The 40,983-nt window shown below is 63.7% G+C and carries 38 protein-coding genes, 2 pseudogenes and 1 riboswitch; of the genes and pseudogenes, 17 read left to right on the forward strand and 23 right to left on the reverse strand.

Features of this window, described 5'->3' with window-relative positions; genetic code table 11:
• The 7 genes and pseudogenes from AB0N65_RS19340 to AB0N65_RS19370 form a co-directional block, all read right to left on the reverse strand.
• A pseudogene (locus AB0N65_RS19340) lies at window positions 1-151 on the reverse strand (lipoyl synthase); the annotation flags it as partial.
• Window positions 152-164: 13 nt separating this feature from the next.
• Window positions 165-1,577 carry an L-serine ammonia-lyase gene (locus AB0N65_RS19345; protein WP_364165454.1) on the reverse strand — a complete coding sequence of 471 codons (1,413 nt, stop codon included), beginning with the start codon at window positions 1,575-1,577 and terminating at the stop codon, window positions 165-167.
• Window positions 1,578-2,007: 430 nt separating this feature from the next.
• Window positions 2,008-3,327 (reverse strand): serine hydroxymethyltransferase, encoded by a 1,320-nt coding sequence (gene glyA / locus AB0N65_RS19350; protein ID WP_364165457.1) that lies wholly within the window; start codon window positions 3,325-3,327, stop codon window positions 2,008-2,010.
• Window positions 3,324-3,707 carry a glycine cleavage system protein GcvH gene (gene gcvH / locus AB0N65_RS19355; RefSeq protein WP_364165460.1) on the reverse strand — a complete coding sequence of 128 codons (384 nt, stop codon included), beginning with the start codon at window positions 3,705-3,707 and terminating at the stop codon, window positions 3,324-3,326. The genes glyA and gcvH overlap by 4 nt, the downstream gene beginning before the upstream one ends.
• Before the next feature lie 20 nt (window positions 3,708-3,727).
• The gene (gene gcvT / locus AB0N65_RS19360) at window positions 3,728-4,873 is read right to left on the reverse strand and encodes a glycine cleavage system aminomethyltransferase GcvT (RefSeq protein ID WP_364165463.1); all 1,146 of its coding nucleotides are present in this window, start codon (window positions 4,871-4,873) and stop codon (window positions 3,728-3,730) included.
• An 11-nt stretch (window positions 4,874-4,884) separates the two neighbouring features.
• Window positions 4,885-7,758 (reverse strand): aminomethyl-transferring glycine dehydrogenase, encoded by a 2,874-nt coding sequence (gcvP, locus tag AB0N65_RS19365; protein ID WP_364165466.1) that lies wholly within the window; start codon window positions 7,756-7,758, stop codon window positions 4,885-4,887.
• A gap of 158 nt (window positions 7,759-7,916) precedes the next feature.
• Window positions 7,917-8,016: riboswitch (glycine riboswitch) on the reverse strand.
• 86 nt (window positions 8,017-8,102) lie between these two features.
• Complete coding sequence (locus AB0N65_RS19370; protein WP_364165469.1) at window positions 8,103-9,668, reverse strand: PucR family transcriptional regulator; 1,566 nt, start codon at window positions 9,666-9,668, stop codon at window positions 8,103-8,105.
• Window positions 9,669-9,832: 164 nt separating this feature from the next.
• On the opposite strand from AB0N65_RS19370, the gene speB reads away from it, so the two are divergent.
• The 10 genes from speB (at window position 9,833) to AB0N65_RS19420 (ending at window position 21,480) form a co-directional block, all read left to right on the forward strand.
• Complete coding sequence (gene speB, locus AB0N65_RS19375) at window positions 9,833-10,834, forward strand: agmatinase (RefSeq protein WP_364165472.1); 1,002 nt, start codon at window positions 9,833-9,835, stop codon at window positions 10,832-10,834.
• Complete coding sequence (locus AB0N65_RS19380; RefSeq protein ID WP_364165475.1) at window positions 10,831-12,279, forward strand: cytosine permease; 1,449 nt, start codon at window positions 10,831-10,833, stop codon at window positions 12,277-12,279. The genes speB and AB0N65_RS19380 overlap by 4 nt, the downstream gene beginning before the upstream one ends.
• Window positions 12,280-12,291: 12 nt before the next feature.
• On the forward strand, window positions 12,292-13,809 hold the full coding sequence (locus AB0N65_RS19385; protein ID WP_364165478.1) for an aldehyde dehydrogenase family protein: 1,518 nt from the start codon (window positions 12,292-12,294) through the stop codon (window positions 13,807-13,809).
• Window positions 13,810-13,873: 64 nt separating this feature from the next.
• Window positions 13,874-15,163, forward strand: a complete 1,290-nt coding sequence (locus tag AB0N65_RS19390) for a D-arabinono-1,4-lactone oxidase (RefSeq protein ID WP_364165481.1) — start codon at window positions 13,874-13,876, stop codon at window positions 15,161-15,163.
• A gap of 237 nt (window positions 15,164-15,400) precedes the next feature.
• Complete coding sequence (gene mscL, locus AB0N65_RS19395; RefSeq protein ID WP_364165484.1) at window positions 15,401-15,862, forward strand: large conductance mechanosensitive channel protein MscL; 462 nt, start codon at window positions 15,401-15,403, stop codon at window positions 15,860-15,862.
• Window positions 15,863-16,352: 490 nt separating this feature from the next.
• Entirely contained in the window at window positions 16,353-17,693 is a 1,341-nt protein-coding gene (locus tag AB0N65_RS19400) for an MFS transporter (RefSeq protein ID WP_364165487.1), read from the forward strand.
• 99 nt (window positions 17,694-17,792) lie between these two features.
• On the forward strand, window positions 17,793-18,479 hold the full coding sequence (locus tag AB0N65_RS19405; RefSeq protein WP_364165490.1) for a GntR family transcriptional regulator: 687 nt from the start codon (window positions 17,793-17,795) through the stop codon (window positions 18,477-18,479).
• A complete protein-coding gene (locus AB0N65_RS19410) occupies window positions 18,476-19,291 on the forward strand; it encodes an aspartate/glutamate racemase family protein (RefSeq protein ID WP_364165492.1) in 816 nt (271 codons plus the stop codon). Before AB0N65_RS19405 ends, AB0N65_RS19410 begins: the two co-directional genes overlap by 4 nt.
• Window positions 19,292-19,311: 20 nt before the next feature.
• A complete protein-coding gene (locus AB0N65_RS19415; protein WP_364165494.1) occupies window positions 19,312-20,742 on the forward strand; it encodes an amidohydrolase family protein in 1,431 nt (476 codons plus the stop codon).
• A 9-nt stretch (window positions 20,743-20,751) separates the two neighbouring features.
• The gene (locus AB0N65_RS19420; protein ID WP_364165497.1) at window positions 20,752-21,480 is read left to right on the forward strand and encodes an Asp/Glu racemase; all 729 of its coding nucleotides are present in this window, start codon (window positions 20,752-20,754) and stop codon (window positions 21,478-21,480) included.
• 60 nt (window positions 21,481-21,540) lie between these two features.
• On the opposite strand, the gene AB0N65_RS19425 is transcribed toward AB0N65_RS19420, so the two are convergent.
• The 4 genes from AB0N65_RS19425 to AB0N65_RS19440 form a co-directional block, all read right to left on the reverse strand.
• Window positions 21,541-21,888, reverse strand: coding sequence for a hypothetical protein (locus AB0N65_RS19425; RefSeq protein ID WP_364165499.1), 348 nt, complete (start codon window positions 21,886-21,888; stop codon window positions 21,541-21,543).
• 360 nt (window positions 21,889-22,248) lie between these two features.
• A complete protein-coding gene (locus AB0N65_RS19430; protein WP_364165502.1) occupies window positions 22,249-23,622 on the reverse strand; it encodes an NAD(P)(+) transhydrogenase (Re/Si-specific) subunit beta in 1,374 nt (457 codons plus the stop codon).
• The gene (locus AB0N65_RS19435) at window positions 23,619-23,966 is read right to left on the reverse strand and encodes an NAD(P) transhydrogenase subunit alpha (protein WP_364165504.1); all 348 of its coding nucleotides are present in this window, start codon (window positions 23,964-23,966) and stop codon (window positions 23,619-23,621) included. The genes AB0N65_RS19430 and AB0N65_RS19435 overlap by 4 nt, the downstream gene beginning before the upstream one ends.
• Window positions 23,966-25,147, reverse strand: a complete 1,182-nt coding sequence (locus AB0N65_RS19440; RefSeq protein ID WP_364165507.1) for a Re/Si-specific NAD(P)(+) transhydrogenase subunit alpha — start codon at window positions 25,145-25,147, stop codon at window positions 23,966-23,968. The genes AB0N65_RS19435 and AB0N65_RS19440 overlap by 1 nt, the downstream gene beginning before the upstream one ends.
• 187 nt (window positions 25,148-25,334) lie before the next feature.
• On the opposite strand from AB0N65_RS19440, the gene AB0N65_RS19445 reads away from it, so the two are divergent.
• Both AB0N65_RS19445 and AB0N65_RS19450 read left to right on the forward strand, forming a co-directional pair.
• Window positions 25,335-25,946 (forward strand): NADPH-dependent FMN reductase, encoded by a 612-nt coding sequence (locus tag AB0N65_RS19445; protein ID WP_364165509.1) that lies wholly within the window; start codon window positions 25,335-25,337, stop codon window positions 25,944-25,946.
• Between the two features lie 96 nt (window positions 25,947-26,042).
• Entirely contained in the window at window positions 26,043-26,441 is a 399-nt protein-coding gene (locus AB0N65_RS19450; RefSeq protein WP_364165512.1) for a hypothetical protein, read from the forward strand.
• On the opposite strand, the gene AB0N65_RS19455 is transcribed toward AB0N65_RS19450, so the two are convergent.
• Window positions 26,438-27,142 (reverse strand): HAD family hydrolase, encoded by a 705-nt coding sequence (locus AB0N65_RS19455; RefSeq protein ID WP_364165515.1) that lies wholly within the window; start codon window positions 27,140-27,142, stop codon window positions 26,438-26,440. The genes AB0N65_RS19450 and AB0N65_RS19455 overlap by 4 nt on opposite strands.
• A 103-nt stretch (window positions 27,143-27,245) precedes the next feature.
• Here AB0N65_RS19455 and AB0N65_RS19460 point away from each other — a divergent pair, with 103 nt between their 5' ends.
• On the forward strand, window positions 27,246-27,887 hold the full coding sequence (locus tag AB0N65_RS19460) for an NAD(P)-binding domain-containing protein (protein ID WP_364165518.1): 642 nt from the start codon (window positions 27,246-27,248) through the stop codon (window positions 27,885-27,887).
• Between the two features lie 149 nt (window positions 27,888-28,036).
• A complete protein-coding gene (locus AB0N65_RS19465) occupies window positions 28,037-28,819 on the forward strand; it encodes a VOC family protein (RefSeq protein WP_364165520.1) in 783 nt (260 codons plus the stop codon).
• On the opposite strand, the gene AB0N65_RS19470 is transcribed toward AB0N65_RS19465, so the two are convergent.
• The 9 genes from AB0N65_RS19470 to AB0N65_RS19510 all read right to left on the reverse strand — a co-directional run bounded on the left by AB0N65_RS19470 (window position 28,816) and on the right by AB0N65_RS19510 (window position 38,486).
• Entirely contained in the window at window positions 28,816-29,700 is an 885-nt protein-coding gene (locus AB0N65_RS19470) for a PaaX family transcriptional regulator C-terminal domain-containing protein (protein ID WP_364165522.1), read from the reverse strand. The two genes, AB0N65_RS19465 and AB0N65_RS19470, sit on opposite strands and share 4 nt — an antisense overlap.
• Window positions 29,701-29,842: 142 nt before the next feature.
• Window positions 29,843-30,223 (reverse strand): hypothetical protein, encoded by a 381-nt coding sequence (locus AB0N65_RS19475; RefSeq protein WP_364165525.1) that lies wholly within the window; start codon window positions 30,221-30,223, stop codon window positions 29,843-29,845.
• A 102-nt stretch (window positions 30,224-30,325) separates the two neighbouring features.
• Window positions 30,326-30,790, reverse strand: a complete 465-nt coding sequence (locus AB0N65_RS19480) for a thioesterase family protein (protein WP_364165528.1) — start codon at window positions 30,788-30,790, stop codon at window positions 30,326-30,328.
• Between the two features lie 7 nt (window positions 30,791-30,797).
• On the reverse strand, window positions 30,798-32,156 hold the full coding sequence (locus AB0N65_RS19485; RefSeq protein ID WP_364165531.1) for an aromatic acid/H+ symport family MFS transporter: 1,359 nt from the start codon (window positions 32,154-32,156) through the stop codon (window positions 30,798-30,800).
• A gap of 2 nt (window positions 32,157-32,158) precedes the next feature.
• Window positions 32,159-34,549 (reverse strand): bifunctional salicylyl-CoA 5-hydroxylase/oxidoreductase, encoded by a 2,391-nt coding sequence (locus tag AB0N65_RS19490; protein ID WP_364165534.1) that lies wholly within the window; start codon window positions 34,547-34,549, stop codon window positions 32,159-32,161.
• A gap of 13 nt (window positions 34,550-34,562) precedes the next feature.
• On the reverse strand, window positions 34,563-36,230 hold the full coding sequence (locus AB0N65_RS19495; protein WP_364165537.1) for an AMP-binding protein: 1,668 nt from the start codon (window positions 36,228-36,230) through the stop codon (window positions 34,563-34,565).
• Window positions 36,231-36,276: 46 nt separating this feature from the next.
• A complete protein-coding gene (locus AB0N65_RS19500; RefSeq protein ID WP_364165540.1) occupies window positions 36,277-37,143 on the reverse strand; it encodes an acyl-CoA thioesterase domain-containing protein in 867 nt (288 codons plus the stop codon).
• A gap of 2 nt (window positions 37,144-37,145) precedes the next feature.
• On the reverse strand, window positions 37,146-37,628 hold the full coding sequence (locus AB0N65_RS19505; RefSeq protein WP_364165543.1) for a cupin domain-containing protein: 483 nt from the start codon (window positions 37,626-37,628) through the stop codon (window positions 37,146-37,148).
• A gap of 21 nt (window positions 37,629-37,649) precedes the next feature.
• A complete protein-coding gene (locus tag AB0N65_RS19510) occupies window positions 37,650-38,486 on the reverse strand; it encodes a fumarylacetoacetate hydrolase family protein (protein WP_364165546.1) in 837 nt (278 codons plus the stop codon).
• Between the two features lie 134 nt (window positions 38,487-38,620).
• Between AB0N65_RS19510 and AB0N65_RS19515 the strand changes: the two genes are divergently transcribed.
• The 3 genes from AB0N65_RS19515 (at window position 38,621) to AB0N65_RS19525 (ending at window position 39,911) form a co-directional block, all read left to right on the forward strand.
• On the forward strand, window positions 38,621-39,019 hold the full coding sequence (locus AB0N65_RS19515; RefSeq protein ID WP_347108937.1) for a RidA family protein: 399 nt from the start codon (window positions 38,621-38,623) through the stop codon (window positions 39,017-39,019).
• 102 nt (window positions 39,020-39,121) lie between these two features.
• Window positions 39,122-39,502 carry a VOC family protein gene (locus tag AB0N65_RS19520; RefSeq protein ID WP_364165550.1) on the forward strand — a complete coding sequence of 127 codons (381 nt, stop codon included), beginning with the start codon at window positions 39,122-39,124 and terminating at the stop codon, window positions 39,500-39,502.
• 64 nt (window positions 39,503-39,566) lie between these two features.
• Window positions 39,567-39,911 carry a DUF1801 domain-containing protein gene (locus tag AB0N65_RS19525; protein WP_364165553.1) on the forward strand — a complete coding sequence of 115 codons (345 nt, stop codon included), beginning with the start codon at window positions 39,567-39,569 and terminating at the stop codon, window positions 39,909-39,911.
• 76 nt (window positions 39,912-39,987) lie between these two features.
• Here the strand turns inward: AB0N65_RS19525 and AB0N65_RS19530 are convergent, their stop codons facing one another.
• Both AB0N65_RS19530 and AB0N65_RS19535 read right to left on the reverse strand, forming a co-directional pair.
• Complete coding sequence (locus AB0N65_RS19530) at window positions 39,988-40,785, reverse strand: IclR family transcriptional regulator C-terminal domain-containing protein (RefSeq protein ID WP_364165556.1); 798 nt, start codon at window positions 40,783-40,785, stop codon at window positions 39,988-39,990.
• Between the two features lie 21 nt (window positions 40,786-40,806).
• A pseudogene (locus AB0N65_RS19535) lies at window positions 40,807-40,983 on the reverse strand (3-oxoadipate CoA-transferase); the annotation flags it as partial.

Here is a 40,983-nt window from a genome sequence, read left to right on the forward strand (position 1 = left end):
GGCCTTCCTTCTTCACCAGGTTCTTCAACCCGACAAACTCCGGACCCATCTGAACCTTCGCCTTGATCCACTCAGGCTTACGTTCAACCGGGACTTGGGCGTTGCGGGCTTCGACGCGCAGCAGCTTGCGGCCTTCAGGGGCGAGGGTCATGGGGTTCTTTCCTTCAGCATTCGACCACGTTGACGGCCAGGCCGCCCATCGCGGTTTCCTTGTATTTGTGGGACATGTCCTTGCCCGTCTCGCGCATTGTCACGATCACCTCGTCCAAGGAAACCCGGTGCGTGCCGTCACCCCAGAGCGCCATCTTCGCAGCGTTGATCGCCTTCGCCGCAGCGATCGCGTTCCGCTCGATGCAAGGGATCTGCACCAGCCCGCCGATCGGATCGCACGTCAGCCCGAGGTTGTGTTCCATCGCGATCTCCGCCGCGTTCTCCACCTGCGCCGGGGAACCGCCCATCACTTCGGCCAACCCGGCAGCAGCCATCGACGACGCCGAGCCAACCTCGCCCTGGCAGCCCACCTCGGCGCCGGAAATGGAGGCCTGTTCCTTGTACAACACACCCACGGCACCGGCGGCGAGCAGGAAGCGGACCACGACATCGTCCTTGTCCGCCTGGCTGGCCTTGTCCATGCCCGGCGCGTAATTCAAGGCGTAGTACAACACCGCCGGGATGATTCCCGCCGCGCCGTTCGTCGGTGCCGTGACCACCCGGCCGCCCGAGGCGTTCTCCTCGTTGACCGCCAAGGCGATCAGGTTGACCCACTCCTGCCAGTACTTGGGATCGTTCCGGTCTTTGTCCTCCTTCAGGAGGCGCTCCAGCCAGTCGGGAGCACGACGGCGGACCCTCAGTCCGCCGGGCAGCACACCTTCGCGCTTCAACGACGTTTCGACGCACGCCTCCATCACCGACCAGATATGAAGCAGCCCTTCCCGGATCTCCTCTTCCGTCCGGGACGCCCGCTCATTGATCAGCATGATGTCGCTGATGCCCAGGCCTTTGCTCGCGCACCGGCCCAACAACTCAGCCGCGGTCCGGAACGGCAACGGAAGCTCCTGCTTGGACTCGTCCAGTTCCTGCTGTGCCGAGTTCTCCTCGCCCTCACGGACGATGAACCCGCCGCCCACCGAGAAGAACGTCGCTTCCTTGAGGACATTCCCCTCGGCATCGGTGACGGCGAACTTCATTCCGTTGGTGTGCCGGGGCAGCACTGTCAAAGGATGCAGCACCATGTCCTCCACCGCATACTGCAGCTGGACGCCGTCGCCGGAAGCCCCGGCAAGGTTCAGCAAGCCCGTTTCAGCGATCGCGGCAAGGCGCTCTTCCACCTCGTCGGGCAGGATCAACTCGGGTTCAAAGCCCTCCAAGCCCAACAACGTCGCAGTAAAAGTCCCGTGCCCCTTGCCAGTCGCCGCCAAGGAGCCGTACAAATCCACCCGCAACCCCGCCACAGCAGACAGCACCCCCGACTCACGCAACTCCCGGGCAAACACCGCCCCGGCACGCATCGGACCCACGGTATGCGAGCTCGACGGGCCAATACCCACGGAGAACAAATCGAAAACACCAACAGCCATGGCCGGATCCCTTTCAGGGAGAGTGAACAAGAAAAACAAAGTGCGGGGCCGGGTCCAATCCCGAGCCAAGGCGAACCCGGCCCCAATGGAGGTCCAGTGCCAAACCTCCAAACCCGGTTATATGTGCGGTATTCGTTCCCAGCAAACACCCCACCCGGGAGTCCAACAAAACGTCGCCCCGTCAAGGCCAACCCCCGGCAGCTGACCCATTCCCTAACATACGAACCCGCGAGTCCGACCCGGACCATCGAGGCCCCGGACCATCGACCCCTATGGGGCCGGTATCCGGAAGCGTGCGTCTAAGGGAGCGTCACGTCCGCTCAGCGGGCGTTTCCGCGACCGAGCACGCGGAGGATGTCGGCCCCATCGGGCCGACGCGACCGAGCCCGCAGAGGACGTCAGGCCCGCCGGGCCACCGGGCCACCGAGGCTCAGCCCAGGTTCGGAACTTCGGGGTACAGCGGGTGCGCATCAGCCAGCCGCTCGACGCGGTGACGCAGCCCCGAAAGGTCCGTGTCGGCGTCGGCGATCAACGCTTGGGCGATGATGTCCGCAACCTCCCGGAAGGCTGCTGCCCCGAAACCGCGCGTCGCCAACGCCGGCGTGCCGATACGGAGGCCGGATGTGACCATGGGCGGGCGGGGGTCGAACGGGACGGCGTTGCGGTTGACCGTGATGTCGATAGCGGCGAGGCGGTCTTCGGCTTGCTGGCCGTCGAGTTCGCAGTTGCGCAGGTCAACGAGGACCAGGTGAACGTCCGTGCCGCCGGAAACCACGCTGATGCCCTTCGCAACCACGTCGGGCTGCACCAGGCGTTCGGCGAGGATCCTGGCACCGGCCAGGACACGTTCCTGGCGCTCACGGAACTCGTCGGAGGCAGCGATCTTGAAGGCAACTGCCTTGCCCGCGATCACGTGCTCCAGCGGTCCGCCCTGCTGGCCGGGGAACACTGCGGAGTTGATCTTCTTGGCGATGTCGGCGTCGTTGCTCAGGATGATGCCGCCGCGCGGACCGGCGAGGGTCTTGTGCGTGGTGGACGTGGTGACGTGAGCGTGCGGAACCGGCGAGGGGTGCAGCCCCGCCGCGACCAGACCGGCGAAGTGCGCCATGTCCACCATCAAGTATGCGCCCACAGAGTCAGCGATCCGGCGGAACTCCGCGAAGTCCAGCTGCCGCGCATAAGCGGACCAGCCGGCCACGATGAGTGCAGGCTTGTGCTCCTGTGCCAGGGCCTCGACTTCGGCCATGTCCACGGTGTGGGTGTCCTCGCGAACCCCGTACGGAACCACGTTGTAGAGTTTGCCGGAAAAGTTGATCCTCATACCGTGCGTGAGGTGGCCGCCGTGGGCGAGGTTCAGGCCCATGATGGTGTCGCCAGGCTTGATGAGTGCGTGCATCACGGAGGCGTTGGCCTGGGCGCCGGAGTGCGGTTGAACGTTCGCGTACTCGGCGCCAAACAGGGCCTTGATGCGGTCGATGGCCAGCTGTTCGATGACGTCAACGTGCTCGCAGCCACCGTAGTAGCGCTTACCCGGATAGCCCTCGGCGTACTTGTTGGTCAGCACCGAACCCTGCGCCTGCATGACAGCCACGGCGGTGTGGTTTTCGGACGCGATCATCTCCAGGCCGTCGCGCTGGCGGCCTAGTTCGTCGTCGATCTTGGCCGCGATCTCGGGGTCGAGCGCAGCCAGGTCAGCGTCCAACGACGCCGACACAACCTGCTCGAAGTCACTTACGGAAACAGGGTTCACAGCTCTCCTCCGTTGGCTGCTGCATACTCTTCTGCCGTCATGAGCGGCCCTTCTTCCGTGGCGGCAACCTTGAACAGCCAGCCGGCACCATAGGGGTCGTTGTTGATGAGGGCGGGATCGTCGACGACGGCGTCGTTGATCTCGGTTACCTCACCGGTGACGGGTGAGTACAGATCCGACACCGATTTGGTCGACTCCACCTCACCGCAGGTCTCCCCTGCAGTCACGGTCGAACCGACCTCGGGCAGGTCCACGTACACGATGTCGCCCAACGCGTCGGCGGCCACAGCGGAGATCCCAATCCCCACAGTCCCGCCACCATCAACGGCAACCCATTCATGCTCAGCCGAGTACTTCAGCTCGGCAACAACTTTGCTCATATCGATTCCTTCTCTCGTGACTACTTTTGGCGCTTGTAGAACGGCAGCGGCACAACCTCGAATGGCTCGGCTTTCCCCCGGAGGTCCACGTCAATTACCGTGCCAACCGCGGAATGTTCGACGTCGACATACGCCAACGCGACCGGGTAACCGAGCGTGGGGCTCGGCTGCCCTGAGGTCACCTCGCCGATCAGGGAACCGTCTTTGAGGGCCGAGTAGTGCGCTCGTGCGGCGCGACGACCCTTGCCTTTGAGGCCGACGAGCTTCTGCCCGATCGTGTCCCCGACACCGGCCGCCTTGATCGCAGCCAATGCTTCCTTGCCCACAAAGTCGCTTTCCTTGGCCAAGGCCACCACGGGCCCGAGGCCGGCGGCGTAGGCGTTGACGTGCCGGGAGAGTTCGTTGCCGTAGAGGGGCATTCCGGCCTCAAGTCGCAGCGAGTCGCGGGCTGCGAGGCCGGCGGGGATGAGCCCGTGTCCTTCGCCGGCCTCGAGCAGCGCCTCCCACAGTGAAGGGGCGTCCTCGTTCGGAACGTAGACCTCAAAGCCGTCTTCGCCGGTGTAGCCCGTGCGGGCGAGCAGCAGGTCTTGAGTGCCGCCGTCGTAAGTTACCGGCACCTCAACCGCCGCGTAGTACTTCAGCTCCGTGACCAGGGAGTGCTGCTCCGCCGGAACCAGGGTGAGCAGGATGGCCTCGGCGTGCGGGCCCTGGACCGCGATCAGCGACGTCTCGGCAGAGGCGTCCTGCACCGCAACATCGAACGCCGCAGAACGCTCAAGCAAAGCCGCAGCGACAACCTTGGCGTTGCCCGCGTTGGGGACCACGAGGTACTTGTCGCTGCCCTCGGAAGACGGGCGGCGGTAGGAAATGAGGTCATCGATGATGCCGCCGTCGGTGTCGCAGATCAGCGAGTACTTGGCTTTTCCAACCGCGATTGCGGACAACTTGCCCACCAGCGCGTAATCCAGGAAAGCTGCGGCATCCGGACCGCTGACCCAGACCTCGCCCATGTGGGAGAGGTCGAACAGCCCTGCGGACTGACGCACGGCGTGGTGCTCGGCAAGCTCGGATTCGTATTTGAGCGGCATCTGCCAGCCGCCGAAGTCCGTGAAGGACGCGCCGGCCTTTTTGTGCTGATCGTAGAGAGCGGTGTAGTTCTCAGACATGTCGGGATCCTTTAGTTCTCAAAGCCTGCTGTGTTTTCCTCGAACGCTTCGAGCGGCGGGCACGAGCAGACGAGGTTGCGGTCGCCCGCCGCGCCGTCGATGCGCCCCACGGGCGGGAAGTACTTGTCCTGCTTCAGGCTCGGCACCGGGAAGACGGCCTGCTCGCGCGGGTACTCACGGTCCCAGGCGGAACTTACGACGGCGGCTGCCGTGTGGGGTGCGTTGCGGAGCGGGGAGTTTTCCACGGAGAAATCACCGGCAGCAACCTGTTCGATCTCGGCCCGGATGGTGATCATGGCTTCGATAAACCGGTCGATTTCCGCAAGGTCCTCGGACTCCGTCGGCTCCACCATCAATGTTCCGGCCACCGGGAAGGCGAGCGTCGGGGCGTGGAAACCGAAGTCGATGAGGCGCTTGGCCACATCTTCAGCCGTCACACCCGTGCGGGCGGTCAAGTCGCGGAGGTCCAGGATGCATTCGTGCGCCACGAGTCCGCCTTCGCCCGTGTAGAGGATGGGGAAGTGCTCATCCAAACGTGAAGCAACGTAGTTGGCAGCCAGCAAGGCGGACTTCGTGGCTTCGGTGAGGCCTTCGCCACCCATGAGCTTGACGTAAGCCCAGGAAATCGGCAGGACGCCGGCAGAACCGAAGCGGGATGCCGAGATGGCAACGCCATGGCCTTCCTCGTGCGCTTCCTTGGTGGCATCACCCGGCATAAACGGCGCCAGGTGTGCCTTCGCTGCAACAGGGCCCACGCCGGGTCCGCCGCCGCCGTGCGGGATGCAGAACGTCTTGTGCAGGTTCAAGTGGGACACGTCGCCGCCGAACTTGCCCGGCTGAGCCAGACCAACCAGGGCGTTCAGGTTCGCACCGTCGACGTACACCTGGCCGCCGGCCTCGTGGATGGCATCGCAGACCTCGCGGACGTCGGCGTCATATACACCGTGCGTGGACGGGTAAGTGATCATGATGCAGGAGAGCACGTCGCGGTTGGCTTCGATTTTCGCGGTCAGATCGGCGTGGTCGATGGTGCCGTCGGCAGCCGTGGCCACAACAACAACCTTCATTCCCGCGAGCACGGCCGAAGCCGCGTTCGTCCCGTGCGCCGATGCCGGGATCAGGCACACGTTGCGCTGGGAATCGCCGCGGGACAGGTGGTAGCCCCGGATCGCGAGCAGGCCTGCAAGCTCACCCTGGGAACCGGCGTTCGGCTGGATGGAAACCTGGTCATAGCCCGTGATCTCGGTCAGGTCGGCTTCCAGGCCATCAATCAGCTCGCGCCAACCAGCTGTCTGGGAATCCGGCGCGAACGGGTGGATGGAAGCGAACTCCGGCCAGGAAATGGCCTCCATTTCCGCCGTGGCGTTCAGCTTCATGGTGCACGAACCCAACGGGATCATGGTGCGGTCCAGTGCCAGGTCCCGGTCGGACAGCCTGCGGATGTAGCGCAACAGCTGCGTCTCGGAGCGGTGTGTGTTGAACACCGGGTGCTGCAGGAAATCAGAGGTCCGGACAACCGAGGAAGGGAGCTCAAACCCGGCCGCGTCCCCTACCGGACCCGCGCCGAAGGCGACGGCCACCGCGGAGAGGACTTCCGGCGTCGTGGTTTCATCGACGGAAACACCCACGGTGTCCTCGTCGATCCTGCGCAGGTTGATGCCGCGGGCTTCGGCCGCGCCGATCACCTTGTCGGCCTTGCCCGGGACGCGGACGGTGAGGGTGTCGAAGAAGGAATCAGAGACGAGTTCGCGGCCGGCCTTCTGGAGTGTGGCGGCCAAAACACGCGCGTGTCCGTGGACCGTTTCTGCGATTGCCTTCAGGCCGTCGGGGCCGTGGTAGACCGCGTACATCGAGGCTACGATCGCGAGCAATGCCTGGGCCGTGCAGATGTTGGACGTGGCCTTCTCGCGGCGGATGTGCTGCTCGCGGGTCTGCAGGGCGAGGCGGTAGGCGGGCACGCCGGCGTTGTCTTTCGACACACCCACGATGCGCCCCGGAAGCGTCCGCTCCATGCCCGTCCGGACCGCCATGTAAGCCGCGTGCGGGCCGCCGAAGAACAGCGGGACCCCGAAGCGCTGCGCGGTTCCGACGGCGATGTCGGCGCCTTGCTCGCCGGGAGGGGTGATGAGTGTGAGCGCCAGCAAATCGGCAGCAACCGTCACCAGGGCACCGCGCTCCTTCGCCGCGGCGATCACGGCGGAGTGGTCGAAGACCCGGCCCGAAACACCGGGCTGCTGCAGGACGATCCCGTTGATGTCGCCGTCGGGCAGCCCGGAGGACAAGTCCGCAACCTCAACCTCGAAGCCCAGCGCTTCCGCGCGGCCCTTCACGATCGCGATGGTCTGCGGGAGGAGGTCGGCGTCGAGGACAGTCTTGCCATCCTTCGCGGCCTTGTCCTTGTTCGCCCGGCGCATCAGCAGCACGGCCTCAGCCACGGCGGTGGCTTCATCCAGCAGGGAGGCGTTGGCGATCGGCAGTCCTGTGAGGTCCTGGACCATGGTTTGGAAGTTGAGCAGTGCCTCGAGGCGACCCTGCGAAATCTCGGGCTGGTACGGGGTGTATGCCGTGTACCAAGCGGGAGATTCGAGGATGTTGCGGCGGATCACCGGCGGCGTGACGGTGTCGTAGTAGCCCTGGCCGATCATCTGGACGGCTGTCTTGTTCTTGGCGGCCAGCTTGCGAAGCTCAGCGAGGACCTCGGTTTCGCTGAGCGCCTTCTGAAGCGTGAGCGGCGAGGATTGGCGGATGGAATCGGGGACGGCAACGTCCACAAGGCCGTCGACAGAGTCGTAGCCGATGGCCTTGAGCATGGTGTCAACGTCGGCCTGGCGGCGGGCGCCGATATGCCGGTCCGCGAAGGCGGTGGGGGTTGAGTGAACAGTCAAGAGGAACTCCATGATTCAGGCGCCGTGTGAGCGCCACGATGAATGTGGGTTCCTCCCCGCTCTGTATTGGACCTGAGAGATTCCGTGGACTGACTTTTTGGCCATGACCACTTGCACCGTCGGTGAGCCCGGTTGCCCGGACTGCTTTCCAGAGTTGCCTCGCCGCGGCGGTACATGGGCCTGAGAGATTCCTGGGGAGGATTTGCTCCTACGGCGCCTGACTGGATGTACCCGGCAGGACTCTCCCGCCGCAGATCAAAAGCGTTTGCGCCACCTGGGTGACACGGTTCACACCATAGCTGGTCCCCAGGAAGAAACGCAAGCAGCGCATCGAGCCTCAGCCGTCAGCTCCGCAGGGCTTCGTGGATCTGCAAGGCGAACCAGAGCTGCGCCACTGTGGACGTTTCGCCCATGTCCAACCCAGTCAGTTCGCCGATTTTCCGCATTCTGTAGATGATGGTCTGCCGGTGCGCGAACAGTGCTGCCGCCGTCTTTTGCCAGGAACGTTGTGAGTCCAGGTACGTCCGCAAAGTGATGAGAAGATCGCCTTCTTCGCTCTGCTCGTAGTCGAAGATCGGGCCCAGCAAGCGGCGAACCAAGGCCGCGCCTTCTTCGAAGCTGGTCAGTCCAAGCCAGGTGGGACCCTCAGCGTAACGGGCAAGGCCAAGCTCGTTGGCCCGCGCTGATCCGAGGGACCAGAGTGACTCCTGCAGGGCGCGCTGGATAGCGGCGACACCTGCACGGGAACTGACGCCGATGCTCACGTTGGCCCCTGCGCAGTGGGCCAACGCATCGTCCGCAACATCGGCGGCGAGGACAACGTGCAGACGGTTGTTCCGCCTGAGCGATGCCGCTGCAAGGCCGTGCCGCCAAAGGTCGATGTGCACGCTGGCCAGCCCGCCGCCGTCGGGCTTTGAATCGCCGTCGGGCTTTGAATCGACGCCGGGCGTTGAATCGCCGCCGCCCGCAGAGCCGATGCCCTCCGCTGAGATCGAGGCGACCACAAAGTCCTGGGGCGGAACATCGAAAGCGACCATCCTGCTTTCCATTTCCGCGGTCCCCAAACGGCCATCAAACGCCTGCAGCAGGAACTCTCCCGCCAGCCGGTGCCGGCCTTCCAGCGACAGCACGATGCGCGAAAGTTGCAGTCCCAGCACGGTTGCGGCGTGCAGGAGTACGACGGCGTCCGGGTGCGGTTCGCTGTTGGGCAGCACCACCAGAAGCGCGTTCGAGTGGGTGGGAATGTCCATGGTCAGGACGTGTCGGCCGCGGATGCGGTGCCATTGGAAATTCTTCCCCGTCACGGAGGCATGGCCGGGAAGCGGAGACCATTCCTCGGCGAGGAACACCGGAAGGGGTTGCCCGTCGGGATGCCAGGGGTGAAGGCAGCGGCGGTCCACGATGAACAGTTCCGCGTCGAGTTCCGTGGCCAGCCGCTGGACGAGGCTTTGCCAATGGTCTTCCGAAGCGCCGGCGGTCCTCAACAAGTCATAGACCCGTGCCGTTTGCCGCAACCGCCGCGACTCCTCCAGCAGCGAAGACTCGGCAACCGAGCGGGCGATCGCGATGAAGGGAAGGGGATACGGGATGGTGATCAGCGGAAGGGGCAAGCTGTCGCATGCGGCCAGGAACTCGGACTGCAACGTAGGCGCATGCATTTTCTCGCCGATGGCCAAAGCGCTGGCTCCGGAGTCCACCAACGCCTCCGCGAGCGCCACCTGCCCCGCAGCGTCAGCCGGGATGGACATCCCGTTGGTCATCATGAGCTCTCCGCCGGTCACCCACTCCCACAGCCTGGGGAGGTCCGATGTGTGGGCCCAGGTGATGCGGTTGTCGCCGCCTCGGAATCCTGCCAGAAGGGTAAGTCCGAGCTGCGGTTCGGCCACGAGTTCGGAGACTGTGATCGCCATGAGGAGCTTCTCTTCCTTGCGTTTTCGGGGACTTAGACGTTTGTCTAAGTGCCTCGGCCATTTGTAGTCAATGTACCGCTATCCTGCGTGATGCGTGTCACCAAGAATTGGATTACGTACTTCCCGCTCAACGGCGAGCACCCCAGCAATCGAAGGAACCAGCCATGACAACGCACCAGCCCGTAGGCCCTGTCGACGCAACGAAAGTTCCCCGTTACGCCGGCCTCGGCACCTTCGCCCGGCTCCCCCAAATCGACCGCGTACCGGACTACGACATCGCAATTGTCGGCGTACCGTTCGACGGCGGAACCTCCTTCCGGCCAGGCGCCCGTTTTGGTCCTGCCGCAGTCCGGGAAGCGTCGCGGCTCCTCCGCCCCGGCTACCACCCGGAGCTCGACGTCGAGCCAGTGTACGAAGCCCAAGTGGTGGACGCCGGAGACATCGCCTGCACTCCCTACGACATCACCCGCGCGGTCCGCGAGATCGAGGAGCAGGCGCTGCCTCTGATCAGCGAGGAGAAGAAACTCATCTCCATCGGCGGCGACCACACGATCGCCCTGCCCATGCTGCGGGCGCTGAACAAAGTTCATGGACCGGTGGCTTTGCTGCACTTCGACGCCCACCTGGACACGTGGGATACGTACTTCGACCAGCCCGTCACGCACGGCACCATCTTCCGGAGGGCCTTCGAGGAGGGCCTGCTTGTGGAGGACAAATCGATGCACGTGGGAATCCGCGGTCCGGTGTATGACCGCAACGATTTCCTCCGCGACCACGAATTCGGGTTCCAGATCATCCGCTGTTCCGACCTCGACGTCATCGGTGTTCCGGCGGCGATTGAGCGCGTCAAGGATCGTCTCGGGGACACACCGGTGTACGTCTCAATCGACATCGACGTCCTGGATCCGTCCTATGCCCCCGGCACGGGAACACCGGAGATGGGCGGGCTTCACTCCCGCGAACTCCTGGCCTTGCTCCGCGGACTGGATGGCATCAACATCGTGGGTGCCGACGTCGTGGAAGTCGCCCCGGCCTACGACCACGCCGACATCACCACGGTCGCTGCCGCCACCCTTGTCTTCGACCTCCTCGCTTTGATGGTCAACCGCAGCAAGGCAGCGGGCCGTCCCGACCGCGAGCTTCAAACAGTTTCAAGGAGCGCATGATGACCGCGCCAGTAGCCCCCGCCGAGGTGCCCCGCCTCGAGGACAAAACCATCCAGCCCATTCCCCTCAATGAACGGCACGGCAAGGCCCGGGATCTCTTCACCATTTGGTTCGGCTCAAACATCATGATCATGACCATCGTGACCGGCGGGCTGGCCACCACGGTCTTCGGATTGAACTTCGTGCCCGCGGTGCTTGGCATCATTATCGGCAACGTTGTGGGCGGCATCTTCATGGCCCTCCACTCCGCCCAAGGACCCCAGCTCGGCGTGGCCCAAATGATCCAGACCCGCGGCCAGTTCGGGTCGTTCGGTGCTTTGCTGATCGTTGTCATCGTTGTGGTCATGTACGTCGGTTTCTTCGCCGCGAACCTGGTCTTCGGCGGCGAAGCCATGGCAGCAGTCAGTCCGGGCATGAGCGTGGACACGGGCATCGTCATCATCGGCATCGTCAGCGTCATCGCCACGATCTTCGGTTACCGCCTCATCCACGCGTATGCACGCATCCTGAGCGTCGCTGCGGGGCTGGCCTTGCTGCTGGCGTTCGCCTGGATCCTGTTTGTCCACGGCCTTCCTGCCGACTTCCTGGACCAAGGCAGCTTCAACTGGGTGGGCTTCATGGGAACCATCTCGGTTTCAGCGCTGTGGCAGCTGGCCTACGCCCCCTACGTTTCCGACTATTCCCGCTACATGCCACAAGGCACCGGCTCCGCGCCCGCGTTCTGGGCGTCCTACTCCGGGTGCGTGCTGGGAACCTTGTTCCCCATGCTCCTCGGTGCACTCGTAGGTACCTTGGCCGTCGCACTGAGCGCCAACGGTGACGTTGAGATCGTAGGCAGCCTGGGTGCCCTGCTTCAGCCGTGGACCCTGCTGATCGTTGGTATTTTCTGCCTGGGGGTCGCGGCGTCCAATGCCATGAACCTGTACTGCGGCGTCCTGTGCACCCTCACCATCGGGCAAACGTTCAAGCCGACGTGGCTGCCGCACGCCCGGACCCGCAGCATCGCCGCAGTCATCCTTTTCGTCGTTGCCGTCAGCATCGCCCTGTTTGCCCGCGACAATTTCATCCTCTTCTACACCAACTTCCTGTCCTTCCTGATGTACGTCCTGGTTCCGTGGACGGCCATAAACCTGGTGGACTACTACCTGCTGCGGCACGGCGACTACCGCGTGGATGATTTCTTCAAGCGCGACGGCGGCGTGTACGGGCGGTTCAATTGGGTCGCCATCGGCTCCTACGTAGCAGGCGCCTTGATCCAGGTTCCGTTCTCCGCCACCGCCGTATACACCGGCCCGCTGGCTGCAGCGATGGGCGGCGTCGACATCTCCTGGCTCGTTGGCCTGGTGGTGGTAGCCCCGCTCTACTACACCGCTGCTCGGCTCTTCCCAAAGAAGACAGAAGCGGCCCCCTTTCCTTACAACCCCCTTACCCCCGACCTCATCTGAAAGCGACACGCCATGACCACCACCCAGTCCGAAACATTCACTGTCCGACGCGCCGCTGCGGGCTCCGCAGGCGAATCGGCCCCTTCCCAGCTGCCGCTGCCTCCAGGCGGGCACTTCATCGCCGGCTCGTTCGTCCCCGGCGCCTCGTTTCAAACCATCGATGTGATGAACCCTGCCACCGAGGAAGTCATCGCATCAGTCCTTGCCGGAACCGCCGCGGACGTCGACACCGCCGTGGCCGCCGCCGTCGAGGCCCAGAAAACCTGGGGTTCAACCACACCGAAGCAACGCGCGGACGTGCTGAACCTGATCGCGAACATCATCGAGGCCAACCGGGAGACGTTCGAGGTGATCGAGTCCGCCAACACCGGCAAGCCCCGCACCGTGGCGGAAGACGACGTCACCAGCACCATCGATACCTTCCGTTTCATGGCGGGCGCGTCCCGGACCCTGACCTCAATGGCAGGCGGCGACTACGCAACCGGCCACACCTCCGTAATCCTCCGCGAACCCGTAGGGGTGGTTGGCGTCATCACTCCGTGGAACTATCCGCTGCTCATGGCGGCATGGAAAATCGCTCCGATCCTGGCTGCCGGCAACAGCATCGTCATGAAGCCCTCGGAACAGACTCCCCTGTCCACCTTGAAGCTGGCCGAAGTGCTCGCCGGGCGAATTCCGGACGGGATCCTCAACGTCGTGACCGGCCAGGGTCGGACTGTGGGCCAGCGGCTTTCGGAACATCCATCGGTTGCGTTGGTGGCCCTAACCGGGAGCGTCGCCAGCGGGCAGTCAGTCGCGGAGACGGCAGCGCGGTCAGTCAAGCGCGTGCACCTTGAACTCGGCGGCAAGGCCCCCGTTGTGGTCTTCCCCGACGCCGACCTGGCCGCCGCCGCAGCCGGCGTTCGAAATGCCGGCTACTGGAATGCAGGCCAGGACTGCGGTGCGGCCTGCAGGGTGTTGGTCCACGAATCGGTTGCTGAGGAGTTCACGCAGCATCTGGTCCGCGAAGTCGGTACGCTCGTCGTCGGTTCCCCCGACGCCGGTGACGACGTGGAGATCGGTCCCATGATCTCCCGGCCGCACTTTGAACGGGTCAAAGAATCCCTCGCTGAGGCCCGCGAGGCAGGCTTGACCGTGGCCATCGGCGGTTCGGCAGTGGAAGGAACGGGCTTCTTCATCGAACCCACGGTCATCACCAACGTTCCCGCCGGAGCACCCATCGCCACACACGAGATCTTCGGCCCCGTGGTCACGGTGGAGACCTTCTCCTCCACTGATGAGGCTGTCACCCGAGCCAACGAGAGCCCTTATGGCCTGTCCGCCTCAGTCTGGACCAAGGATTCCAGCCTCTCGCTGCGCGTACCCAAGCAACTCGACTTCGGAACGGTCTGGGTCAATGCACACCTGGTGTTGGCATGCGAAGTACCGTGGGGCGGATTCAAAGGATCCGGTTACGGTCGCGACCTCTCGCTCTACGCCTTGGATGATTACTCCCGCACCAAGCATGTGATGATCAACCACGGCGCGTGACCGCCTGAGCCTGATCCCCGGCGCAAGCCGTGGCAGGAGACCTACAAGCAACGGAGCTTAGGAAATGACTACTTTGAAGCACCTTCCGGGTGTCCCCGGTGCCTCCACACCGTCCGCGCCCTTCAAGACAGAGGCGACGTGGACCAACTGGGGCGGCAACCAGAGCGCGACACCTGCCTTTACCATCAGGCCCCGAAACGAGCAGGAAGCCCTCGACGCCGTGAGGTTCGCCATCCGCGAAGGCCTTCCTGTGCGGGCGGCCGGCTCAGGGCACTCGTCCTCACCCTTGGTGCAGACGGGCGGTGTCTTGATGGATATGTCAGGGCTTGCCGGGATCACGGGCACCGATCGGGCCGCACGAAGCGCCAGGGCATTGGCCGGAACCACCATCAATGCCTTCGGCGACACCTTGTGGGAGCAGGGATTGGCCCTCAGCAACCAGGGCGACATCGATAAGCAGCAGATCGCCGGCGCACTCGCCACCAGCACCCACGGTTCCGGCAAGGATCTGGGAAGCTTTTCGTCAAATCTGCGCTGGGTGAAGTTGATCAACGGCTATGGGGAGATCGTTGAAGTCGGCGAGAGCCAACTCCGGGAGCTCCGAGCAGCCCAGGTTGCCCTCGGCACGCTCGGTCTTTTCCTCGAGGTGGAGCTGGCTGTTACGGACAGGTACTACCTGCAGGAACAGATCACCTACCCCGCGTGGGAAGAGACAGTCTCAAGCTGGCAGTCCGACATCGATTCGAACCGGCATTACTCATTCCTGTGGTGCCCGGAGGATGGCTCATGCGAGCTGTTGGACCTGCCCGGTGCACCTGGCATGAGCATGGCCGGGCGAAGCTACACCAAGCGCTACAACATCGCCGAAATCCCGGACGAAAACTCCATTTCAGCCGTTGAAGGTGCCCGCTTGGACCGCGCATACCGGATCTACCCCGGTGGTTTCACCACACAGTTCCATGAGCTCGAGTACTTTGTGCGCAGCGAGGATGGACTGGTGGCTGTTGAGGCCATCCAGGACCTGATCCGCAGCAAGCATCCGGAGCAGAAGTACCCGGTGGAGGTGCGGTGGGTAAAGGCTGACGAGGCCTACATGTCCCAGTTCCAAGGACGGGACTCCACGGTCATCACCCTCACCACACAGCCCGGAACGGACTACTGGCAATTCTTCCGGGACGTCGATGCTGTGCTCCAGGAGTTCGAGCCACGTGCGCACTGGGGGAAGATCCACTTCATGACCCGAAGCCGACTTGAGCGTCTCTATCCTGAGCTGGATACCTTCCTCCAGGTACGCCGGGAATTCGACCCCCGCGGCATCTTCCTCAACGATCATACGAGGGCTCTGCTGGGCTGACCCCACCCAGCGCTCTCTCACCAAACACCCCTTCCAACCCAACCTTCTCTCACCAAACACCCCCTCTCTCACCAACCGACGTCGGCACCTGGCCAGGTGCCGACGTCGCGGGGTTGCCATGGCGCCACCCCAGCTGAGCTTCCGGCGTGACCGGCAGTCGACACGCGTCCGACACCCGGGAGTGGTAGTTTGATCTCTGCTTGAGCCAGATACCGAACTCAGTCGGAGGACACTTCCATGTTTAAGGGATTCAAGGACTTCATACTTCGCGGCAACGTGATTGAGCTGGCAATTGCCGTCGTCATCGGCAGTGCCTTCACCGCGCTTGTTGCTGCCTTCACCACCAACATCATCAACCCGGTCATCGCCGCGGCCGGCGGCGTCAACGCCGACGGCCTGGGCTTCAGGATCTGGCAGGACAACCCGGCCACGTTTGTGAACTTCGGCGCTGTGGTTACTGCCCTGGTGACCTTCCTCATCACCGCCGCGGTGGTGTACTTCATCTTCGTTGCGCCCATGAACAAGATCAATTCCATGGTCAAGGACCGCCTTGCCACTGAGGAGCCGGAGGAAGAGCCGCTGCCGGCAGACACAGCGCTTCTCGCCGAGATCCGCGACCTCCTGAAGGAAGCCGCCGCAAGCAACCGTGGCTCGACACGGGACCTCGATTCGGACCTCGACTCAGATCCCATCCGCTAGGAAACAGCCCTCCGGCAAGCAGAGGTCCGCACCGACCTGGCCCAGCACCGGTTCGACTGAACCCGGCGTTCTCCCTGCGAGAATGCCGGGTTTTGCATTTAACTAACCACGGACGCACCCATGAAGCACTTTGGCATACATGTGGGGGCATGGCAGTAGGACCCTGCATGTCGGTATTCCAAAACCCCGCCCACCCCCTCAGCACCTTCAGGTAGACAGGCATGGGCGCGGATCTGCCAATCAGTCACAATCCGTCAACAGGATTTGTATACCAAATCTCTTGACAGTGCCCCGCGTCACACTTTACTTTGATTTTGGGATCCCAAAACGGGATCCCAAAAGATCCATCATCGGCTGCGGCCCTGTTCCATCGAAGGACAGGGACCGCAACAGTTGCCGCCGATAACGGGTCAGGCTGCTGCGGTATCCCGTCCGGCTCATCCCCCCAAAGACATCTCAATTCCCGTCGACTCCTACTGAAGGAGAAGCTGTGTCTACCGAAAACACCCAACTGGCAACCCAGGACACCGAGGAAAACCCCGCCAAGGATGGCGTGCAGCGACGCACGAACGTCCGTTGGAAACTCTTCCTCCTCTTGCTGGTCCTGGTGGCGGTCAACTACATCGACCGCGGCTCCATCTCCGTAGCCCTCCCCATCATCCAGAAAGAATTCAATCTCGCCCCGGAACTCGTGGGGCTCCTTTTATCGGCCTTCTTCTGGACGTACGCCCTCATGCAGATTCCCGTTGGCTGGCTGATCGACAAGTTCGGTCCCCGTAAGGTGGTCACCGCGTCCTGCGTCGGTTGGGGTGCGGCCACGGCTGCGTCCGGGCTTGCGGGCGGATTCCTCAGCATGTTCATCGCCCGCCTTGGTATCGGCGTCACCGAAGCCGGCGTCATGCCCGCAGGTGGCAAGCTCAACGCCATCTGGATGCACAAGAAGGAACGTGGCCGCGGTGCCACCATCCTCGACGCCGGAGCTCCCCTGGGAGCAGGCCTTGGTGGCATCATCATCACGTGGCTGATCGCCTCCACGGGCAGCTGGCGACTGTCCTTCATCATCGCTGGTGGTGCCACTGTCCTCATGGGCCTTGCCGTCTGGTGGTATATCCGCGACAACCCCCGCCAGCACAAGGGCGTTAACAATGCCGAGGCCGAGTACATTGAAGCCTCGCACGCCGAAGAGGACGCCGAAGCCGCCCGCGAAGGTGCCCAGGGCAAGCGCGCACTCCTCCCGTACCTGAAGTTCCGCTCGTTCTGGGCCATGTGCTTCGGCTGGCTCGGTTTCAACGGCGTGTTCTATGGCCTGCTCACATGGGGTCCGCTTTACCTGGCGCAAGCCAAGGGCTTTGACCTGAAGACCATCGGCTGGTCCACGTTCGTGATCTTCGGCGCGGGGTTCGTCGGCGAGATCCTTGGCGGTGCCATCGCGGACAAGTGGCGTGCTGCCGGGGCCTCCGCCAACAAGGTCATGCGGACCCTGCTCGGCGCCTCCAGCCTGGTGGTAGTCGGCGGACTCGTCGGCGTTACCGTGGTGCCTGACCCGATTACCGCCGTCGTACTTCTCTCGGCAGTCCTGTTCTTCCTCCGTTGGGTTGGTCTGTTCTGGTCCATTCCGTCCATTCTGGGCGGCCGCACCAACGCCGGCGTACTGGGCGGAGCGATGAACTTCAGCGGCAATATTGCCGGGTTCGTCACCCCGATTGTGGTAGGCCTGATTGTCGGGGCCACTGGCTCCTACACCTGGGCGCTGCTGTACTTTGTTGGATCCGCGGTGATCATGGGCATCTCCGTCCTGGCCCTGGATTACAACAAGCGACTCCCGGTCTAACTCGCCCTGACCGGGCCGGCCGGAGGGTCCTGAACCAACCGAAGGCCGGACGCCACCGGGCCGGGCGCAATGCCTCACTAACCACGGAATGGAGCTCACATGCTGACCGCAGAAGACACGAACAACACGGACCGCCCCCTCCGGGAGTCCGTGCGTGACACCCTCCGTTCCAGGATTTTCGAGGGGCATTACGCGCCCGGTACCCGGCTGGTGGAGCGTGACCTGGCCGCTGAGTTCAATGTCTCCCGCCTACCGATCCGTGAAGCACTCCGGATGTTGCGCCAGGAGGGACTCATCCGGGATCGCGCCTCCCGAGGTTCGGAAGTGAGTGGACTGAGCCCCAAGGACGTGGAGGACCTCTTCGACGTCCGGCAGTCCCTGGAAGTCCTCGCCTGCCGCCTCGCCGCCAAACGTGCCACCCCGGAAGATCTCAAAAACCTCGCCGGTCTCCTGGACGAGGCTGAGCGCTGCCTCGCCAAGGGCTCCGTCCTTGAAGCACACCGTGCCAACAGCGAATTTCACGATGCCATCACCCGCATCGCCAACAACGACTTTCTCCGCTCCGCACTCGAACCCCTCCAAGGCCGCATGCACTGGCTGTTCCGCCATGTCAGCGACCTCCCGGAACTCATCCGCGAACACCGCGAACTCTACGCAGCGATCGCCAGTGGTGACGCCGACCGCGCTGCCGCCCAATCGGCGTCGCACATTGGCAAGTACCGCGAGCAGTTCCCGCAGGATTCAAGCCCGGGCGGCCAACCACCCAAGACACGGAAGAAGCCATGAAACTCCTAGTCATCAACCCCAACATCAGTGACGACGTCACAGCCCTGATCGAGGCCGAAGCCCATCGTTCCGCGAGCGCGGACACCGATCTGATCGTCCGCACCGCCGGTCACGGCGTGGAGTACATCGAGACCCGCTTCGAGTCGCTGATCGCGGCTGGTGCTGTCGCGGAGTTGATCGCCGGATACGCACACGACGGCGGTACTCCCGGCGCGCGCGACGGTGCCGGTCCTGCTGTGGACGGCGTGGTTGTTGCCGCCTTTGGCGACCCCGGCATGCCCGCCCTGAAAGAACTCGTGGACGTGCCCGTCATCGGAATCACGGAGGCAGCACTCTGCGCCGCGGCGTTGCAGGGCCAACGTTTCTCCATCATCGCCATCTCGGACCGCATCCAAGCCTGGTACCGCGACTGCGTAGAGCGCTTCGGCTTCGGCGGGCGGCTCGCGTCCATCCGCTCCATCAACCAGTCCCTCAATTCCATCGGTTCCGTTCAGGCCGATTTCAAGGAAACCCTTTTGGCACTGAGCCGGCAGGCCGTCGCGGAGGACGGAGCCGACGTCGTCATTCTGGCAGGTGCGCCGCTCGCCGGTCTTGCACGCGAACTTGAAGGCCGGATTCCCGTCCCGGTGGTGGACGGCATCTCTGCCGGGATCCGCATGGCAGAGGCCGTGGTGGCGCTGAAGTCGGGTCCGCATCGCGGCGGCTCGTTCGCTCCCCCGCCCTTGAAGGTCCGCCGCGGACTGTCCGAAAACCTCGACGCCGCCCTGACCGTTGCGCAGTCGGCTCACTTGTCCGCCGCGCCCATCAACTAGCCAAGAAACGGAGGACAAAGATGTCCCGACTCCCTGACCTCGTGATCGCAAACGGCACGGTGGTAAATAGTTTCGGGCGGCAGGCCGCCCATGTGATCGTCGACGGCGGTCGCGTCGCCAGGCTGCTCGACGCTTCCGAACCCGTACCCGCGGCCGTTCGGACAGTGGATGCGGCGGGGATGCTCGTCATTCCAGGTGGCGTGGACGGACACTGCCACGTGGCGCAGGTGACCGGTCGTTTCCGCACCCTTGATGATTACGCCACCACGTCCACAGCCGCCCTCTGGGGTGGAACAACAACGATCATTGATTTCGGCATTCCCCGCGATGAGCAGGAAACCCCGCTCGACGCCGTGCTGAACAAGAAACGCCTGGCACATGAGTCCCGCTGCGATGTCGCCCTGCACGGCTCGGTGATCGCATGGGATGAGACTGTGCCCTGGCAACTCGAGCAGCTCGCCGCCGAGGGTGTGCGGTCCGTGAAGATGTACACCACCAACCGCGGCTCAACCATGGCCGACGGAGACACGATTCTGAAGGTCATGCGTGAGATGGTCCGGCTCGATGGGCTCACCTACATTCACGCCGAGCACGACCCCATCATCGCCGACTGCGTCGAACAGCATGCGGCGGACGGCCGGATCGGGATCGAGCATCTGCACCGCACCCGGCCCGAACTCGCGGAGGAGGTCTCCGTGAAGGAAACCCTCGCCATGGCGGAGTACACGGGCGCACCCGTTTATTTTGTGCATCAATCGACCCCGGGCGCCGTTGATCTGGTGACGCGAGCCCGCGGGCAAGGCCAGGAAGCCTACTCCGAGACGTGCCCGCACTACCTGACCTTGGACGACTCCGTCTACGGCTCAACTTTCCCGGAATGGTACGCGTGCTGCCCGCCGATGCGAAGCGCAGAGACTGTGGCAGCCCTGAAAGATCGGCTCGCTGCCGGGTCCATCCACACTGTCTCGTCCGATCATTCCTGCTACGACCTCTCACAGAAGCGCGGGCGCACGGATGACGTTCGTTTCATGCCGCACGGACTCCCCGGCGTCGAGACCCGCATGCCGGTGACATTCACGGCCCTGGTCACGGAGGCACGCGGTTCGGTGGAGGACTTCGTTGAGGTTTTCTCGGCTGGACCTGCCCGGATCAACGCCTTGCCCGGCAAGGGCGCAATCGTGGAGGGCTTCGATGCCGACCTCGTGATCTTCGATCCCGCCGCCCGGCGCGACGTCGACGGCGGCGCACTGCACATGGGGACTGACTTCTCGCCTTTCGAAGGGCAGACGCTGAACGGCTGGCCCGCCGTCGTCATCGCCGCCGGAAAGGTAGTCCTGGATGCTGAAGGTTTCCACGATCCCGGCCCCGTGGGCAGTTTCATCGCCCGGAAGGGCTTCAAGGAACATCGCGATGCCCTGTCCGCTTCCGTTTCCGTTTCCCACCCTGCCTAGGAGTTTTTCATGCCTTCGCTCAACCGCCCCACCCGCATCGGCATGATCGTGCCGTCGTCAAACACCTGTCTTGAGCCCCAGACCTACCGCATCCTCGGTGACCGACGGGATGTCACCATCCATTCGACGCGCATCCCTGTTACACGGATCGCCTTGGACGATTCATCGGATAAGCAATTCGACTCCTCCGTGATGCGTGCTGCCGCGGAACTCCTGGCCACCGCGAATGTGGATGTCATCGCGTGGAACGGGACCTCGGGCTCGTGGCTGGGATCTGCGCATGATCAGGCGATGGTCCGGGAAATCACCGAGGCCACCGGGATCCCCGCCACTACCTCCACCCTTGCGTACCTTTGCGCGTTTGCTGTGTTCGGGATCGAACGGATCGGCTTGTTCACGCCGTACACCCAGGACGTGAACGAGGCAGTCATTGCTTCGTACGTCCGTGAGGGAATCAAGACCATCGACCACCGGCATTTGGACCTCAGCGACAACGAGTCGTTCGCGCGGGTCACTGACGAGGAAATGTTGCCAGGATCCATCGAACTGGCCACCTCCCACCCGGATGCCCTGGTGTACCTGTGCACCAACCTCTACGGCGCAAACATCACGGCGGAGGTGGAGGCCCGCACCGGAGTACCCGTTCTCGATTCAGTGGCGGTCACCCTCTGGCACGCCCTGAAGCTTGCGGGCGCCCCAGTGCTGGACTCGAAGTGGGGCAGGCTGCTTGCTGGCTAACGAGCCAACCAGGAACAGCGGGGACTGCTCAGTCCACATCCAATTCAGGCCTCGTCGATTTCAGTCCTCGTCGATTCGCTCCAGGAGCTTCCCAAGGGCATCGCGGATGTCGTCGTAGTCGTTCTGGGCTGCGCGGCTTTCGGCTGAAATGACCCCGCAGCGATGGATCTTCTTGAAGTCGCCGATGGGAAATTTGTAGTGTCCTTTTTGATCGTCAGGGTGATCGTCATCCACTCCGAGGTACCACTTGGAATATTCGGCGTGACCGTGCTTGTCCAGGAACGCATTCTCCTGCTTGGTGGAGGGTGCGTGCTCGCTCCAGTCATCGCGGGTGTCCTTGACCGTCTTGCCATCGCTGATCAGGTGCTTGGCGTGGTCAAACGCTTTTTTGTTGAGTTTCACAGTCATGGCACAACCTCGCTTGTGTTTCGGCGGCTTTTGTTCAGGCAACCGGTACCGATCAGCTTAGGACGACGGCGGCTGGTCAGGAAGGGCGCGGAACCGGGCGTCCCGACCTTAAACTGGAGAGGCGGGTAACGGTCAAGACCCACCTGATCGCCCGCATCAGAACGGAGCCCGCCATGCTCAAGATGCTTCTGTGCAAACTGAACGTAGGCCACGATTGGCACGTAGAACACAACGACGACGGCGGCCGGTACAGGCGCTGCCGGCGTTGCGGGAAGTACGACCGGGACTACGACACGAGCGGCTTTATGCACTAGGGCCCCGGTATGTACCAGGGTCCCGACGCCAAAAGGTGCCGCCCGCTCACAACCCCTTGACAGCTCCCAACACCTTGGTGAGGGAGTCCTTTGCATCTCCGAACAGCAGCGTGGTCTGCGGTTCGTAGAGCAGCTCGTTCTCGATGCCGGCAAATCCCGGGCGCATGGACCGTTTGAGGAAGACCACCTGCCGGGCGTCCGCTACTTCCAGGATGGGCATACCGTAGATCGGCGAGCCGGAGGTGGTCTTGGCGGCAGGGTTCACGACATCGTTGGCCCCCACCACCAAGGCAACGTCGGCGGTCTTGAACTCCGAGTTGATGTCGCTCATCTCCTTCAGCGACTCATAGGGCACATTGGCCTCCGCGAGGAGGACGTTCATGTGCCCTGGCATACGTCCAGCCACGGGATGGATGGCGAAATCCACCTCGATCCCCCGCGACTCCAAGGCGAGCGCAAGCTCGGCGGCCGTATGCTGGCCCTGCGCAACGGCGAGGCCATAGCCGGGAACGATGATCACGCGCTGCGCGTAACCCAGCAGCACGGCAACGTCCTCGGCGCTCGAGGATCGCACCGGGCGCTCGCTGATCTCGGTGGAGCCCGCCGTTGAACCACCTTTGAAAGCGCCGAACATGATGCCTGCCACGCTACGTCCCATCGCAGCCGCCATGGCCCGCGTCAGGATGGTGCCCGAAGCGCCCACCAACGTTCCAGCCACGACGAGCAGCACGTTGCCCAGCACCAGTCCTGATGCCGCCACGGCCAGGCCCGTAAACGCGTTGAGGAGCGAGATCACGATCGGCACGTCTGCCCCACCCACGGGAAGGACCAGCAGGACACCGGCCACGAGCCCCAGCACCAACAGCACAAGAGCCAGGATGAGTGAGCCATCCAGAATCACCACCAGGCCCGCACCGACTGCGGCCAGCAGAACCACGGCCATCAACACAGGCAGGCCGGGAAAAATCACCGGGCGGGTGGTCATCAACCCTTGGAGTTTGGCGAACGTCACTCCGGAACCGGCAAACGACACGGCACCAACCAGGAGAGTGAAGACAATGGCGAGCCGAACCCAAGGATCAGCCGTGTGTGAGAGCTCCAGCAAAGCCACAAGAGCCGCCGCGCCACCACCAACCCCGTTGAACAGGGCCACGAGCTGCGGCATCTGCGTCATCTGGACCCGCCGGGCTACGGGTGCTGCCACGCCGGATCCCACAGCTATCGCGCCGAGGATCCAAGGAACGTTGTCCAGCTTCACGGACACAAAGACCGTGGCCACGGCCAGCAACGCACCGAACGCGCCAACGAGGTTTCCCCGGCGTGCCGTCTTGGGCGAACTCAGTCCTTTGAGCGCAAGGATGAAGCAGGCGGCTGCGGCGAGGTAGAGCAGTGCTGTCCAGGTGGGGTTGAGCAGGGTCACCGGCCACGCTCCTTGCCGGCGCGCTCGATAGCCGAAGCTCCCGTTGTGTCCACTGACGACGGCGGCCGTTGCCTTCCGCGGAACATCTCCAGCATGCGGTCGGTCACCACGAAGCCGCCCACGAGGTTCGCCGTGGCGAGGACGACGGCCAGCAGGGCAACGGCGAGTACCCATGGATCCGAGGCCTGGCCGGCGACGATGATGGCGCCCACCAGGATGATGCCGTGGATCGCGTTGGCTCCCGACATCAGGGGTGTGTGAAGCGTGCTGGACACTTTGGAGACCACTTCGAAGCCCACAAAGACTGCCAATACCGTGATTGTCAGCAAGCTCATGCCGTCCATCAGCGCGCTCCTTCGGATCCGGTGTGGGTACTTTCGCCGGCGAGCGCCGCGAGCGCTTCCGCAGTGGGCGCATGCCGCACTTCGCCGTCGTGCGTCAAACACGTGCCGGCCACGACTTCGTCCCCGAAGTCAGGCGCCACCGTTCCATCGCGGGTGATCAGCGCAATCAGGTTGGCCACGTTCTTCGCGAAGAGCCGGGACGCGTCGGCCGGCATGGCCGACGCCGGGTCCTTGATGCCCACAAGCGTGACGGACCCTTGGCCGTCGCCGGTAGGAATATGGATGTCCTGGCCTGGAATGCTTCCTTCCACGTTTCCCCCGGACTCCGCGGCAAGATCCACTACCACGGAGCCGGGCCGCATGCCTTGGACCATGTCCCGGGTCACCAGCATCGGGGCACGCCTTCCGGGAACAGCAGCCGTGGTAATCAAGACATCGGCCTGCGCTACATGCGGAGTCAACAGCGCCCGCTGCAGCGCTCCCCTGTCTGCGCTGAGTTCGCGTGCATACCCGCCGGACGCTTCCGCGGTTTCGAGGTCCAGCTTGATGAACGTTCCGCCCATGGAAGCAACCTCGTCGGCCGAAGCTGGACGGATGTCGTTGGCGGAGACCCGCGCGCCGAGCCGTTTGGCGGTTCCGATTGCCTGGAGTCCGGCCACGCCTGCGCCCAGCACCAGGACCCTTGCCGGTGGAATGGTCCCTGCGGCGGTCATGTAGAGCGGGAAAAACCTCGGCAGCCGGATGGCGGCTTCCAGGACACACCGGTAACCGGCCACAAGCGCCTGGGATGTCAGGGCATCGAGGGACTGTGCCCGCGAGATGCGCGGAACCAGTTCCAAGGCAAAGGACGTGATGCCGCCTGCGGCGAGCGCGCGCACCGTAGGCAACTCCGACGACGGCGACCCAAGGCCCACGGTGACCGAACCCCGGCGGAGGGCTCCCGCCGTCGAGGGGTCCATGGGACGTACGTGGCAATAAACGTCCACGCTGCCCAGCTCAAGGGACTGGACGACGGCGGCGCCGGCCTGCCGGTAGTCATCATCGCCGTGGCCGGATGCGACCCCCGCACCGGACTCGATTTCAACGTCAAGGCCAAGGGCAGTCAATTGCTTGACTGTTTCCGGCGTGGCCGCGACCCGGCGCTCGCCGTCGAGCGTCTCCCGTACTATCCCTGCTTTCACCCGCCACCCCTCTTCCGGAACTCCCCAGAACTCAGTTGGCATGAGTCTATGGCCGGCAAGGTCCCAGCGGGAGTAGGGGGCTGCGCTATGTGCACAACTCCATTAGGGTCGTTGGAAGCTGGGGGCAACCAGCCGCCACACCGTCGACGAGCCGGTTCCGGCCGTGCCGTCGGGAAGGAACGCCGCCATGGACACATTCAAGATCGGCTATTTCGTCGGTAGCCTCTCTAGTACCTCCATCAACCGGACCCTCTCCAAAGCGCTCATCAGCGTCGCGCCTCCGGAGCTCGAGTTCCATGAAATCGCCATCAAGGACCTGCCGCTGTACAGCTCCGACTACGACGCCGACTTCCCGCCCGCCGGCCGCACGCTGAAGGAGGCGATCGCCGACTCGGACGGCATCCTGTTTGTCTCTCCCGAATACAACCGCTCCATCCCGGGGGCTTTGAAGAACGCCATCGACTGGGGTTCGCGGCCGTGGGGGTCCAACTCCTTCGCGCGCAAACCCACCGGAATCGTCGGCGCCTCCCCGGGCGGCATCGGCACAGCAGTGATGCAGTCCTCCATGCGCAGCGTGCTGAGCTTCCTGGATGCGCCACAGCTGAACGCGCCTGAGGCTTACATCCGCTTCAACGCAGACGCTTACGACGACGACGGTTCAGTTAAGGACGAAGGCACCGCGAAGCTGCTGCGCCATTACATGGAGGAGTACAGCGCTTTTGTACAGCGCGTCCTTGCCGCGAACGCGCCGGGCCACATCGGCGACCAGGAACCTGACTCCGCCAAGCTCACACGCTAGCCGCCGCTGGCGTGGAACGCGCCCCCACCCAGCCCAATAGTCAGTATGCTTACGAGTATGAGGATTCACGAACACGCCCCTACCCCAGGAGAAACGATGCTTCGTAGATTAGCCCTGACCACCCTGACCTTGACCCTGTTCGCGGGGGCCTTGCTATCCACCGGGGCAGCAGCCAATGCGGCCGCCCCGACCCTCGCCACGCAGGGCAATGTTGCCACCACAACGCCCTCACCGTCACCAACGGACCCAGGCGGTTCGCCCACGAACACGGCCACCAACCCGGCACCGTCATCGGGCGCACCCACAACCCCCAACCCCGCCGGAAGCGGGCCCGCGAACCCTGGAACGGGCGAGTCGCAGCCCCAGGAACAAACACGCACGGACGTGACCCCCTGGATTCTGGCAGCGATTGCCGCGATCATCATCATCGCCCTGATTATCTGGGCGGCTCGCGGTCGCGGACGGAACAAGGAAGTCCGGGATGAACAGCTCTAGTCCGGCGTTCCTGCGGTAAGCCGGCCGATGGCGCTGCTCTCCAGCTTCTCCAGCAGGTGCCGTGGATTGTCATAGACCTCCGCGGCGCCTGCATCGCGCAGTTCCGCTTCACTGATCCCGCCGCAGGTAAGCCCGATGGTCGGCACGCCGATCGCCGCCGCGGCTTTCACGTCCCAGACGGCATCGCCAACAAAAACGACGTCGGCGGGCTCAAGCCCAAGCTTCCCAAGGCAGGCCAAGAGGATATCGGGGGCGGGCTTGCTTTCCTTGGCATCGTTGGAACTCGTCCACGCGTCAATGGACGTTCCGGCATCGAGCAGCCGGCGGCTGACATCAAGGTCGCGCTCCTGCGCCGATGACGCCAGACCCACAGCCAAGCCCGCGTCAGAGCAGGCAGCGAGGAGGTCTCGGGCGGAGTCGAAAGGCCGCAGTGATGGCCAGAACGTGGAGAACACCGCACCGTGGGCAGCCTTGAGTTGCTCCTGCATTTCGTCGGGGCAGTCCGGGACCAGATGCTGGATGAGCCTGTCGCCGCCCATCCCGACGCTGCGATGGATATCCGAAAGCTGGCGGTCCAACCCTTCGCGGCGGAACGCCTGCCACCAGGCAAGCGCATGGAAGTAACTGGAGTCAATCAGCGTTCCATCGACGTCAAAGAGGACGCCGCGTCTCTTGGGACCGCCGGTAGAAGAAGTGGACATTTAGTAAGACTACTTACTGTTGCTGCACTCCGAAAGTGCAGGCGCTCCGGACATATTACGTAACGCGGGAAATGCGCGTCTGCAACATGTGGTTGTGCCCACCATGACAACAATAGGAATCATCGGTGCAGGACATATCGGCAGCCAGGTCGCACGCAAGGCGGTGGAACTCGGCTACGACGTCGTCATCAGCAACTCACGGGGGCCGGAGACCCTCGCGGAACTCGTCGCAGAACTCGGGCCTCACGCCCGGGCCGCAACGCCGGGCGAGGCAGCAGCAGCAGGCGATTTCGCCGTCGTGACCGTTCCACTCAAGGCCTATCAGGACATCCCGGTGCAGCCGCTGGAAGGCAAGATCGTCATCGACACCAACAACTATTATTGGGAGCGTGACGGGCGCATTCCCGAACTGGACAAGGGGGAAGCGACCACGTCCGGCCTCCTTCAGAAGCACCTTCCCACATCCAAGGTTGCCAAGGGTTTTAACCACATCGCGGCCAAGGACATCACCACGGACGGCACCCCTGCCGGCACCGAAAACCGCCGCGCCCTCGCCACCGCCAGCGACTTCCCGGAAGCAGTTGAACTCGTTACGCGGCTGTACGACGAATTCGGCTTCGACACCGTCAACATCGGGCCGCTCGAGGACAGCTGGCGAGTGGAGCGCGACCGGCCCGCCTACGTAGTCCGGCAGAACGCCGTCGAACTTCGCGAGAACCTCACCAAAGCGACGCGCACCATATAGGACTTATATCCACGACGGCGGATGGGCGGTTGCGCTTATCCGCCGTCCCTGTGTTCGGGTGCTGTGAAAAGGACCCGAAAAGGCTGACATGAATCGGGGTGCGGCGGCACTGTATGGGTGCCCAATCCGTCACCACCCCAAGGAGACACATGTCAACGAGAATTTCGAGCTGGCCCGCAGGTACCCCCATGTGGGTTGACCTCGGCGTCGACGACCTTCCTGCCGCCAAGGCCTTCTATACCGAGCTGTTTGGCTGGGACTACACCTCCGGCGGCGAGGACGCGGGAGGCTACCTCCTTGCACACGTTGGTGGACGCGCCGTGGCCGGAATTGGTCCCAAGCAGGATCCGTCCATGCCCACTGTGTGGACCACCTTCCTTGCATCCGATGACGCCGATGCCACTGCCGAGAAGGTAAAAGCTGCCGGCGGCCAACTGCTGGCCCCGCCCTTCGACGTCATGGACTCGGGCCGGATGACCATAGCCGCAGACACAGTGGGAGCAGTCTTTGGCATCTGGCAGGCCGGAACCCACATCGGCGCGGAACGAGTGAATGAGCACGGGTCCCTGTGCTGGAATGAGCTCCACACCCGCGACTATGAGCCTGCCCAGGACTTTTATGCCGAAGTCTTCGGCTTCGACTACCAGGACATCGATGGGGAAGACATGGTCTACTCCACCTGCCTGCGGTCCGGGGATGGGCGGGAAGTAGCGGGAATCCACCACGACACGCAGCTTCCCGAAGGCGTGCCCAACTACTGGCTCACCTGGTTTGCCAGCGACGATGTTTCGCAGACCGCCGACGCCGCGGAACAACTGGGCGCAACCCTGTTGATGCCGGTCACCGATACCCCCTTTGGTCGCATGACGATCGTCCAGGGGCTGCAGGGAGACGTGTTCGGGGTCATCGCAGTGGCGCCATCCACCGATTAGGCCACCACAGGGTCCAACGCCTCGTTGATGACCTCATGCGCATACTCCGCGGCCAGCGGCGCGGCAAGCCGGTGCACCGCCTGGAAGGTCCTGCGCACCGCTGGACCATGCCAGTCCGGAGGCAGGTAATCCGTGGGAAGGTTCGGGTCCTTGTAGGGGAATCTGCGCCACATGGTGAGCATCGGAATGTAGTAGCGGAAGGCGTCGCGCCGCAGCTCTTCCGTTGAGTCGGCAAGGGCGGCATCGGGATCATCCCCGACGCGCTCGGCCCATTGCTGCTCCGCGCCCTGGTACAGCCCAAGGAACTCGGTGAACTGTTCGTCGAGTTCCTTGAGGTCCCACCATTCGCAAATCTTGGGCCGCATGGGGCCGTCAAAAACGTAGTCGCTGCGGAACAGGTCCACGAATTCGATCAGCCCGCTCGCTGACAGCCGTTCGCGAGCCTGCTCAAGCTTGTGGGCGGGTGCGATCCACACGCCTGACGCCACCGACCCGAAGCCCAATCCGGACAATGCCGAGCGCAACTGGTGGCGCCGGTTCCGCATCGACTCCGGCACCGAGAAAACGGCCAGCACCCACGTATCCACCGGCGCAGGCTGCTCGGGCGCGAAGATCCGCCGGTCACCTTCCCGGAACACATCACTGACGGATTCGGAGATCTTGTACTTGGCGATGCCGCCCTCACGGACGCTTTTCAGCACTCCCTTGGCCTTGAGCCGCGACACCGAGGACCGCACACCCGGCGCGTCATAGCCCAGCGTTCCAAGCATGGAAATCAGCGCTGAAACCGGTAGCGCGTCGCCTGCATTCCGGCCATAAAGACCGAAGATCGTGACCAGGAGCTGCTGGTGGCGAACGGGCGGTGCCGGGACGGCGAACATCGGACAATCCTCATTTCTGCGCCGCATCTCAGGCGCCAGTCATGTTCATCATAGGTGCGGGACGGTCCCGTTCCTTTGAAGATCACGACGGCGGCACTTGCCTTCGGGGGCACCGGCCAACCCGGGGCGGGGCGACCCGGCTTCAGCCCAGGGAGAGCAACAGGTAGAGAACCGCGAGGACCAACGCGACCGGCGTCATGACAAACCGCTCAGGCTTGCTCCGCGAAATCCCGTTCATGGCGACACCCACAGCGAAATAGGCCGTGAGCACCCACATGGATACCGACGTGAATGAATCGCTGATCAGCACAGGCACAAGATCGGCCTTCGCCAACGCCGTGTAGCCAAAGAGGACATACAGCACGATTGAAGTGGTGCTGCCGATCTTCAGCTTGCGCGGCAGGACCTCATGCTGGCCGCCCCACGCGAGTCGTCCCCACGGCGCCCCGGCTACCAACGCCACTTGGAAAGCGGTCAATCCGGCAAGAATGATGCACGCGAGGATCGCGCAGAGTTGCTCCACCGGCCAAGCGTACCCTCGGGGTCAGGCCGTACAGATGAACCCGAGGTGAACACCTCCCCCCGAGTTGGCATTTAATGACAGTGTTTGCGGCAAACATTGTCATCAAATGCCATCTCGCGCGTCCTTAAAGCCCTGGACTGCCCTGACCACGTGATCGGGCCAAGGCTCCGCAGTCGTGGTGCCATATGGAACGTGCACCGTGGTGACCGTCCCGAAAGCGGCCACGTTCCCGCCGTCGGAAGTGCCGCCGTCGGGCGTACCGCCGCCGGGGGTTTCCAGCGGGTGGCCGCGGACCTCGAACTCGAGAGTCAGCGACGTCCTGCCGAGCGCCTGCACCCTCACCGAAGCGGTGACGCGCTGGCCGAACCACAACTTGGCCTTGTAGTTGATCACTTGTTGAACCCGGGGGGCGCTCGGGAAGTAGTCCGGCAGCTCGAGCTTGCGGAAGAGCTCTGCCTCGGCAGCCTCAACCCAGCGGAGGATGGCGGAGTTGTGCTGGTGGCCGGAGGCGTCGGTGTCTACCCACTCCACCGTCCGCTCGACGCTTGCTGCCGGAAAACTGTCCACGATGCTCCTATTTCACGCCGACCGTGGCGTCCTGGTCATCCGGGTCGACTGCCGTCACCGGCACCTCCGGCTGCGGTTTCGGAATAAGCGCGACCGCGGCCGCCGCCACCACAGCGATGCCGGCGAAGATCGCGAAGTTGGCCTCGAACGGGAGCTTGGAGCCTGCGATCCATCCACCGATCAACGGTCCCGAGATGGCACCCAGGCGGGCGAAGCTGAGGGCCCAACCGGTGGCCGTGCCGCGAACCTTTGCCGGGTAGTAGTCGGCAATGTAGCCCGTGAGGACGAGCGAGGTGGAGATGGAACCGACCCCGGCGAAGGCCACGAACAGCAGGTTGATCACCATGGTGTTGGGGAAGACGAGGAGCATGATGCCCAGGCCGCCGAGGATGTAGAACACCACCAGGATGAGTTTCTTGCCGTACTTGTCGGCCGCGCGTCCCAGGAGCAAGCCCCCGATGGCCGAGGCGAGGCTGAAGACCAACAGGAAGGTCAGGGACGAACCGAGGTCGTAGCCGGCCTTCTTCATGATGCTCGGCAGCCAGGTGTTGAGGCCGTAGACGAGGACCAGGCCGCAGAACAGCGAGATCCAGAAAAACACCGTGGACCGCAAGTACTTGAGGGAGAACATGGTGGTGATGGTCTTCCACCACGGATCGGCAGCAACACCGGATGCGGCGGGAACCACAACCGCGGGTGCGTAGTGGGCGATCTTCAGCTTTGCGGCCAGCGCCTTCGCGTCGGAACGCCGGCCCTTGGACTCCAGGTATTCCAGCGATTCGGGCAGGAACTTCCAGATGACCGGGATCAGCACCACAGGCACTGCGCCGATGGCGATGACAGCCCGCCACCCGCCGAGGGGGAGCACGAACAGGGCTGCCAGCGCGGCCGCCACAATGCCCAGCGAGTAGCCGGAGTACATGAGGCCATAGTTGTAGGAGCGTTTGTTCGGCGCTGAATATTCGATGGTCAGGGCAGCAGCCACGGGAATGACGCCGCCCATGCCCAGTCCGCCAATCAAGCGGAAGAGGCCGAAGATTTCCGGCGTCGGCGCCCAGGCTGCTCCGGCCTGCGTCAGCGTGAAGATCGCCATGGAGGCCAGCAGCATCTTCTTCCGGCCGACCAAGTCACTCAGCGTGCCGATAAACAAGGCGCCAATAAGCATGCCGATCAAGGCATACGATCCCAAACCGCCCAGAGCAAGCGGCGAGAGGTTCCACTCCTTGTACTCTGCCAGGGCGGGCAGGACTGCGCCCAGGACCCCGACGTCATACCCCTCGGCGAGGATGGCGAGCCAGCAGCAGAACAGCACAACACCGGTGGTCTTCTTGGGGACGTTCCACGTGTTCACGGTTGCGACGGCCATGGCTACTTCACCAGAACCGATGCAGCGGCGGACGCGGGCGTCCAGCGGAGGTGGGTGGTGGCTTCTTCGGCTTCGGGTTCCTTGAGCAGGGACAACCGGGGGCGGACTGCGTCCGTGCGCGAGCTTGGGGGCTTCCGCCGGCCTGCCCGGAATTGCGGGATCCACTGGGCTCCGGGACCTTGGTATTCCTGCTCGGCGGCGGCGTGGAGGGTCCACTGGGGATCGTACAGGTGGGTCCGGCCCAAGGCGATGAGATCGGCGCGGCCTGCGAGGAGGATGGAGTTGACGTCGTCGTAGCTGGAAATGGCGCCGACGGCGATCACCGCCACGCCTGCCGGAGCGGCCACTTCCTGGCGGATGCGGTCAGCAAACGGCGTCTGATAGCTGCGTCCGAACGCGGGCTTCTCTTCCTTGGCTACCTGGCCAGTGGAGATGTCCAGTCCCGCAGCGCCGTGCGCAACAAACGCCTTGGCGATTTCCACGGAGTCGTCTGAGGTGTTGCCTCCCTCGATCCAGTCGGTCGCCGAGATGCGTACCGTCAAAGGCTTGCCGGCAGGCCAAGCCGCGCGGACGGCGTCGAACACTTCCAACGGGAACCGCAGGCGGTTCTCCAAGCTGCCGCCGTATTCGTCCGTGCGCTGGTTGGAGACCGGGGAGAGGAAGGAGGAGAGCAGGTAGCCGTGGGCTGCGTGGATCTCCAGCAGGTCGAAGCCCGCTTCCTCCGCCCGCCGCGTGGCGGCGACGAACTCGGCCTTGATGGCGTCCATGCCGGCGCGGTCCAGTTCCAGCGGAGTCTGGTTTTCGGGGCCATACGGCAGCGCGGAAGGTCCGACGGCGGTCCAGTTGCCGGAGTCCAGCGGCTGGTCGATGCCTTCCCACATGAGCTTGGTGGAGCCCTTGCGGCCGGAGTGTCCCAGCTGCGCGCCGATTTTCGCCGTGGAGCGGGCGTGGACGAAATCGACGATTTCCTTCCAGCTGTCGCGCTGTTCGTCTGTGTAGAGGCCGCTGCAACCCGGGGTGATCCGGCCCGTTTCGGAGACGCAGACCATCTCGGTCATGACCAGTCCGGCGCCGCCGAGGGCCTTGGAGCCGAGGTGGACCTTGTGGAAGTCTCCAGGGACGCCGTCCGTGGCGGAGTACATGTCCATCGGCGAGACGATAATGCGGTTCTTCAGCTCCAGTCCCCCGATGCTGAAGGGCTGAAACATGGCCGGGGCAACGTCAGTGAGCCCCTGCGAGGAGGCGAAGCTCCGGTCCACGGCGTCGGCGAATTCGGGATCGCGCAGGCGCAGGTTCTCCTGGGTAATGCGGCGGCTGCGGGTGAGCAGGTTGAACGCGAACTGGGTGGGGTCCTGGTCCTTGTACTGGCCGATCCGTTCGAACCATTCCAGGGAAGCCTGGGCCGCGCGCTGGGTGGAGGCGACCACGGGACGGCGTTCTGTTTCGTACGCTTCCAGTGCTTCCGCCACGCTGGCGTGCTCATGCAGGCAAGCGGCCAGGGCGAGGGAGTCTTCCATGGCCAGCTTGGTGCCCGAGCCGATGGAGAAGTGTGCCGTGTGCGCGGCATCGCCCACCAGGACCACGTTGCCCTTGCGCCAGCTCTGGTTGCGGACCGTGTTGAAGTTCAGCCACTTGGAGTTGTTGGACAGGACCTCGTAGCCGGCCAGTTCCTCGGCGAAGATGTCCCGGATCTTGGCGATCGCCTTCTCGTCGGAGACGCCGGGAGGGAAGACCTCGTTGGCGGTCTCATCGAACCCCGCTGCGTGCCACACATCCTCATGCATTTCCACGATGAACGTGGAGCCCTCATCCGAGTACGGGTAGCCGTGGATCTGCATGACGCCCCACTCGGTTTCCTTCACGAAGAACTTGAAGGCCTCGAACACCTGGTCCGTACCGAGCCACATGTACTTGTTGGTCCGCGGGTCCAGGTCCGGGCCGAACGCGTCGGCGTACTTGGCGCGGATCTGGGAGTTCACGCCGTCGGCGGCAAGGACCAGCTCGTAGTTGGCCTCGAGTTCTTCGATGGCAGGGGCCATGGTGCTGAAACGGACGTCAACGCCGAGTTCGATGCAGCGGCGCTGTAGGAGTTCCAGCAGTTCCTTGCGGCTCATCGCAGCGAAACCCTGGCCGCCGACGGTAATCATTTCTCCGCGGAAATGAATGTCGATGTCGGACCAGCGGGCGAACCTGCGGCTCATGTATTCCGCCACTACCGGGTCGGCGTTGCCGATGCCGCCCAGCGTCTCATCGGAAAAGACGACGCCGAAACCAAAAGTGTCGCTGGCAGCGTTGCGTTCCCAGAGCGTTATCTCGTGCGACGGGTCCAGCTGCTTCATCAGTGCTGCGAAGTACAGGCCGCCCGGGCCGCCTCCGACGATTGCGATTTTCATGGTGTTGCTCCTTCTACGCCTGGCCCTGGCCGGCGGCGGTAAGTTCCTGTGGTTGTGCTTCCTCGGCGAGGACACGGTCGCGAAGTTTGAAGTGCTGCAGCTTCCCGCTCGGGTTGCGCGGCAGTTCGGTGACGAAGCGGATATCGCGGGGATACTTGTACGGGGCGATGGTCTGCTTCACGAAGTCCTGGATTTCCTTGCGCTTGGCGGCGTCGCCGGTGACGCCGTCGCGAAGGACGATGAACGCGCAGACGATGCTGCCGCGCTCGGCATCCGGGATGCCGATGACCGCGTTCTCCACCACATCCGGGTGCTGGTCGATGGCCGCCTCAACCTCGGGACCGCCGATGTTGTAGCCGGAGGAGACGATCATGTTGTCCGAGCGGGCCTGGTACGTGAAGTAGCCGTCCTCGTCCATGGAGAACGTATCGCCGGTGACATTCCAGCCGTTCACCACGTAGTTCAACTGGCGTGGGTCGTCGAGGTAGCGGCAACCTGTTGGGCCGATGACCGCGAGGCGGCCGGACTGGCCTGGGCCGAGTTCCTTGCCCTCAGGGTCCAAAATCGTGGCGCGGAAGCCCGGCACGGCCTTCCCCGTGGTGCCGGGCTTGATGTCGTCGCCGGCCGCGGAGATAAACACGTGCAGCATTTCCGTCGCACCGATCCCGTTGACCAGGCGAAGCCCTGTGGCTTCACGGACCGCCTGCCAAGTCTCCTTGGACAAGTGCTCGCCCGCAGAAACTGCAACCCGAAGGCGACTCAGCAGTTCGCCGCGGTTCTCCTTGAGGATCGCGCGGTACGCAGTGGGAGCTGTGAACAGGACGGTTGCGCCAGCCTCAGCAGCCCGCTCGGCCAGCTCCACGGGTCCGGCCTTCTCAGTCAGCAGTGCGGACGCCCCGAACCGCAGCGGGAAGACCACCAGTCCACCCAAACCGAAGGTGAAGGCCAGCGGAGGAGACCCGGCGAACACGTCATCGGCCGTCGGTTCGAGGATGTAGCGGGCAAACGTGTCCGCGTTGGCCAGGATGTCCCGGTGGAAGTGCATGGTCACCTTGGGCACACCCGTGGTTCCGGACGTTGGACCCAACAAGGCAACATCATCGGAGGACGTGTCCACCGCCGTGAACTCCCCGCTCTTGCGCGAGCAGCGGGCGGTGAGGTCGCCGTCGTCGTGGGTTCCGTAGGTCAGGACAGTGACCTCATCACCGCCCGCGACCGCCAGCTCGTCCACGAAGCGGTGGTCCGAAATGGCAACCACAGGCTTGGTGAGCTGGATGATCGTGGAGACCTCGGTGGACCGGAGCATGGGCATGGTGGTCACCACCACGGCGCCGGCTTTGAGCACGCCGAGCCAGGCCGCAACGATCCACGGGTTGTTGGGACCACGCAGCAGCACACGGTTTCCGGGGACGACGCCGAGGTCTTCGGTGAGGACCTGGGCAACCTGGTTGGAGCGCGTTTGGAGCTCGCCGTACGTCCAGACAACGCCGTCGGGAGTGCGGAGGGCCGGGCGGTCGGCACCGTACCGGGCGACAGCGTCGTCGATCAGTACGGCTGCGGCGTTGAGCCGGTCCGGGTAGTTCAATTCGGGGAGGGTGAATTCGAGCGCCGGCCAGGTTTCGGCGGGCGGCAAGTGGTCGCGGGTGAACGTGTCCACATGGGCCGATGGCAACATGCTCATGGCCGTTCCTTTCAGTGGTGCGTCGTTGGTGCTGGGGATGGTGGGGTCAGGCGCGGATCATGCCTTCTTGGGCGACAGTGGCGAGGAGCCTTCCCTGCCGGTCGAAGAAACGGCCCATTGCGAGGCCGCGGTTGCTCTGGCCGGAGATGGCTTCCTGGGCGTAGAGCACCCAGTCATCCACGCGGCCGTCGCGGTGGAACCACATGGAGTGGTCAAGGCTTGCTGTGGCGAGTCCGGGTGTGGACCAAGTGAGGCCGTTCACCCGAAGGAGAGGTTCGAGGATGGTGTAGTCACACACGTAGGCGAGGGCCGTGCGCTGGAGGTTGGCGTCATCGGGGAGTGAGTCAAACGCTTTGATCCAGATGGCCTGTTGAGGTGCCGTCCCGCCTTCCAACTCGACATATACCGGTCCAGGAATATGCCGCATATCGAAACTACGGCCGGTTCCCCAATAGTCCGCCGCGGCGCCTTCGATGCCGGCCAGCACTTCGGCTGCGGAGCGCAGCGATTCAGGCTCGACGACGGCAGGCGCCTCAGGCTGGAAGTCCGGTCCGCTTTCGGGAACCTGAAACGAGCCCATCGCGGCATAGACGGGCTTGCCGTTCTGGAACCCCCGGACCGTGCGGGTGGAGTAGCCCCGCCCGTCCCGCAGCCGCTCCACTTCGTAGCGGACCGTGGAACCGATATCCACCGGACGCATGAAGTAGCTGTGCATCGAGTGGAGCTGCCGGTCAGCATCCACCGAGCGCATCATCGCTGCTGCGGCCTGGGCCACCATGTCTCCACCGTAAGCCTTGGGCCACGGAACGTACTGCGTGGTGGCCTCATACGCTTCGTCAAAGACCTGCGCCTTGGTGGCTGTGAGGTCAACGGCCTGGAGGAACGTCTCCGAGGTCAGGGTTCCCGTGATCATGGTTATGCCCGGCGGTAGTCGGCGAGGGTTTCGTCCGGGACGTCCTCGAGGTTGACCACGAGGTTTTCCGGGGTGCGGGCGGTCAGCCACACGAGCTCTTCCGTGACGGACATGTTCGCCTCGACGTGCGGCATGAACGGGGGCACGAAGACCCAGTCGCCGGCCTTCATGTCGATGAACTCGCTGTAGTTCTCGCCGAAATAGATCCGGCCATGGCCGCGGAGGACGTAGCCGCCGGTTTCTGCTTCACCGTGGTGGTGCGGAAGGGAACGGTAGCCGGGAGTGTTGGACACCTGGCCGAACCAGATCTTGGTTGCCGGGGTGTGCTGGATGCTGACTCCGGAGACTCGGACACAGTCACCGGACTGCATGGTGTTGGTGTCTTCTTCGCCCGCACGTGTGACGACGGGGACCACTTTGCCGTTGGGCTGGGCGTAGATGGAGTTGTCGCCTTCGAGGCGGTATTCGGTGGTGGCCTGGCTCATGGGTTTCTCCTTTGTGCTTCTTTACGCTTGGGCGGTTACTGATGCGTGGATCCGGAACTGGTTTTCCAGCCGACCGATGCCGTCGATTTCAGTGGTGAGGGTGTCGCCGTCCTGCAGGAAGCGCGGCGGGGTCATGCCCATGCCCACTCCCCCGGGTGTTCCCGTGAGGACGAGGTCTCCCGGGCGGAGGACGGTGAATTGCGAGATGTAGGACAGCAGTTGCGCCGGGCCGAACACGAGGGTGCGCGTGTTGCCGTCCTGGACGAGCTCGCCGTTGACGTAGCCGCGGACCTGGAATTCTTCGCCAGCCTCATCGGGAGTGACCATGGCGGGTCCCACGGGGGTAGTGGCGTCCCAGGCCTTGCCCTGGAACCACTGCAGCGTCCGGTTCTGCCAGTCCCTCATGGACACATCGTTGGCCACGGTGTACCCGGCGATACCCTCGCGGGCCTGGTGCTCGTCCGCTTGGTACAGCTCGGAACCAACCACGACAGCCAGCTCGGCCTCCCAGTCGACACGGGCACTGCCGCGTACCTCCACGGCGTCGTTGGCACCGATGAGGGTATCCGCGTACTTCGCGAAAAGCGTCGGGTATTCGGGAAGGTCACGGCCCATCTCCTGGATGTGGTCGCCGTAGTTCAAGCCGCAGCAGATCACCTTGCCGGCGTTGGGCAGCAGCGGTGCGAAGTCAGGGTTGCTGATGGCCTCTCCGTCTGCTGCTTCCGCAATGGCCCGCCAATTTTCGTGGCCAAGGAGTGCGCCAACGTCACTGGCCGGAAGCGCGAGGTAGGTGCCCTCGCCCGTGGCGAGTGCCGCCGTCGTACTTCCGCTGCCGGTTCGCAGAGTGGCAAGTTTCATTGCTGGTTCCCTTCGAGTTTCGATGTGTCGACTTTTTTACGATCGTCACATATGCTCAACGTAGCACGGCAGAAATGATCTGCACAGAGGCTTTTTCGAATTTCTTGCGATTGCCACAACCGAGGAGGAACAACATGGCGCACAAGACCATCAACCCGGAGTCACTGCCCAAGCCGTCAGGGTTCGCGCACGGCATGCTCGCCGGAAACACCGTGTTCCTGGGCGGACAGACGGCGTTGGATAAGGACATGAACATCGTTCCCGGCGGCATCGTGGAGCAGTTCACCCAGGCGTTCACCAACGTGCTCACCACTCTGCGCGAGGCCGGGGGACAGCCCGAGGACCTCGTCAACGTAACCATCTACCTCACGGACGTGGACGACTACATGGCCAACGGGCGCGAAATCGGACGCATCTGGCGCGAAATGGCCGGCTCGCAGTACCCCGCGATGGCGGGCATTGGCGTCACGCGATTGTGGCAAAAGGAAGCGATGATCGAAATCCAGGGCATCGCGGTGATTCCGGAGCGGTAAGAGCTGCGGCAGCTATTTCCGCAGCCGGAGTTCGGTTCCATAATTGCCCTGAGGGTGTCAGAACCCTGTCGCCCTCAAAGCTGGCGAACAAAGGGAACCATCATGCTAAAGGATCTGGAGATCATGTCCGTCCTCGCCGCGAAGGACATCAACCGGGCGAAGGACTTCTATCGTGACAAGCTGGGACTTGACCCTTCCGACTCCATGGAGGAGGGCAGCCTGTTGTACCGGTGCGGCAAGGGTACCGGCTTCCTGATTTATCAAACCGAGAACGCCGGTTCGGCCAAGAACACCCAGATGGGCTGGGAAACGGACAACCTGGAACGGGAGATGGAGGAACTGCGTAGCCGCGGCGTCGTCTTTGAGGACTACGATTTCCCAGGCCTGAAGACAGAGAACGGCGTGGCCACGAACGACTGGGGAAAGTCCGCCTGGTTCCTGGACAGCGAGGGCAACATCCTCAATCTATCGCAGCGCACGTAGCCTTCCGGCGCGTTCAACGGCGGTCCTGTACTCAAATTCCCGGCTGGTGGCGCACCATATCCCTATGGGAACCGTTACCGAGTATTTGGAGAACGTCAGCCCGGGTAACCGCGCGCTGTTGGAGCGGATTGTATCGATAGCCCGGGAACTCGCGCCCGACGCCGAAGAAGGCGTCAGTTACGGCATGCCCGCGTTGCTTGTGGACGGCAAGGGATTCCTCAGCGTGCAGGAGACGAAAAAGCACCTGGCCCTGTATCCGTTCAGCGGGCAGATCCTGCCGGAAATGTCCGAGGAGCTGGGCGGCTATTCATGGTCACCAGGCACGCTCCGGTTTTCTGCGGACAATCCCGTGCCGGACTCGCTCGTGCGACGGATCCTGGAGACGCGGTTGGCGGGGATCCGGAAGTAGGCTCCCTCCCCCCAACTGGGTCGCAGTTAAGCGCGTTTTGACCGCTGAAAACGCGCTCTGCTGCGACCTACTTGGGTCAGTGCTTGGCGGAGACGTCCTGGGAGATCGCATCCGCCGTAGCCACCACGGCCTTACGCACTGAGTCCAGATAGCCCTCGGGCTGCGCAGCGACCGCCTGGGCCTGCAAGGATACGTTGATCGCGGCAACCGTATCGCCGTTGTTGTGGTTGTGCACCGGCGCGGCGATAGACATCAGGCCCAGTTCCAGCTCTTGGTCCAGCAAGCACCAGCCCTGTTTCCGGACAAGCTCGACGGCGGCCCTTAAGTCGGCTGCGCTGGCGACGGTTCGCGGGGTGAGGGCTTTCAGTTCGGCCTTCGCCAGGTAGGCCTCAAGCTTGGCCGGGGGCAGGCCGGCAAGCAACACCCGGCCCATCGACGTGGCGTACGCGGGGAAACGGGTGCCCACCGTGATGCCGACGTTCATGATGCGCTTGGTGGCCACGCGTGCCACGTAGAAAATGTCCTGCCCGTCCAAGACAGCTGCGGACGTTGACTCCCCGAGTTTCAGGCTTAATTCTTCAAGGTGGGGCTGGGCGAGCTGCGGCAGGGACAAGGCCGAAAGGTACGAGTAACCCAGTTGCAGCACCTTGGCCGTCAGCGCGAACGTCTTGCCATCGGTACGGACATAGCCGAGCTCAACGAGTGTGTGCAGGAAGCGCCGGGCCGTGGCGCGAGTCAGGTCCGTACGGGCTGCGACTTCGCTGAGGGTCATCACCGGGTTGTTCGCGTCGAACGCCCGGATCACGGCAAGACCCCGGGCCAACGACTGCACGTACTGGTCGCTGGCCTGCGGGGTCACTGCGGAGTCGGTCATGGTTACCAATCGTAGTTGGCGTTACTCTGCCTTTTTCAGGGGTAGGGGTACGAGCTCCTGGATTTCCTCGAACGTGCAGCCGAACGTTTCCCGCACGGTGACGCCGTCGGGGCCGGTGAGGAACACTGCTTTATCGGTGTAGACGCGGGTGACGCAGCCGACGCCCGTGAGCGGGTAGGTGCACTGTTCCACGAGCTT

Source organism: Paenarthrobacter sp. NPDC089322 (assembly GCF_040684895.1).
Taxonomy (GTDB): Bacteria; Actinomycetota; Actinomycetes; order Actinomycetales; family Micrococcaceae; genus Arthrobacter.

Bases quoted from the DNA above. Each gene is read 5' to 3' on its own strand.
- AB0N65_RS19495 (WP_364165537.1), bottom strand. From the start codon at position 36,230: ATGAGCATGTTGCCATCGGCCCATGTGGACACGTTCACCCGCGACCAC.
- AB0N65_RS19380 (WP_364165475.1), top strand. From the start codon at position 10,831: ATGATGACCGCGCCAGTAGCCCCCGCCGAGGTGCCCCGCCTCGAGGAC.
- AB0N65_RS19515 (WP_347108937.1), top strand. From the start codon at position 38,621: ATGGCGCACAAGACCATCAACCCGGAGTCACTGCCCAAGCCGTCAGGG.
- AB0N65_RS19485 (WP_364165531.1), bottom strand. From the start codon at position 32,156: ATGGCCGTCGCAACCGTGAACACGTGGAACGTCCCCAAGAAGACCACC.
- speB (WP_364165472.1), top strand. From the start codon at position 9,833: ATGACAACGCACCAGCCCGTAGGCCCTGTCGACGCAACGAAAGTTCCC.
- AB0N65_RS19465 (WP_364165520.1), top strand. From the start codon at position 28,037: ATGTCAACGAGAATTTCGAGCTGGCCCGCAGGTACCCCCATGTGGGTT.
- AB0N65_RS19510 (WP_364165546.1), bottom strand. From the start codon at position 38,486: ATGAAACTTGCCACTCTGCGAACCGGCAGCGGAAGTACGACGGCGGCA.
- AB0N65_RS19450 (WP_364165512.1), top strand. From the start codon at position 26,043: ATGCTTCGTAGATTAGCCCTGACCACCCTGACCTTGACCCTGTTCGCG.
- AB0N65_RS19370 (WP_364165469.1), bottom strand. From the start codon at position 9,668: ATGGCGATCACAGTCTCCGAACTCGTGGCCGAACCGCAGCTCGGACTT.
- AB0N65_RS19425 (WP_364165499.1), bottom strand. From the start codon at position 21,888: ATGACTGTGAAACTCAACAAAAAAGCGTTTGACCACGCCAAGCACCTG.
- AB0N65_RS19445 (WP_364165509.1), top strand. From the start codon at position 25,335: ATGGACACATTCAAGATCGGCTATTTCGTCGGTAGCCTCTCTAGTACC.
- mscL (WP_364165484.1), top strand. From the start codon at position 15,401: ATGTTTAAGGGATTCAAGGACTTCATACTTCGCGGCAACGTGATTGAG.
- AB0N65_RS19525 (WP_364165553.1), top strand. From the start codon at position 39,567: ATGGGAACCGTTACCGAGTATTTGGAGAACGTCAGCCCGGGTAACCGC.
- AB0N65_RS19390 (WP_364165481.1), top strand. From the start codon at position 13,874: ATGACTACTTTGAAGCACCTTCCGGGTGTCCCCGGTGCCTCCACACCG.
- AB0N65_RS19455 (WP_364165515.1), bottom strand. From the start codon at position 27,142: ATGTCCACTTCTTCTACCGGCGGTCCCAAGAGACGCGGCGTCCTCTTT.
- AB0N65_RS19490 (WP_364165534.1), bottom strand. From the start codon at position 34,549: ATGAAAATCGCAATCGTCGGAGGCGGCCCGGGCGGCCTGTACTTCGCA.
- AB0N65_RS19530 (WP_364165556.1), bottom strand. From the start codon at position 40,785: ATGACCGACTCCGCAGTGACCCCGCAGGCCAGCGACCAGTACGTGCAG.
- AB0N65_RS19405 (WP_364165490.1), top strand. From the start codon at position 17,793: ATGCTGACCGCAGAAGACACGAACAACACGGACCGCCCCCTCCGGGAG.
- AB0N65_RS19470 (WP_364165522.1), bottom strand. From the start codon at position 29,700: ATGTTCGCCGTCCCGGCACCGCCCGTTCGCCACCAGCAGCTCCTGGTC.
- AB0N65_RS19415 (WP_364165494.1), top strand. From the start codon at position 19,312: ATGTCCCGACTCCCTGACCTCGTGATCGCAAACGGCACGGTGGTAAAT.
- AB0N65_RS19460 (WP_364165518.1), top strand. From the start codon at position 27,246: ATGACAACAATAGGAATCATCGGTGCAGGACATATCGGCAGCCAGGTC.
- AB0N65_RS19345 (WP_364165454.1), bottom strand. From the start codon at position 1,577: ATGGCTGTTGGTGTTTTCGATTTGTTCTCCGTGGGTATTGGCCCGTCG.
- gcvH (WP_364165460.1), bottom strand. From the start codon at position 3,707: ATGAGCAAAGTTGTTGCCGAGCTGAAGTACTCGGCTGAGCATGAATGG.
- AB0N65_RS19410 (WP_364165492.1), top strand. From the start codon at position 18,476: ATGAAACTCCTAGTCATCAACCCCAACATCAGTGACGACGTCACAGCC.
- AB0N65_RS19435 (WP_364165504.1), bottom strand. From the start codon at position 23,966: ATGGACGGCATGAGCTTGCTGACAATCACGGTATTGGCAGTCTTTGTG.
- AB0N65_RS19500 (WP_364165540.1), bottom strand. From the start codon at position 37,143: ATGATCACGGGAACCCTGACCTCGGAGACGTTCCTCCAGGCCGTTGAC.
- AB0N65_RS19505 (WP_364165543.1), bottom strand. From the start codon at position 37,628: ATGAGCCAGGCCACCACCGAATACCGCCTCGAAGGCGACAACTCCATC.
- AB0N65_RS19520 (WP_364165550.1), top strand. From the start codon at position 39,122: ATGCTAAAGGATCTGGAGATCATGTCCGTCCTCGCCGCGAAGGACATC.
- gcvT (WP_364165463.1), bottom strand. From the start codon at position 4,873: ATGTCTGAGAACTACACCGCTCTCTACGATCAGCACAAAAAGGCCGGC.
- AB0N65_RS19385 (WP_364165478.1), top strand. From the start codon at position 12,292: ATGACCACCACCCAGTCCGAAACATTCACTGTCCGACGCGCCGCTGCG.
- AB0N65_RS19420 (WP_364165497.1), top strand. From the start codon at position 20,752: ATGCCTTCGCTCAACCGCCCCACCCGCATCGGCATGATCGTGCCGTCG.